Origin of the sequence: Aquisalimonas sp. APHAB1-3, from assembly GCF_048323695.1 — a bacterium.
Classification (GTDB): Bacteria; Pseudomonadota; Gammaproteobacteria; order Nitrococcales; family Aquisalimonadaceae; genus Aquisalimonas.
On the sequence record NZ_JBLWFT010000013.1, the window covers coordinates 1 to 57,490 of the forward strand.

Sequence of the window (57,490 nt, forward strand, 5' to 3'; positions counted from 1 at the left end):
CATCAAAAACCAGCGCCCTTACGACCCCGCGTTGGCCTGACGGCCAACCGGCATGGGGGGCCCGGGATGGCGGACCTGAAGGTCCGCCCTACGGGGTCTACCGCTTGACCCGCAAGACGGTATCTACACCTGCATTAGACTCCGTCACCGAAGCCACCGTAGGGTGGACCTTCAGGTCCACCAGTGAACTACGCTTTCAAGAGGTCAGAAGGAGGAGCGAGCCATGAAACGCAGTGCGAACGCGGAATGGAAAGGTGACCTGAAACAGGGCAAGGGTGTTGTCTCCACCGAGAGCGGTGCGCTGGCCGATGTGGCCTACGGCTTCGGCACCCGCTTCGAGGATGAGAAGGGCAGCAACCCGGAGGAGCTGATCGGTGCGGCCCATGCGGGTTGTTTCTCCATGGCCCTGTCCGGACAGCTGGGGGAATCCGGCCTCACGCCCGACAGCATCCGCACCACGGCAGACGTCTCGCTTGAGAAGGTGGACGGCGGCTTCGCCGTGACCAAGGTGCATCTGACGGTGAAAGCCAAGGTGCCGGGCGCGGACCAGGCGGCGTTCGACACCGCCGCGAACAACGCCAAGGCGGGGTGCCCGATCTCCAAGCTTTTGAATGCGGAGATCACCATGGACGCGACTCTGGAGGGGTGATCGCGCCAGAGCCGTCGCCGTAGGGTGGACCTTCAGGTCCACCATCGTGGCTATATCGGTGGACCTGAAGGTCCACCCTACCTCATAGGGCCCAGAGGTCCATGAACACGTTGACCGGGAGTTCTTCCAGGCGTCGCTGGTCGGCGCAGGCGTGGCGGATGCGCTCGGCCTGGCGCGGTGCGAAGCGGGTGGCGAGGGCGGCCTCGAACTTCTCCACCAGCACCGGGATGCCTTCGTCGCGGCGGCGGCGGTGGCCGATGGGGTACTCCACGGCCACGCGCTCGGTGCTGGAGCCGTCCTTGAAGAACACCTGCACGGCGTTGCCGATGGAGCGCTTGTCCGGGTCCAGGTAGTCCTTCGAGAACTGCGGGTTCTCCGTGACTTCCATCTTGTCGCGCAGGGCGTCGATGCGCGGGTCGGCGGCCACATGGTCCTCGTAGTCATCCGCCGTGAGGCGGCCGAAGATCAGCGGCACGGCGGTCATGTACTGGATGCAGTGGTCGCGGTCGGCCGGGTTGTCCAGCGGGCCGGTCTTGTCGATGATGCGCACGCCCGCTTCCTGGGTCTCGATCACCACCCTGTCGATCTCGTCGATGCGGTCGGCCACCTCCGGGTGCAGGGTCATGGCCGCCTCGGCGGCGGTCTGGGCGTGGAACTCCGCCGGGAAGGAGATCTTGAACAGGATGTTCTCCATGACGTAGCTGCCATAGCCCTGGCTGAACTTCAGAGGGTTGCCTTTGAACAGCACGTCGTTGAAGCCCCAGCCCTTGGCCGACAGCGCCGAGGGGTAGCCCATCTCGCCGGTGCGGCTGATCAGCGCCAGGCGCACGCCGCGGGCGGAGGCATCCCCCGCTGCCCAGCTCTTGCGCGAGCCGGTGTTGGGGGCGTGGCGGTAGGTGCGCAGGCTGGAGCCGTCGATCCAGGCGTGGGACAGGGCGGTGACGACGTCCTCCTTGTCACCGCCCAGCAGTTTCGTGGCCACAGCGGCAGTGGCGATGCGGCAGAGCATGACGTGGTCCAGGCCGACGCGGTTGAAGCTGTTCTCCAGCGCGATCACGCCCTGGATCTCGTGGCACTTGATGGCGGCGGTGAGCACGTCGCGCATGGTGAGCGGCTCGCGGCCGTTGGCGATATTGCGGCGGCTGATGTAGTCCGCCACGGCGAGCACGCCGCCCAGGTTGTCCGAGGGGTGGCCCCACTCAGCCGCCAGCCAGGTGTCGTTGAAGTCCAGCCAACGGATCATGGCGCCGATGTTGAACGCGCCCTGCACCGGGTCGAGCTGGTAGGCGGTACCCGGCACCTTGACGCCGTTGGCCATCTGCGCCTCGGGCACCACCGGCCCCAGCAGCTTGGTGCAGGCCGGGTACTGCAGGGCCAGCATGGCGCAGGCCAGGCTGTCCATGAGCATGTGGCGGGCAGTGTCGTAGGCCTCGTCGCTGTCGATACTGGCGTTGGCCACGTACTCGGCCATGGCCACCAGTTCGGGGTCCGGGTCGGGCCGCTTGGCGGACTTGATACCGTCGGCTGCGCTCATGGGTCGGCCTCCTCCTCGTGCGGGTGGATAGTCCGACTATAGTCCACTGACGGCGTGGCCGTCAGTGGCGTTGACCGCTATGGCGCGAGCACGTCCCCGGGGATGCGCACATGGCCCTCCATGAGCACGCGCGCACTGCGGCTCATGCTGACCTTGGCCACGGTCCATTCGCCGCTCTCCTGCACCGCCTTCGCGCCCACGCGCAGGGTGCCGGAGGGGTGGCCGAAGTGAACGCTGTCCCGGTCGCCGCCACCGGCGGCCCGGTTCACGAGGGTGCCGGGAATGGCGGCGGCGGTGCCGATGGCCACGGCCGCCGTGCCCATCATGGCGTGGTGGAGCTTGCCCATGGACAGCGCCCGCACCAGCAGGTCGATGTCACCGGCGCGCACGCTCTTGCCGCTGGACGCCTGGTAGTCCTTCGGCGGGGCGACGAAGGCGACCTTGGGGGTGTGCTGGCGGTTGGCGGCTCCGTCCACGTGGTCGATGAGCCCCATGCGCACGGCGCCATGGGCCCGGATGGTCTCGAACATGGCGAGCTGTTCCGGGTCGCCGTTGATGGCCTCCTGCAGCTCGGTGCCGGTGTACCCGATGGCGTCGGCGTTGACGAACACGGTGGGGATGCCGGCGTTGATCAGCGTGGCCTGCAGGGTGCCCATGCCGGGGACGTCCAGTTCGTCCACCAGATTGCCGGTGGGGAACAGCGCGCCCTCGCCGTCGGCGGGGTTCATGAACTCCACCGGCACCTCGGCAGCGGGGAAGGTCACCCCGTCCAGCTCGAAATCGCCGGTCTCCTGCACCTCGCCATTGACCATGGGCACGCGACCGATGATGGTCTTCTGGATGTTGGCCTGCCAGATGCGCACCTCGGCGACGCCGTTGTCCGGAATGCGGGCCGGGTCCACCAGGCCGTTGGCGATGGCGAACGGCCCCACGGCGGCGGAGAGGTTGCCGCAGTTGCCGCTCCAGTCCACGAACGGCTTGTCGATGGAGACCTGGCCGAACAGGTAGTCCACGTCGTGGTCCGGGCTGTCGCTGGCGGCGAGGATGACCGTCTTGCTGGTGCTCGACGTGGCGCCGCCCATGCCATCGGTGTGCTTGCCGTAGGGGTCGGGGCTGCCGATCACCCGCAGCAGCAGGTTGTCCCGGGCGGCGCCGGGCACCTGCGCGGCCTCCGGCAGGTCCTGCAGGCGGAAGAACACGCCCTTGCTGGTGCCGCCGCGCATGTAGGTGGCGGGGATGCGGATCTGGGGTTGATGGGCCATGACTCGGGTTCCGTCGTAGTGAGGCCCGCGCCGCTGCGGGAGCGACGCGGGTGGTTCAGGGTCGGAGGCTCGCGCTCACTGCTCCAGAGCAGTGGCGTCCGGGTCCGCCTCCAGGAAGTCCTTGGCGAAGCGCTGCAGGATGCCGCCGGCCTCGTAGATGGAGACCTCCTCGGCGGTATCCAGCCGGCAGGTTACCGGCACGTCCATGCGCTCGCCGTTGGCGCGGGTCACCACCAGAGTCAGCGTCTCGCCCGGGGCCAGTTCGCCTTCCACGTCATAGACCTCGGTGCCGTCCAGGCCCAGGGTCTTGCGGGTGGTGCCCTCCTGGAACTGCAGCGGCATCACGCCCATGCCCACCAGGTTGGTGCGGTGGATGCGCTCGAAGCCCTCGGCGGCGATGGCCTCCACGCCGGCCAGCCGCACGCCCTTTGCGGCCCAGTCCCGGGACGAGCCCTGGCCGTAATCGGCGCCGGCGATGATGATCAGCGGCTGTTTGCGCTCCATGTAGGTCTCGATGGCGTCCCACATGCGCATGACTTTGCCGTCCGGCTCCAGCCGGGTGAGCGAGCCCTGCTTTACCTCGCCGTTGGCGTCCACCGCCATCTCGTTGATCAGCTTGGGGTTGGCCAGCGTCGCGCGCTGGGCGGTGAGGTGATCGCCCCTGTGAGTGGCGTAGGAGTTGAAGTCCTCCTCCGGCAGGCCCATTTTCGCCAGGTACTCGCCGGCGGCGCTGTCGGCCATGATGGCGTTGGAGGGCGAGAGGTGGTCGGTGGTGATGTTGTCGCCGAGCACGGCCAGCGGCCGCATGCCCTGGAGGGTCGGCTTGTGCGCCAGTGCCCCTTCCCAGTACGGCGGGCGGCGGATATAGGTGCTCTGCGGCCGCCACTCGTACAGCGGGCTCACCTGCACTTTCGCGTCCGTGGACTTTTTGAACATGGGGAAGTAGACGTTGCGGAAGTGCTCCGGTTTCACGGAGTCACGCACCATGGCGTCGATCTCGTCCTCGCTGGGCCACAGGTCCTTGAGGGTGACCGGGTTGCCGTCGGCATCATGGCCGAGCACGTCCTTCTCGATGTCGAAGCGCACAGTGCCGGCGATGGCGTAGGCCACCACCATGGGCGGCGAGGCCAGGAAGGCCTGCTTGGCGTGCGGGTGGATGCGGCCGTCGAAGTTGCGGTTGCCGGAGAGCACCGCCACGGAGTAGAGGTCGCGGTCGATGATCTCCTGCTGGATCTTCGGGTCCAGGGCGCCGCTCATGCCGTTGCAGGTGGTGCAGGCGAAGGCGACGATGCCGAAGCCCAGATCTTCCAGATGCGACAGCAGGTTGGCCTCTTCCAGGTAGAGCTGCACCGCCTTGGAGCCGGGCGCCAACGAGGTCTTCACCCAGGGCTTGCGCTGCAGGCCGAGCTCGTTGGCCTTCTTCGCCAGCAGCCCGGCAGCGATGACGTTGCGCGGGTTGCTGGTGTTGGTGCAGCTGGTGATCGCGGCGATGATCACTGCACCGTCGGGCATCAGGCCGTCATCGCGCTCTTCCACCTCGCCGGCGATGCCCGCCTTGGCGAGATCCGTGGTGGACACGCGCTTGTGCGGGTTGGAGGGTCCGGCGACGTTGCGCACCACCGAGGAGAGGTCGAAGCGCAGCACGCGCTCGTACTCGGCGGTCTCGAGATCGTCCGCCCACAGACCCACGGTCTTGGCGTAGTTCTCCACCAGCTTCACCTGCTCCGGCTCGCGGCCGGTGAGGGTGAGGTAGTCCAGGGTCTGCTGGTCGATGTAGAACATGGCCGCGGTGGCGCCGAACTCCGGAGTCATGTTGGAGATGGTGGCCCGGTCGCCCACGGTCAGCGCCTTGGCGCCCTCACCATAGAATTCCAGGTACGACGACACCACCCGCTCCTTGCGCAGGAACTCGGTGATCGCCAGCACGATGTCGGTGGCGGTGACACCCGGCTGTGGCTTGCCGGTGAGCTCCACGCCGACGATGTCCGGCAGGCGCATGTAGGAGGCGCGGCCGAGCATGACGTTCTCCGCCTCCAGGCCGCCGACGCCGATGGCGATGACGCCCAGGGCGTCCACATGCGGGGTGTGGCTGTCCGTGCCCACGCAGGTATCGGGGTAGGCCACGCCGTCGCCCGCCTGGATCACCGGAGAGATCTTCTCCAGGTTGATCTGGTGCATGATGCCGTTGCCCGGCGGGATCACGTCGACGTTGTCGAAGGCCTTCTTGGTCCAGTCGATGAAGTGGAAGCGGTCCTCATTGCGCCGCTCTTCGATGGCGCGGTTCTTCTCGAAGGCGTCCTTCTCGAAGCCGGCGTGCTCCACGGCCAGGGAGTGGTCGACAATCAACTGTGTCGGCACCACCGGGTTGACTTTGGCTGGGTCGCCGCCCTTCTCGGCGATGGCGTCGCGCAGGCCGGCCAGGTCCACCAGCGCCGTCTGGCCGAGAATGTCGTGACACACCACCCGTGCCGGGTACCAGGGGAAGTCCAGGTCACGCCGGCGCTCGATGAGCTGCTTGAGACTGTCCGTGAGTCTGGATGGGTCACAGCGCCGTACCAGGTTCTCGGCGAAAACGCGGGAGGTGTAGGGCAGCCCCGCCCAGGCGCCGGGCTTGATGGCGTCCACGGCCGCGCGCGCGTCGAAGTAGTCCAGATCGGTGCCCGGCAGGGGCTTGCGGTAGTCGGTATTGGTCACGTCAGGCATGGCGGTATCCGTCTCGGATTGGCAGCGCGGCAGGGGCTCCGCCGCGACAGGATGCTGCGACAGCCCGGGCGCCCTGAGGTCGGACGCCCGGGGGGATTCACGGGCGGTCTCAGCCGCGCTGGTCGATGGGGGTGACCTCGCGCAGCTCGGGGCCCACGTAGTCGGCACTGGGCCGGATGATGCGGTTGTTCTCCCGCTGCTCCATCACGTGCGCCGCCCAGCCGGTGAGCCGCGACATCACGAAGATCGGCGTGAACAGCTTCGTGGGGATGCCCATGAAGTGGTATGCCGAGGCGTGGAAGAAGTCGGCGTTGGCGAACAGCTTCTTCTCGTCCCACATGAGCTGTTCCACCGCCTCGCTCACCGGGTAGAGGGTGGTGTCGCCCACGTCGTCGGCGAGTTTCTTCGACCAGCCCTTGATCACCGCGTTGCGCGGGTCGGACTCGCGGTAGATGGCATGGCCGAAGCCCATGACCTTATCCTTGCGGTCCAGCATGGCCTTGAGCTCGCGCTTGGCCTCCTCTGGCGAGGACCACTGCTCGATCATGGCCATGGCCGCCTCGTTGGCGCCGCCGTGCAGCGGCCCGCGCAGGGAGCCGATGGCGCCGGTGATGCAGGAGTGCATGTCCGACAGGGTCGAGGCGCACACCCGGGCGGTGAACGTGGAGGCGTTGAACTCATGCTCGGCGTAGAGGATCAGCGAGACGTTCATCACGTCGGAGTGAAGCTTGCTCGGGGCCTTGCCGTGTAGCAGGTTCAGGAAGTGCCCGCCGATGGAATCGTCATCGGTGTTCGGGTCGATGCGCACGCCGTCGTGGGAGTAGCGATACCAGTAGTTGATGATGGACGGGAACACCGCGAGCAGGCGGTCGGCCACGTCCTGCTGTTGGGAGAAGTCGGTCTCCGTCTCCAGGTTACCCAGCATGGAGGCGCCGGTGCGCATGACGTCCATGGGATGGGCGTCCTTCGGGATGCGCTCCAGCACTTCACGCAGCGGCTGGGGCAGGTCGCGCAGGCCCTTGAGGCGCTGGATGTAGGCGTCCAGCTGGCTGCGGGTGGGCAGCTCCCCGTACAGGATCAGGTAGGCCACCTCCTCGAAGCTGGTGTTGTCCGCCAGGTCGCGCACATCGTAGCCGCGATAGGTCAGGCCCGTTCCCTTCTGGCCCACGGTGCACAGCGCCGTGGCACCTGCGGACTGGCCACGCAGGCCGGCCCCGCCAATTTTCTTCTCCGTCATGCTTTGCCTCTCTCTCGTTTGCGGTCAGTCAGGCCCCGTCAGTTGGGGATCGCCGCATTTACTGGTCTTTCTTGAATAGTGAGTCCAGCTTCTGTTCGTACTCGTGATAGCCGAGCACGTCGTAGAGCTCTGCTCGCGTCTGCATGGTGTCCACCACTTCAGCCTGGGTGCCGTTCTCACGGATGCTGGAGTAGACCTGCTCCGCCGCGCGGCTCATGGCGCGGAACGCAGACAGCGGGTACAGCACCAGCTGCGCACCGGCATCCCGCAGCTCACTGGTGGTGAACAGCGGCGTCTGGCCGAACTCGGTGATGTTGGCGAGCACCGGCACCGGTACACGGTCGGCGAAGGCCTTGAACTCTTCCAGCGTGTGCAGGGCCTCGGCGAAGATCATGTCCGCACCGGCGTCGACATAGGCGTTGGCACGGTCCAGGGCGGCCTCCATGCCCTCGGACGCGTAAGCGTCGGTGCGCGCCATGAACACGAACTGATCGTCCTGGCGCGCATCCACGCCCGCCTTCACCCGGTCGACCATTTCGTCACGGGAGACCAGTTCCTTGTTGGGCCGGTGACCGCAGCGTTTGGCCGCCACCTGATCTTCCAGGTGGATGGCGGCGACGCCCGCACGCTCCATCTCGCGCACGGTGCGGGCGATGTTGAAAGCGCTGCCCCAGCCGGTGTCCACGTCCACGAGCAGTGGCACATCGGTAATGGAGGTGATGCGGCTCGCGTCTTCCACCACGTCCGCCAGCTGGGTGATGCCCAGGTCCGGCAGACCATAGGAGGCGTTGGCCACGCCGCCGCCGGACAGGTAGATGGCCTTGAAGCCGGCGCGCTCTGCCAGCAGGGCCGAGTAGGCGTTGATGGTGCCCGCAACCTGCAGCGGGCGTTCGGCTTCCAGGGCGGCGCGGAAGCGCGCGCCGGGGGTAAGGGTCTGGCTCATGTCATTGTTCTCCGCTAAGGCGCACCAGCATGCGTCCGTGGACCTTGCGGTCCATGAGGTCGGCGCAGGCCTGGGGCACGTCGTTCAGGGTCAGTTCGCGTTGGCCGATGGCCTGGAAGTCGTCGGCCTTGAGCAGTTGGGCGGCCCGTTCCCAGATCTTCAGGCGCAGGGTCGCGGGGCAGTAGACGGAATCGATCCCGAGCAGGCTCGCGCCCCGCAGGATGAACGGCATGACCGTGGTGTTGAGCTCAATGCCCTGGGCCAGACCGATTGCCGCAATGTTGCCAAAGGGCTTCACCGTGCGGGTGAGCCAGGTGAGCGTCTCGCCGCCCAGTGCGTCCACGGCGCCGGCCCATTCCGCCTTTTCCAGGGGGCGTTTGCCGTAGTCGACCTGTGTCGGGTCAAGAATGGCCGTGGCGCCGAGGCTGCGCAGGTAGTCGGCGGCCTCGGGCTTGCCGGTCATGGCCGTGACGTCGTAGCCGGCGCGGCTGAACAGGCGCGTCGCAAAGCTGCCAACGCCGCCGCTGGCGCCGGTGATGACCACCGGCCCCTGCTCCGGGCGCTGGCCGTTCTGTTCCATGCGCACCAGCGCCATGGCTGCCGTGAAGCCGGCGGTGCCGATCACCATGGCCTGGCGCAGGTCCAACTCGTCGGGGAGCGGGACGACCCAGTCGCCCCGGACCCGGGCGCGCTCGGCGTAGCCACCGTCGTGGGTCTCGCCCATGCCCCAGCCGGTGACCAGCACCTTCTGGCCGGGTTTGAAGCGCGGGTCTTCGGACGCCTCGACCGTGCCGGAGAGGTCGATTCCGGCGACCAGGGGGAACTTCCGGGCGATCTTGCCCTTGCCGGTAACGGCCAGGGCGTCCTTGAAGTTGATACCGGACCAGGCGTTGCGGATCTCCACCGCACCTTCGGCAAGGTCATCGAGCGTGATGTCCTCGACGCGGGAATCAACGCCCTTGTCTGCTTCGTGAATGCGCAAAGCCTTGAAGGAACTCATGATAACCCCCTGATCCGATGCGGAGGCCTAGTCTAACTCAGCGAAAGAGCGGTTCCCAAAACGCTTTCAATTCATAATGTTAGTACACAAAAACGCAGAAAAGGTGCGTTTTCAATCAGGGACAGGCCGTGGAGCCGGCCCATATACCCTTTTTTATTTCAATACTGGCCCGCTTGTTGGATTGGAACTGCCCGGCGCCCGCTGGGAGGGGCGCCGGGCCCGCCCCGTCAGTTGGCCTTGTGAATGGCCCGCTTGGACACCGACAGCGCTGCCTCATGCACCGCCTCGGACAGAGTCGGGTGCGCGTGGATGGTGCGCGCAAGATCTTCCGAGCTGGCGTGGAACTCCATGGCCACAACCGCCTCGGCGATGAGTTCCGAGGCCTGCGGGCCGACGATGTGCACGCCGAGCACGCGGTCGGTCTCCGCATGGGCAATGATCTTGACCATGCCGGCCGTCTCTTCCATGGCGCGGGCACGGCCGGTGGCGCCGAAGTTGAACGTGCCGCTCTTGAACGGGATGCCGGCCGACTTCAGCGACTGCTCCGTGCGACCCACCCAGGCGATCTCGGGGTGCGTGTAGATGACCCAGGGGATGGTGTCGTAGTTCACATGGCCGTTGCCGCCGGCAATGAGCTCCGCGACCATCACGCCCTCTTCCGAGCCCTTGTGCGCCAGCATCGGGCCGCGCACCACGTCGCCGATGGCATAGACGCCCGGCAGGTTGGTCTCGCACTGCTCGTTGACGTTGACGAAGCCGCGCTCGTCCAGTAGCAGATTGGCGTCCTCGGAGAAGAGGTCGCCGGTATTGGGGCGCCGGCCGACGCAGACGATGAGCTTATCGACTTGGAGGCTCTGCTTGCCGTCCTTGTCCTCGTAGTGAACCGTGACGTTCTTCGCCGTCTTGGCGTTGGTCACGCGCGCGCCGAAGCGGATGTCCAGGCCCTGCTTCTTGAACTCGGCCTGGGCGCTCTTGGCCACGCGCTGGTCCACCGTGGGCAGGAACTGGTCCTGCGCTTCCAGCAGCACCACCTTGGACCCCAGGCGGCTCCAGACGCTGCCCATTTCGAGACCGATGACGCCGGCCCCGATGATGCCCAGCCGCTTCGGCACATCGTCGAAGTCCAGGGCGCCGTCGGAGTTGACGATCCGGTCGCCGTCCAGCGGTGCCGCCTCGATGTCGATGGGGCGGGAGCCCGGCGCCAGGATGACGTTGTCCGCCTGGTAGGTCTCCTGCTCGCCCTTGTGGCCGGTGACCTGGACCTGCTTGTTGTCCAGCAGCTTACCGTTTCCCTTGAGCCAGTCGATCTTGTTGGCCTTGAACAGCTGCGCAATGCCGCCGGTGAGGTCCTTCACCACCTTGTCCTTGCGCTTGATCATCTCCTTGACGTCCAGCTCCACGTCCTTGGCCTTGATGCCGTGGGCGGACAGGGTGTGCGTGACCTTGTGGTACTGCTCGGAGGAATCCAGCAGTGCCTTGGAGGGGATGCAGCCCACGTTCAGGCAGGTGCCGCCGAGGGAGGGCTCACCATCCTTGTAGATGAAGTTGTCCACGACGGCCGTGTTGAGGCCGAGCTGCGCGGCGCGTATGGCGCCTACGTAGCCGGCGGGGCCGCCGCCGATGACGATGACATCGTAATGCTTGGACATGGATGACTCCTGATAATGACTGGGAGCCCGGGCCCCGAGGCCCGGGCGACCGGACGGCTCAGACCTCCAGCAGGAGGCGGGCCGGGTCCTCGATGATTTCCTTGAGTGCCACCAGGAAGCTCACCGCCTCCTTGCCATCGATGATGCGGTGATCGTACGACAGCGCCAGGTACATCATCGGCCGGATGACGATCTCGCCGTTCTCCACGACCGGTCGCTCCTGGGTCTTGTGCATGCCCAGGATGCCGCTCTGTGGCGGGTTCAGGATCGGCGTCGACAACAGCGATCCGAAGATGCCGCCGTTGGTGATGGAGAAGGTGCCACCGGTGAGCTCGTCCATGGACAGCTTGCCGTCGCGGGCGCGCTTGCCGAAGTCGATGATGTTGGACTCGATCTCCGCGAAGCCCTGGTGTTCGGCGTTCCGCAGCACCGGGACGACCAGGCCGCGGTCGGTGCTCACGGCGATGCCGATGTCCTGGTAGCCATGGTAGATGATGTCGCTGCCATCGATGGAGGCATTCACCGCCGGGTAGCGTTTCAGCGCTTCACAGGCCGCCTTCACGAAGAAGCTCATGAACCCGAGCTTGATGCCGTGGGTCTTCTCGAACTGCTCCTTGTACTTGGCGCGCAGGTCCATCACGGGCTTCATGTTGACCTCGTTGAAGGTGGTCAGCATGGCGGCGGTTTGCTGGGCCTCGACCAGCCGCTCCGCGATGCGCTGGCGCAGGCGCGTCATGGGCACGCGGCGCTCGGTGCGGTCGCCCGCGGCGGGTGCACCGCTCAGGGCGGGTTCCGGCTGGGCCTCCTTGGCTTCCCGGGACCGGTCGCGCGCCGGCGGAGTCGGCGGCTGGGACGGCTCTGGCGTGGGACCGCCGTCGCCGTCGCTGCCTTCCATGTGCCTGAGCACGTCTTCCTTGGTGATTCGCCCGCCCGGGCCGGTGGCCTCAATGGCGTGGGGGTCGAGCTGGTGCTCGTCCACCAGGCGGCGAACGGCGGGGCTCAGCTCCGCGTCTTCGGCCGCCTGACTACGGCCTCCCTGTGACTTGGCGGACTCGGCTTCCGCCGGCTCTTTCTGGTCGCCACCGGTCGAGGCAGCAGGTTTGTCTTCCCCACCTGCGGCGGCCTTTTCGTCCAGCGTACCGATGACCTGATCGGCGGTGACCGTGTCACCCTCGCCCGCCTTGATCTCTCCGAGAACGCCGTCTGCGGGCGCTGGTACCTCCAGAACGACCTTGTCGGTCTCGATGTCGACGAGATTCTCGTCCCGGCCCACGGCGTCGCCCGGCTGCTTGTGCCAGGTGACGACCGTGGCCTCGGAGACGGATTCCGGTAGCGGCGGTACCTTGATTTCGATGCTCATCCAGTGCCTCGCTTGTTATTGGCTCCGGTATGGTCCGGATCGTGCGAAGCCGGGCCCGCCAACAGGCCCGGCGTTGATGTCGGATCGTGGCCCTGGCCACGAGATTAGATGGTCAGGGCATCCTCGACCAGTTTGCGCTGCTGCTCATGGTGGACCTTCGGGTAGCCCACTGCCGGCGATGCGGATGCGTCCCGGCCGGCGTAGTGAAGCTGCTGGGTCTCCTTCATGCAGCGGCGGAAATGGTGCTGACTTGAGTACCAGGCCCCCTGATTCTTCGGCTCTTCCTGGCACCAAACCACGGTCTTCGCCTTGCCGTAGCGGCGCCGCAGCAGTGCGGAGAGGTCGTTCTCCGGGAACGGGTAGAGCTGCTCGACGCGCACGATGACGGTGTCCTTTATGTCGCGGTTGCGGCGCTCGGTGAGCAGGTCGTAGTAAACCTTGCCGCTGCAGATGATCACCTTTCGCACGTCCTTGACCTTGATGTCATCGATCTCGTCGATGACGTTGTGCCAGTGCCCTTCGGTGAGGTTCTCCAGCGCGGAAGTGGAGAGCTTGTGCCGCAGCAGGCTCTTGGGGGTCATGACGATGAGCGGCTTGCGGTAGCGGCGCAGCTGCTGGCGGCGGATCATGTGGAAGAACTGCGCCGGAGTTGTCGGCACGCACACCTGGATGTTGTTGTCCGCGCACAGCTGGAGGAAGCGCTCGAGCCGGGCCGAGGAGTGCTCCGGCCCCTGACCCTCGTACCCGTGCGGCAGGTACATGGTGAGTCCGGACAGCCGGCCCCACTTGGTCTCCCCGGATGTGATGAACTGGTCGATCACCACCTGGGCGCCGTTGACGAAGTCCCCGAACTGGGCCTCCCAGATCACCATGGTGCGGGGGTCGTTGGTGGCGTAGCCGTATTCGAAGCCAAGCACCGCCTCTTCCGAGAGCAGCGAGTCGATGACCACGAAGTCCTCCGGCTCGGTGGTGACGTTCTTCAGCGGCACGTAGGTGCTGCCGTCGTTGGCGTTGTGCAGGACGGCGTGGCGGTGGGAGAAGGTGCCGCGTCCGCTGTCCTGGCCGGTCAGGCGGACCTTGTGCCCCTCGCGCAGCAGCCCGGCGTAGGCCATGGTTTCGGCGAAACCCCAGTCCATGGCCAGCGCCCCGGCGCCCATCTTGCGGCGGCTTTCCATGATGCCACTGACCCGTGGGTTCAGCTCGAAGCGATCCGGCAGCTGCTGCAGCGTCTCGTTCAGCTCCCGCAGCACCTGCGGCGACAGATTGGTGTCCACCGGGTCATCCCAGTTGCCCTGGAAGTAGGTGTCCCAGTCCACCGCGTAGTCATTGCGCACACCGGTGAGAATGTGCGGCGCGACTACTTCCTCGTTGTCCAGCGCGTCACGGTACTCGCGGGCGATGGTGTCCGCATCCTCGCCGGCGATCAGTCCCGCCTCGTGCAGCCGTTGGGCGTACAGCTTGCGCACCGGCGGGCGTTTCTTGATCTTGCCGTACATCATCGGCTGCGTGGCCGCCGGCTCGTCCGCTTCGTTGTGGCCGTGGCGGCGGTAGCAGATCACGTCGATGACCACGTCCTTCTTAAACCGCTGGCGGAAATCCAGCGCCAACTGCGTGACGAACAGCACCGCCTCCGGGTCATCGCCGTTCACATGCAGGATTGGCGCCTGCACCATCTTGGCGACCTCAGTGCAGTACAGTGTGGAGCGCGAGTCCAGCGGGTTGGAGGTGGTGAAGCCGATCTGGTTGTTGACGATGACGTGCACCGTGCCTCCGGTGTAGAAGCCGCGGGCCTGGGAGAGCTGAAAGGTCTCCATCACCACGCCCTGGCCGGCGAAGGCGGCGTCGCCGTGGATGAGCACCGGCAGCACTTCCTCGCCCCAGCGGTCGTGCCGGCGCTGCATGCGCGCGCGCGCGGAGCCCACCACCACCGGATCGACGATCTCCAGGTGCGAGGGGTTGAAGGCCATGGCCAGGTGCAGGGCGCCGCCCGGGGTCTGGATGTCGGAGGAGTAGCCCAGGTGGTACTTCACGTCCCCGGAACCGGCGTTCTCCAGGTTGAAGTTGCCTTCGAACTCCTGGAACAGGTCCGCCGGTGATTTGCCGAGGATATTGATGAGCACGTTCAGGCGACCGCGGTGGGCCATGCCCATGACCATCTCTTTCACGCCCTGGGCGCCACTGCGCTGGATCAGCTCGTCCAGCAGCGGGATGAGCGCCTCGCTGCCTTCCAGCGAGAAGCGCTTCTGCCCCACGTACTTGGAGTGCAGATACTTCTCGATGCCCTCGGCCGCCGACAGGCGCTCCAGCGTGGTGCGGCGCTGGTCGCCGTCGAGTTCCGGGCGTCCCTGGACACGCTCGATGCGCTCCTGGATCCAGCGCTTCTCGCGGGTGTCCGTGATGTGCATGAACTCGGAGCCAACGGTCTGGCCATACGTGTTCTTGAGGAACGCGATGATGTCGCGAAGCTTCATGCGGTCGGCCGTGAACAGGGAGCCCGTGTTGAACTCGGCGTCCATGTCCGTTTCCGTCAGATTGTGGAAAGCGGGATCGAGGTCCGGAATGGGCGAGGCGTCGCGCAGGTCCAGCGGGTCCAGATTGGCCGCCTGGTGGCCGCGCACGCGCCATGCGTTGATCAGACGAAGCACGGCCGCCTGTTTTTCCGCGGCGTCCGGCGACATGGCCGGGCCGCCGCTGCCGGCTGTCGCACCGCCGTTACGCCGGGCGCGGCGGACGAACTCCTCGCGCACCTGGCTGTGGGGGACCTCGCGGGCCTGCCGGGGTTCGGCGTCTTCGAGACCCTTGAAGTAGGTCCGCCACTCCTGGGGTACCAGCGAGGCATCACGAAGATATTGCTCGTAGAGGTCTTCGATGAACGAGGCGTTGCCGCCGGCAAGATACGAACTGCGCTGCAACTGCTGAAAGGAGCCTGACATGTCATACCACCTTCGTCGTCATGACGCTTGGGTGAACCGGATGATCGGGGTTGAATCGGGAGGGGCTGAGACCGGGAAGCGGGCGGTTGCCGTGGGCGGCATCCACTGACTGTTGCGGGCGACCGGGGGATGCCGGAAAAGAGGGGGACGCCCTGCGCCAGGGCGCCGAACCGTCGCGTAGCATCCACATTGATGGGGTGTTCCCCATGATAACCAGCCACCTCCCGAGAGGGTGTTCACATGGCGGAGCAGCGAAGCCCGCGCTCCAGTTCCTCCGGAATCGGAAAACTTACTACTTAGTAAATTTTCCCGATTACGGCGAATCCGTTGGCATAAAATAACGCGCGGACTGACACCGAGGCAACCGCTCGGGAGCGTTTTTTGCGGGTAATGGCACAAAACCGGCCGAGAATATCATCAGAAAGCACGGGTACTCGGGATGACCGCATTGCGCGTCAGTCCTGCGGCTCGGTATCGTCAGCCTCATTCTCGCCGCTGGTCCCATACCAGCGGGACAGCCACAGCCCCAGCTCGAACAGCAGCCATACCGGGATGGCCAGCATCACCTGGGAGATGATGTCCGGCGGAGTCAGCAGCATGCCGCAAGCGAACGCCGCCACGATCACGTAGGGGCGCTTCGCCGCCAGGTTTGCGCGCGTGGTGGCGCCGGTGCGGATCATCAGCAGCGTCGCGATGGGGACCTCGAAGGCGAGGCCGAACACCACCAGCATGGTGAGTACGAAACTGAGGTATTCGCTGATGTCCGGCTGGTAGCTGACGCCCAGTGGCGCGACGCCGGCGAAGAAGGGGAACACCAGCGGCAGCACCACAAAATACGCGAACAAGGCCCCGAGGTAGAACAGCAGCGTGCTGGAGATCAGCAGCGGCCAGACCAGGGTCTTCTCGTGCTTGTAGAGCCCCGGAGCGATGAAGGCCCACAGCTGGTAGAGCAGATACGGGATGGTGACGAACAGCGCCGCCACCAGCGACAGCTTCATCGGGATCAGAAAAGGCGAGGCGACCTGAATGGCCAGCAGCTCGCCGTCCGGCAGTACACGCCGCAGGGGCGAGGCCACGAACGTGAACAGATGATCATAGAACGGGTAGATGGCGAGAAACGCCACCAGCGTTGCCCCGAGCGCGCGCATCAGGCGCGAGCGCAGCTCGAGCAGGTGGCTCAGAAACGGCCGATCCTCGTCGAACTCAGGTATTGCCATCGCTGTCTCGTTCGCCCTTCGCCGTTTCGCCGTGAGTCACCCGGTCGTCGCCACCGGCTTCGCCGTCGCCGGCCGGTGCGTCAACATCGGCGATGGAGGGGCGCCCCTTGCCACTGCCGGATGCGCCCTTGCCCGTCTTCTTCTTGGATGCACCGATGGGGGCGCTGGTCCGTTCGCCCTTGGTGACATCCTCGTCGAGCCCCAGGTCCAGGTCCTTGCGGAAATCCCGTTCGGCCTTGCGCAGTTCGTCCAGCCGCGCCTCCCGCTCCACGTCGCGTTTGACGGAGTTGAAGACCGAGCGCGCCCGCCCGACCCACAAGCCCATGGTGCGCGCGACGCGCGGCAGCCGTTCCGGGCCGATCACCACCAGGGCGACCACCAGGATCAACAGCATTTCCGGGAAGCTGATATCAAACATGATGGCAGGCTGGCGGCATCGGGTCAGCGTTCATGGAGTGCGTCAAGACCGGAACCTGCCGTCTGCCGCCGGTACGTGCCGGCGGCGACCAGCGACGGCGTGGTCCGCTCCGCTCAGGAGGACTGTTCCCTGGAGCGCTTCTGCTCCTCGCTGCTGCCTTTGACGGCGGCATCGTCCTCCGCCTGGCTCAGCTGTGCGGGCTCTTCGTCTTCGGTCTTCTTGTCATCACTCGCTTCCGCACCGGCCTGCTCGCCTTCCTTCATGGCGGAGCGGAAGCCCTTGATGGCGCCGCCCAGGTCCGTACCGACGTTGCGCAGTTTCTTGGTGCCGAACAGAAGCAGAACAATTACAAGGATGACGAGCAGAGAGCCGACACTGATTCCACCGATACCCATTGAAGCATTACTCCTGCACGGATCACCCGTGCGCTGTTCAGGATGAGCGGGACGCTTTCTCGTCCAGCCCGGAGAGGCCGAAGCGGCGCTCAAGCTCCGCCAGCACGTCCGCCGGGCCGAGATCCAGAGCCGCCAGCATTACAAGTGTATGGAACCACAGATCCGCGGTTTCATAAACAACCTGGTCGCGCTCGCCTCCCTTGGCGGCAATCACCGTCTCCGTGGCCTCTTCCCCGACCTTCTTCAGAATCGTGTCCAGCCCCTTGTCGTAGAGCCCGGCCACGTAAGAACTGGACGCTTCGGCGCCCTTGCGCGCCTGCAGAACCTGGTGCACGGCATGGAGCACCGCGTCGCGATCGTGATCAGTCACGGTAGATCTCCCGGGGATCGCGCACGACCGCGTCCACCGTCTCCCAGTGGCCGTCGCGCAGGCGGCGGTAGAAACAGCTGCGGCGCCCGGTGTGGCAGGCGATGCCGCCGTGCTGTTCGACCCTGAGCAGGATGACGTCGGCATCGCAGTCGATGCGGATCTCCCGCACGGTCTGCGTGTGACCGGACTCTTCGCCCTTGTGCCAGAACCGGCCGCGGGATCGCGACCAGTAGACGGCCTCGCCGCGCTCTGCGGTGGCCGCGAGTGCGTCGCGGTTCATCCAGGCCACCATGAGCGCCTCGCCGGTCTCCGCGTCCTGGGCGATGGCCGGGAGCAGGCCGGTCTCACCCCACTGCAGTTCATCAAGCCATCCGGTCCCGCTCATGTCTCCTCCTGGCGGCGTACCGCCACGCCCTGACCCGCCATGAACGCCTTGGCCTCGGCCACCGTGTACTCGCCGAAATGAAAGATGCTGGCTGCAAGCACTGCATCGGCGCCTCCCTCAACTACGCCATCCACGAGGTGCTGCAGGCCCCCCACGCCCCCGGAGGCGATCACCGGAATGGTGACGGCGTCACTGACGGCGCGGGTCAGGGCCAGATCGAACCCCTCGCGGGTGCCGTCGCGATCCATGCTGGTAAGCAGAATCTCGCCGGCGCCGAGATCGGCCATGCGCCGCGCCCACTCGACGGCGTCGATCCCGGTCTGCCGGCGACCACCGTGGGTGAACACCTCCCAGCGCGGGGGTTCGTCGTCACCATTGACGCGCTTGGCGTCAATGGCCACGACGATGCACTGGGAGCCGAACCGCTCGGCGGCCTCGCGCACGAACTCCGGGTTGTGGATGGCCGCAGTGTTGATGCCGACCTTGTCGGCGCCGGCGTTGAGCATGCGGCGTATGTCCGCAGGGGTGCGGATGCCGCCGCCGACGGTCAGCGGCATGAAGACCTCGGCGGCCACGGCCTCCACCACCTGGACCAGCGTCTCGCGCTCGTCGGAGCTTGCGGTGATGTCCAGGAAGGTGATCTCGTCCGCGCCGGCCTGGTCGTAGCGCCGTGCGATTTCCACAGGGTCGCCGGCATCGCGGATGTCCAGGAACTTCACGCCCTTGACGACACGCCCCTCGTCCACATCGAGACAGGGAATGATGCGCTTGGCCAGTGTCATGAAACGCCCCTGGATGCCCCCTGGCCGTTGACCACCGATTGCGCTTCGCGCAGGTTCAGCTTGCCCTCGTACAGGGCTCGGCCGATGATGGCGCCGGAGACGCCGTCCTGCTCAGCGTCGCAGAGGTCGCGGACGTCATCGAGGCTGGTGACGCCTCCGGAGGCGATCACGGGAATCTCGACGCTGCGCGCCAGCTCGCGTGTGGCGCCCGTGTTTACGCCCCGCATCATGCCGTCGCGGCCGATGTCGGTGAATACCAGCGCCTCGACACCGGCTTGCTCGAAGCGCTGCGCCATCCCGATGGCGTCGTGCCCCGAATCCTTGGCCCAGCCCTCCACGGCCACCTTGCCGTCGCGGGCGTCCAGACCGACGATGATGTGGCCGGGGAATTCCATGCACGCATCATCCACGAAGTGCGGGGTGCGCACCGCCTGGGTGCCGATGATCACGAAGTCCACGCCCACGTCCAGATAGGTCTGGATGGTGTTGAAGTCACGGATGCCGCCGCCCACCTGGATCTCGATGTCGGGGTAGGTCTCGGCGATGCGGCCGATGATGTCCGCGTTCACGGGAAACCCCTGAACGGCGCCGTTGAGGTCGACGATGTGGATGCGCGTGGTGCCTGCGTCGATCCACCGCTCCGCCATGGCGAGGGGGTCGTCGGAGAAAATGGTCTCGTCATCCATGTTGCCCTGGCGCAGGCGGACACATTTTCCGTCTTTCAGGTCAATGGCGGGTATGAGCAGCATAATCTCCAGCCTATACGGTCCCGTTCCAGCGGGTGAAGTTTGCAAGCAGTTCCAGCCCGGCGCCCTGGCTTTTCTCCGGGTGAAACTGCGTGGCGAATATATTCTCGCGCGCGACGACGGCGGTAAAGTCCAGACCGTAGTGGGTGACACCGGCCGTGAGCCCGTCATCGAGCAGCGGTACGAAGTAGCTGTGCACGAAATAGAACCAGCTGTGGTCGGCGATACCCTGCCATAGCGGGTGCTGCCTCGCCTGACGGACCTGGTTCCAGCCCATGTGGGGAACTTTTCCGGGGGGCGCAATGCCGACATCGGCAAACCCCGACGCGAAGTGCCGCACCTGTCCGGGGAGCACGCCGAGCGCGTCCATGCCGCCGTTCTCTTCGCTAGCGGTGAGCAGCGCCTGCATGCCCAGGCAGACACCCAGGAAGGGCTTGTTGCGAGCGACCTCGTGGATCACCGCGTCCAGCTCCAGCCGCCGCAGCTCCGCCATGCATTCGCGGATGGCGCCGACGCCGGGCAGCACCACGCGGTCCGCCCGCCGGATTTCGGCCGGATCATGCGTGACCACGATGCGTGAGCGGTTATCCACGTGCTCCAGGGCCTTGGCCACGGAGCGCAGATTTCCCATGCCGTAATCGATAACCGCGATGGTTGCCATCGCCGAGAATCCCCTGGTCTGCCGGATCAGAGCGCGCCTTTGGTCGACGGTGTGGCGTCGCCCAGTCGCGGGTCCTGTTCCACTGCGGCCCGCAGGGCGCGCCCCGCGGCCTTGAAGACCGTCTCTACCACGTGGTGCGTGTTGGTGCCACGCAGATTGTCCACATGCACGGTGATGAAGGCGTGGTTGACGAACCCCTGAAAGAACTCCTGAACCAGCTCCACGTCGAAGCCGCCCACGGAGTCGCGCGGGTAGTCCACGTTGAACTCCAGACCCGGTCGCCCCGAAAGGTCCACCACCACGCGGGTTAGCGCTTCGTCCAGGGGGCAGTAGGCGTGACCGAATCGGCGAATGCCCTTCTTGTCACCACACGCTTTGCGTAGAGCCTGGCCGAGCGCGATGCCCACGTCCTCGACCGTGTGGTGGTCGTCGATGTGGGTGTCGCCGCTGGCACGCACGGTGAGATCCAGCAATCCGTGCCGTGCGATCTGGTCCAGCATGTGTTCGAAGAACGGCACCCCGGTGTCGAGATCGGACTGGCCCTCACCGTCGAGGTTGAGGCTCAGCCGGACCTGCGTCTCCAGGGTGTTGCGTTCGACGGTGGCCTTGCGGTCAGCCATGGATCGATGCGCCTGTTCGCCGTCTGCCCAAATGGGCTCGGCATCATAGCACACGCCGGCCTCAGCGCGAGGGTGGGACCTCCAGCCAGAACGTGACCGGACCATCGTTGGTGAGCTGTACCTGCATGTCGGCGCCGAAGCGCCCGCAGGCCACCGGGGCGTAGAGGGTGCGCGCCCGCTCCGCAAGGCTCTCGAACCAGTGCTGGCCGGCCTCCGGCGCCGCCGCGGGGCCGAAGCTCGGGCGGTTGCCCTTGCGGGTGTCGGCGGCCAGGGTGAACTGGGGCACGAGCAGCAGGCCACCGCCGGTGTCCTGCAGGGACAGGTTCATGCGGCCGGCGTCGTCGGGGAAGACGCGGTAGGCCAGCAGCCGCTCCAGCAGCCGGTCCCGCTCCCGGGCCCCATCGCCCTGTTGCACGCCCACGAGGACCGCGAGGCCGGTGCCAATGGCGCCCACCGTCTCGCCGTCCACGGTGACCGATGCGTTTGTTACCCGTTGCAGCAAACCGATCAAGTCCGACCTCCCTGATTCCCGCTATGTGGCAGCGTCACGCCCCGGAGGTGGGGCCTGGGTCCCGGACACGCTGTGAACCCATCCATGGGCGCTTGACTGCGGCCGTCCTGGCCGCAGACAGTCCGGGACCCAGGCCCCCAGCTCCGGGGCTCGGCCGTTCCGCTCGTATTACCCGCTAAATCAGGACCATGCGTCCCAGTATTCTTGTAAGAATTTTCCTACATAAGCTGTCGATCATTACCGACTTCTGGACCGAATGAGCTGTGGCAACCTACACACGTCACCTGAACGGCAGGATGCACAGAGTGGCCAGGGACGGTGAGGACATAAGAAAACAATAGGGATTGCGCCTACTGCGGTCACGGATGAACACAGGGTTGATGGATTAACCCGCGCAGAGCACCTTCAGCTAAGAGAACCTGCCAACCGGCACATGGAATGTGCCGGTTTTCTTTTGTTCAGTGCTTCCTCAAGGGCGCGAATTTCCGGTTATTGCCCGCCCTTGCCCTTGCCTTTCCCTTTGCCGGTTCCGCCCTTGGCGCCTGACTGCGTAGCCCGGGACCATTCCAACATGGTGTCCTGAGCCCGCTGTGTGGCCTGCTGCCAGGCTTCCAGAACCTGTTTGCTCTCCTTCTCCCACTGGGTCGACATGGCGCTGGGATCCATGTCCCGCATGCTGCTCAGCCAGGCGTCCCACAGCTTCTGCTGGGACTCCGTCCAGCCCTTCATCATCTCCTGCATCTCGCGCGCCCAGCGCTCCATGCTTTCCGGCGACTGGCCGGCGACGTGTTCGTTGGACAACTGTTTTGCCCACTGTGCCTGGGTCTCCAGTGCCTGACGCACGGACTGTTCCCATGCCTCGAGATTCGCCTTGTAATCGGCGCCGGGCGCCGCCGTGCCCTCGGGCAGGTTGTCGCTGAACTGCTTGACGGTCTCAAGCCAGTTGTCCCAGGTGCGGCGCTGTGTTTCGGTCCAGGCATTGACCAGTTCTTCCATCTGCTTGTTCCAGTCCATCGTCTCTCCCCCCTCTGGGTCGGTTGACTGTGACACCGCGAGCGGTCACCCGCACGGGCAAAACCGATATACTCGCCACTCTCAATAGTAGCAGGGCAACATGACGCGCAACGACGAGGCGATAAGCCGGGGAGGCCCGTGCAACGGATTCATCTGATACGCGCGCTGCTGCGCGCCACCAGCCTGCTGCCACTGCCCGTGGCACATGGGCTCGGGGTAGTGGCAGGCAGCGTGCTGGCCGCCATACCTGGGAAGCACAGGGCGATCACCGACGTGAACCTGCGCCTGTGCTTCCCGGAGTACACCGACGCACAACGGCGGCGGCTGCGCCGCGCCAGTTTTCGCGAGCTGGGCAAGCAGCTCATGGAGACGGGGATCATCTGGTATGCCGACGAGCGCCGGCTGCAGCGGCTCGTGGTCAACCCGGACGCCCTGGACACCATGGCGGCCCACTGGCCCGAGGGCTCCGGCCTCCTCCTGGCGGGCCCGCATCTGGGCAACTGGGAACTGGTCAGCCTGTACGTGAACAAGCGCTTCCGGGTGAACAACCTCTACCGGCCGCCCCGCTCGGAGGATCTGGAGCCGTTGATGGTGGAGGCCCGGGAGCGGACCGGCGCGCGTTCCCTGCCGGCCACCGGTGCGGGCATCCGGCAGCTCTACAAGGCGCTGCGGCAGGGGGAACTGGTGGGCATTCTGCCGGACCAGACGCCCCGGGACAGCGGCGAGTTCGCGCCCTTCTTCGGCGTGCCGGCGCGCACCATGGGGCTGCTCGCGCAGATGGCCCGCAAGACGGGGGCGCCGGTGCTGTTCACCTTCATGGAGCGGTTGCCCTGGGGGCGCGGGTTCCGGTTACACGTGATTCCGGCCCCGGATGGGGTGCACGATCCCGACCCCGTGGCCGCGGCCGCTGCGGTGAACGCCGGTGTGGAGGCGTGCGTGCGTATCGCGCCCGCCCAGTACCAGTGGACCTATCGCCGGTTTCGCCCGGCACCGCCGGGGCAGCCGAACCCGTACCGGTGACGCGGCAACCGGGCAGCTGACACTAGCCGGGAGATTGTTTGTCCAGGCGCTTGCGGAAGACCTCCATCTCCTTGGCCGCCTGCAGATCGCCCTTGTCCCGCGCAATGCGGATGCCGTCGTCGTAGACCGCCCGGGCGCCATCCGGGTCGCCGGCGGCGGCAAGCGCCTGCCCCAGCGCCTTCCAGGCCGCCGAGTAGTCCTGCTGCAGCTTCAGGGCCTGGCGCAGGTGGTCGACCGCTTCTTCGTGGCGCCCTTCCTTGAGATAGCCCTGTCCAAGAGACAGTCGCAGCATGGGTGAGTCCTGCCCGGACTCCAGCAGTTTCTCCAGTCGGTCAAGCATGGGATATCCCTGCCCTGCGTCGCTGATGAGGTGAGTCAGGGATGCGGCCATGCGGAGAGGATTTCAAGATGGGCGGGCAATTGATCAGCGACGCCAGAACGCCGGTGTGAACAGCACCAGCAGGGTGAAGACCTCGAGCCGCCCCAGCAGCATGGCGAACATGAGCACCCACTTCGCCACCGCGTTGATCTCCCCGAAGTGATCGGACACCTGGCCGAGCCCCGGGCCCAGGTTGGTCATGGTGGCCGCGACGGCGGAAAAGGCGGTCACCTGATCCAGACCGGTGCCCATGAGCGCCAGCATCATCAGGGCGAACAGGGCGATGTACGCGGCGAAGAACCCCCAGACCGCGTTGATCACCCGCTCGTCCACGGCGCGGCGCCCCATCTTGACCAGCACCTGCGCCTGCGGGTGGATCAGTCGGATGATCTCGCGGTGGCCCTGCTTGAGCAGAAGGACGAACCGCACCACCTTGATTCCGCCCCCCGTGGACATGGCGCAACCGCCAACGAACGCAGCCATCAGCAGCATGACCGGCAGGAACACAGGCCAGGTCGAGAACTCGGTGGTCGTGAACCCGGCCGTGCTGGCGATGGATACCGCCTGGAAGATGGCGTGATGCCACGTGTCGCCCCAGCCGCCCAGGTAGCTGGTGGCCGTGAGCGTGACCAGCGTGACCGTGCTCAGGGTGGCGAGAATCCCCAGGAACCAGCACGTCTCCGTGTCCTGCAGATAGTGGCGCAGCGTGCGCCCGCGCCAGGCGGCGAAGTGCATGGCGAAATTGATGCCGGCGATCAGCATGAACACCACGCAGATCATCGAGATCAACGGGCTGTCGAAATGGCCGATGCTGGCGTCGTACGTGGAGTACCCGCCAATGGCAACGGTGGAGAAGGCGTGTCCGATGGCGTCGAACGGCGTCATGCCCGCCAGCCAGTATGCCGTGGCGCAGGCGATGGTGAGGCCCAGGTAGATGTACCACAGCGCCTTGGCGGTGCCCGCGATGCGCGGGGTGAGTTTGGCGTCCTTCACCGGCCCCGGCGTCTCCGCACGGTAGAGCTGCATGCCGCCGACGCCGAGCATCGGCAGAATGGCAACCGCCAGCACGATGATGCCCATGCCGCCGAGCCACTGCAGCTGCTGGCGGTAGAAGCGGATCGAGTGCGGTAGGTCGTCGATGCCGGTGAGCACCGTCGAGCCCGTGGTGGTGAGCCCGGAGAGGCTCTCGAACACGGCGTCGGTCCAGGGAATGTCCGGGTTCTGCGAGAGAAACAGCGGCAGCCCGCCGGTGACGCCCAGAACCGTCCAGAACAGCACCACGATCAGAAAGCCGTCCCGGGTGCGGAGGTCATGCCGCGCGTTGCGCACCGGCAGCCAGGCCAGCGCACCCACGAGCAGGATCACCAGGCTGGAGACCAGGAACGGCACCAGCCCCGGGTCGCCGTAGATCAGCGCGACCACGGCGGGCGGCAGCATGGTAAGGCTGAAGAGCATCAGCAACAGCCCGAGAATCCGCTCAACCGCCGACCAATGCATCGTGCCGCCCTAGATGAATGTCACGCCGACCTGGAACAGGCGCTCGACCTCGGTGATGCGGCGCTTGTCCACCAGGAACAGAATGACGTGGTCTTCGGGTTCGATGACGGTGTCATGGTGGCCCATGATCACCTCGTCGCCACGCACCAGACAGCCGATGGTGGTGCCGGCGGGCAGCGGGATGTTCTCTATGCGACGCCCGACCACCTTGGAAGATTTGGAATCGCCGTGCGCCACGGCCTCGATCGCTTCGGCGGCGCCGCGCCGCAGGCTGTGCACCATGACCACGTCGCCGCGGCGCACGTGGGCCAGCAGCGTGCCGATGGTCGCCTGTTGCGGTGAGATGGCGATGTCGATGTCCTCGCTGCCCTGCACCAGATCCACATAGGCGGGCCGGTTGATCAGCGACATCACCATACGCGCGCCGCGCCGCTTCGCCAGCATGCCGGAAAGGATGTTGGCCTCGTCATCGTTGGTCAGTGCGCAGAAGACATCGGTATTCTCGATGTTCTCCTCCAGCAGCAGCTCCTCGTCGGCGGCGTCGCCCATGAGCACGATGGTGCGGTTGAGCTCCTCGGAAATCGCCCGCGCGCGCTCGCCGCCGCGCTCGATAATCTTGACCTGGTAGCGGGATTCCAGTGCCTGGGCGAGGCGTTTGCCGATGTTGCCGCCGCCGGCCAGCATGATGCGCTTGACCGGCTTGTCGAGCTTGCGCAGTTCGCTCATGACGGCGCGAATGTTCTTGCGTGCGGCGACGAAGAACACCTCGTCGCCGGCCTCGATCACCGTATCCCCCTCGGGGATGATCGCCTGACCGCGCCGGAACAGCGCCGCCACCCGGGTCTGCACGTTGGGCATGTGCTCGCGCAGCGTGCGCAGGGCCTGACCCACCAGTGGCCCGCCGTAGTAGGCCCGGACACCGACCATGCGCACCTTGCCGCCGGCGAAATCCAGCACCTGCAGGGCGCCCGGGTGTTCAATGAGCCGTTTCACGTACTGGGTGACCAGCTGCTCCGGGCTGATGAGTACGTCCACCGGCAGGGCATCCGGGGAGAACAATTGAGGATAGGCCAGGTACTCCGGGGCGCGCACGCGGGCAATGCGGGTGGGCGTATGGAACAGCGTGTAGCCCACCTGGCAAACGATCATGTTCGCCTCGTCGCTGTTGGTGACCGCAATCATCAGGTCGGCGTCGTCGGCGCCTGCGCGCATGAGGACCGGCGGGTGGGTGGCATTGCCCACGACCGTGCGCAGGTCGAGCCGGTCCTGCAGGTCCTGCAGACGTTGTCCGTCGGTGTCCACCAGCGTGACGTCGTTCGCCTCGCTGGCAAGGTTCTGTGCCAGAGAGCTTCCCACCTGGCCGGCACCGAGAATGATGATTTTCATGAATGCGGTCTGCCCGGAACAACGGTTGCGACACGGTAAGCCACCGTGCCGCAAATTTGAACCGTTACGCGCGCGGAATACCGCACCGGCTCAGAAATCGTGGGGGTCGATACCCAGCGCTTTCAGCTTGCGGTAGAGGTGTGTGCGTTCCATGCCGGCCAGCTTGGCGAGCTCACCGACACTGCCTCCGGCCTCGCGTAGTTGGTGCCGCAGGTACATACGCTCGAAGTCCTCGCGCGCCTCACGCAGCGGCTGGTCGAACGGCATGGCACGGGCCTCGACCGGCGAGCCCGCGCCGCTGCCCATGGCGCCATCCACTTCGTCCACGCCGATCTCCTCGCCCTCGCCGAGGATGAGCAGGCGCTGCACCAGGTTCTTCAGCTCTCGCACGTTGCCGGGCCACGGGTGCCCGCGCAACCGGCTGAGTGCGGCATCGGAGAAGCGCCGGCGCGGCAGTTTCTCGCGGGTGACGAAGCGCTCCAGGTAGAAATCGAGCAGCTCCGGGATATCCTCGGGGTGTTCGCGCAGGGCGGGGATGCGCAGGGGCACGACGTTGAGGTGGTAGTAGAGGTCTTCGCGGAAGTTGCCCGCGCGCACTTCGGCTTCCAGGTCCGTCCGCGTTGCCGCCAGCACGCGGACGTCCACTGCCACCGGGTCCGCGCCGCCCACGCGGTGGAACTTCTGGCCGGTCAGGGCGCTCAGCAGCCGCACCTGAGCACCCATGTCCAGGTCCGCCACCTCGTCGATGAACAGGGTGCCGTGGTTGGCCTGCTCCAGCCGTCCGTAACTGACGCGCCCGTCCTGCTCACTGCCGAACAGTTCCGCTGCGGCGCTGCCGCCGGTGAGGGAGCCGGCGGCCACTTCCACGAACGGGCGCATACTGCGCGGGCTGTTCTGGTGCAGGTAACGGGCGAAGTTGCGTTTGCCGCTGCCCGCCTCGCCCGTGATCAACACCCAGGTGTTGTGTCCGGCGATGCGGCGGGCCTGGGCGCGCAGATCCTGCATCAGGCCGCTCTGGCCCACCGGCTCGTCGACACCCTCGCTGTTGGCGCGTAATCCGCGGTTCTCGCGCTCCAGGCGGTCCGCCTCGAGGGCGCGTTCGACCACCAGCAGCAGCTTGGCCAGCGACAGGGGCTTCTCCACGAAGTCGTACGCCCCGAGCCGCGTGGCCTCCACCGCCGATTCCACGCTGCCGTGGCCAGACATCATTACCACCGGACAGGGCAGGCCCCCGCTCTCGGCCCACTCCTTGAGCAGGCTGATGCCATCCGTGTCGGGCATCCAGATGTCCAGCAGGACCAGGTCCGGCCGGCGGTTGCGCAGCGCCTGGCGCGCTTCCGCGGCATCGGCTGCGGCCTGCACGTCGTAGTCCTCGTCCTCGAGGATTTCCTGGACCAGGCTCCGGATATCGGGCTCGTCGTCGACGACCAGTATGCTTGATGCGTTCATTCGTTCCCCCTGGCGGACTGTGCCACCGGAATCAGTTCCGGCATGGGCAGGCGCACGGTGACGCAGGCGCCGTCCGCGACGTTCTCTGCCGTAATACTGCCGTTATGCTCCTCTACGATCTTCTTGACAATGGGCATGCCGAGCCCGGTGCCCTTGGCCTTGGTGGTGACATACGGCTCGAACAGATGTTCCATGATCTCGTCGCTGAAGCCGGGCCCGTGGTCCCGGACCTGCAGTTCGATGCCGGTGAAACCGGGCTCGCCCCGGTGCCGGGTGGCCAGTTTGAGGTGGCACCGCTCCCCGGCGGGGGTGGCCTCGGTGGCGTTCTTGATGAGGTTGTGCAGGAGCTGACGGATGCGCCCGGCATCCACGAGAATGCCGGGCAGACTGGCGTCCAGGTCCAGCTCGAGGTGGGGTCCGTCAGGGCCCGTGCGGTAAAGCTCGGCTACTTCCCGCACGATCCGGTTGATGTCCGACAGGGTCAGCTCCAGCCGCGGTGGGCGCGCGTATTCGTTGAATGCGTTGACCATGGATTTCATGGCGTCCACCTGCTGGATGATGGTGCCCGTGGAGCGTTCGAGCACCTCGGCATCACGACCTTCCAGCTTCGACTCCAGCTTGTGCCGCAACCGCTCGGCGGCGAGCTGGATGGGGGTGAGCGGGTTCTTGATCTCGTGGGCCAGGCGCCGGGCCACTTCGCCCCAGGCGGCATCCCGCTGGGCTTGAATCAGGGCGGTGACATCGTCGAACACGATCACGTGGCCGCCGCTGCCCTGGCCGCCCCCCGGCAGCGTTGCGCCGCTGCAGGTGAGGATTTGCCGGCCCTGCGGGCCGAACAGGTTGAGCTCTTCGCGCCATTCCGCCTCCTGTCCCTGCATACGCCGGGCGACGAGGGCTGCGAACGCCTCCAGGTGCGGCGCCTGCTCCGTGATCATCACCAGTGGCTTGCCGCTGTACGACCGCAGGGACAGACCGAAGATCTGGTCTGCGGCGCGGTTCCAGGTGCGGATGTTGCCGGCCCCGTCCAGGGCCAGTACACCGGAGGAAAGGCGTGCGAGGACGGTTTCCAGGTAAGCGCGCTGGTTCTCCACCTGGGCCTGACTGCCCTTGGCATCTTCCCGCGCCTGGGCGACCCGCCGGCTCATGTCGTTGAATGAGCGCACCAGAAAGCCGAGCTCGTCATTGCCGGTGGGCGGCAGCTGCCGCCCGTAGTCGCCGGCGGCCATCGCCGCGGTGCCTTCGGCCAGTGACCGCACCGGCTCCACCAGGCGGCGTGCAGCGTAGAATGCCGACCACACGGCGAACAGGAGGCTCAGCAGCAGCACCAGCGAGAGCGTGATGGTGAAGGTCTCCTTGAGAGGCCGGCTCAGGTAGCTGACCTCCTGGTAGCGGGAGTAGGCGGCTTCCACGCGGTCCGCCAGGTCGCTCACCCGCGGCGAGACCGGGTAGAGCATCTGCAGGATGCGCTGGTTCGGCGCGCCCTGCGCACCCGGGGCGGACACCAGTACGCGGATGTGCAGACCGTCGTCGCCGATGGGGTCCAGCCCCACGTAGGGGCGGCCGATGCGCACCTGGAGCAGGACGTCGTCCTCGGGCAGGTGCGGAAGAATCGCGGAATCGGGGGCGCGTGAACTGGTGGCGATGACCCTGCCGCTGGAGCGCATCACCGTGACCTCCTCCGCGCCCACCTGCCCGCGCATCCGCTCCAGGACCAGCGGCACCAGCCCGTCCGGGACGTCGGCCAGCTCTCGGGCCGAGCGCTCCGTGCGCTGCAGGAGCTCACGCTTGCGCATGTCGAAGGAGGCCTGTGACAGCCGCAGCGCCTCTTCCAGCGCCTGCTGTTCCGTGCGTTCATCGAACCAGGAGTCGATACCCCGGTCGAGAAACTGAATGGAGAAGTAGTACACCACCGAGACGGGGACCACCGCGAGGATCACGAACATGGTCACGAGACGGACGGTCAGCCGGCTGCCGGCCTGACCGCTGCGCCGCTGAACCACCAACCGCCAGAGGTTGTAGGCGATCAGTACCACCAGCGCCGCGAGCGAGATGCTGTTGATCAGCAGCAGCCAGGGGTGCAGCCGCCCGAACAGCTCGGAGTGCTGGGTGGCCATGCTGAGCAGGTACAGCGAGCCCAGCAGCAGCAGGCAAAGCACGATGCGCAGCAGTGTGTCCGCCCGTGGGCGCTTCATCCAGGCAGAGGCCATGTGTACCACTCGCTGACCAGACGCCACTCGGGGGAGACCAGTGCCACCGTACGCAGGGGATGGGGCAGGCGGTCAGTGTCCAGGCGGGCGCGCAGATGGAGTACGTAACGCTCGCCGCTGTCCAGTTGTTCGTGGGCGATGACTTTGCGGCTGGCAACACTGGCCCAGGCGTTGAGCGCGGCATCGCGGCGGAAGAACGTGCGGCGCTCCCCGGTTTCGTGATTCAGGACCACGTAGCGGCGGCTCAGGGCGTGATAGAGCAGCTCCGTGCGCACGCTGAACTCCGCAAGCTCAGCGTCCCACCACCAGCGACGCGGTTGCGTCACCCGGATCTGGAGCTCGAGCTGCAGGGGAACTCCACTCTGCAGAGCCTCTTCCGCTTCGCGGCTGAGCGCGACGTCGAAACGTGCATTGAGGTAGGTATGGGTATCGTCGTTGCGCAGATCCGAGCCGGCAAGCGAGAACCCCGCCGAGTGTGCCGCCGCCGGCAGCCACATGAGCATCGCCATCAGCAGCGCCGCGGACAGGCGGTTGGCGTAGCTTCTGGCGTGGGGCGGCGGTCTGTTCATTGCTTCACGAGGCACGCGTAATAGAAGCCATCCATCCCGGATTCGCCACTGAGTATCTGTCGGCCGTGCTCCGTCGCCCGTCCCCAGGAAGCATTGATGGGCCTCGCCACCGCGTCGCCGCGAGATGCGACGAAAGGCTGCACGACCGCTTCGTTTTCCGTCGGCAAGACAGAGCAGGTGGCATACACCAGCATACCTCCCGGTGCAAGCAGGGGCCAGGCCGCGGCCAGGAGCCGGCGCTGCAGCGCCTGCAGACGGGGCAGGTCACCGGACTGGCGCAGCAGCTTGATGTCGGGGTGGCGCCGTACGACGCCGCTGGCGGAGCAGGGCGCATCCAGGAGAATGCGCTGGAACGGCGTTCCGTCCCACCAGGCGTTCGGGGTCGTGCCGTCGCCCTCCAGTACCGTGGCGGCGTGCCCCAGGCGCTCCAGGTTCTCCCGAATGCGGGTCAGCCGCGCGGCCTCCAGCTCCACGGCGACCAGCTCCGCCACGTCCGGCTGGCGCTCGAGCAGATGGCAGGTCTTGCCGCCCGGGGCGGCACACAGGTCGAGGACGCGGTCGCCCGGCTGCGGGTCAAGGAGAGCCGCAGCCTGCTGGCCGGCGGCGTCCTGCACGGCAACGTGGCCGCGGTCGAACGCCGGGAGTCGCTCCACGGCCACGGGCTCGTCGAGCACCAGGGCGTCGTCGGCCAGGGGGTGTGGCTCGGCGGCGAGGCCGCTGTCCCGGAGCGCCTGGTGATATGCAGCCCGGGTCGTGTGCCGGCGGTTGACCCGGAGCGTCATGGGCGGGCGCTGGTTGTTGGCGTCGGCCAGTGCCTGCCAGTCGTGCGGCCAGGCGTCGCGATAGGCGTCGAGCAGCCAGCGGGGATGTGCGTAACGGGCCGTGTCCTCGCTCTGCCAGCCGGCCTTCAGCGCCTCCCGTTCACGCAGGCAGCGGCGCAGCACCGCGTTGACGAGCCCGCCCGCCCAGCGCCGCCCCAGGGTGCGCGCGGCTGCCACGGTCTCCGACACGGCGGCGTGCTCCGGGATGCGGGTATCCAGGCACTGGTAGACGCCTACCACGAGCAGGGCGTGCACGTCCCGGTCACGCCGACGCAGGGGCCGCTCCAGCAACTGCTCCAGTACCCATTGCAATCGCGGGTACCAGCGCAGCGAGCCGTAGGCCAGCTCCTGGGCGAGCCCCCGCTCCCCGGCGGCGACACGGGCCAGCACCGGTGTCAGGGCGTCGCCGAGGGAGCGGCCCTCGGTGACCTGCTGCACCGCTCGGGCGGCAGCCAGGCGTGCGCCAATGGGCCGGTTCCTGGCTTGTTGCCCCGCCATCAGTGGAACCGCGCCCCGGCCGCGACGTCGCGGCCGTTCATGAAACTGGCAACGGGCATGGGGCGTGCGCCCGGCGCCTGCAGTTCCAGCAGACGCAGACAGCCCTCACCGCAGGCGACGTCGATGCCCTCGCGACCGGCCGCGACGACGGTGCCCGGTGGCGCGTCGCTTGCCGAGGGCTGCGCGACCGCACGCCAGATTCGGAGCCGCTCTCCACCCCAGTCGGTCTCGGCCACCGGCCAGGGGTTGAACGCAGCAACCTGCCGCGCCACGGCGCTTGCGGACAACTGCCAGTCAATGCGCGCCTCCGCCTTCTCCAGCTTGCGGGCGTAGGTGACGCCTTCGTCGGGCTGGGATGCTGGGGTCAGCCTGCCGTCGAGCAGAGGGTCGAGGGTGTCCCTGAGCAGGCCTGCACCGAGCTCCGCCAGCCTGTCGTGGAGGGACCCACCGGTGTCGTTCGCGGTGATCGCGGTTCGTACGCAATCGTAGACCGGGCCGGTGTCCAGGCCCGCCTCCATCCGCATCAGGCAGACCCCGGTTTCGTCGTCGCCGGCGAGCAGCGCACGCTGGATCGGCGCCGCCCCCCGCCAGCGCGGCAGGAGCGATGCGTGCAGGTTGACGCAGCCCGCGCGCGGCAGGTCGAGCACCGGGTGCGGCAGCAGCAGGCCGTAGGCCACGACGACCAGGAGATCCGGCCGTGCGGCGGCGAGTTCCGCACGATCCGCTTCGCCGCGTAGGGACTGAGGCTGATGGACCGGCACACCGTGCTCCAGCGCAACGGCCTTGACCGGCGAGGGGCGCGGTTTACGGCCGCGGCCCGCCGGGCGGTCGGGCTGCGTCCACACCCCGACCACGTCGTGCCCGGATGCCAGGAGCACCCGCAGCGGCGGTACGGCGAAGTCCGGGGTTCCGGCAAACGCGATTCGGGCCTTGTCACTCATGGAGCGGGCTCACGGTCAGCTGTACACCGGCTGTCGACGGTGAATCAGGTGGTCGTTGAAATGAGGCGCGGTGGCGCAGGCTCGCGCCCCGCCGGTTGATCACGCCGACATCCGTGCCTGCTTGGTCAGCTTCCGGTGCGCGCGCTTGCGCTTGAGTTCGGAGAGGTGGTCCAGGAACAGTTTGCCGTTGAGGTGATCGACCTCGTGCTGGATGCACACGGCGAGCAGGCCGTCCGCCTCGAACTCCTGCGTATCGCCGTTGCCGTCCAGGGCGCGGACGCGGACCCACTCGGCGCGCTCCACCATGTCCTGGTAGCCGGGGATGGATAGGCAGCCTTCCTGGCCCCGCTCCGCCCCCCGCGTCTCGAGGATCTCGGGGTTGACCAGCACCAGCGGCTCGTCGCGTTCGTCGGAGACGTCAATGACCACCACGCGCTCGTGCACGTCCACCTGCGTCGCCGCCAGACCGATGCCGGGGGCGTCGTACATGGTTTCGAGCATGTCGTCGGCGAGCCGACGGATGCGGTCGTCCACGGCATCGACGGGCTCGGCGACGGTCCGCAGCCGCGGGTCGGGATACTGAAGGATATCGAGTTTGGGCATGGTTTCGTTGCGCAGCGCACACGTTCAGGTTAGCGTAAAGTCTAGAATCATAAGGGAACCGCAGGCAATCCGAAATAACCGCATGTCGTGGGCCTGTCGCCGCCCGTCAGCAATCGTACAAGGAATTCTTCAATGCGCATCAGGATGCTCATCGCTGTGATATGCGGGCTGTGGCTTGCCGCCGCGCCACCGGTGGTTGCCGACGACACCTTCCGGGACGATCACCCCGAGCGCTACACGGTGCAGAGCGGCGATACCCTCTGGGACATTTCCGAGCGCTTCCTGGAGGATGCCTGGCTCTGGCCGGAGATCTGGCACGTCAACCCGGAGATCGACAACCCCCACCTGATCTTTCCGGGAGATGTGATCGTGCTGGTCTACATCGACGGTGAGCCGCGCCTGACGGTGGAGCGCGGTGAGCGCACGGTGCGCCTCTCCCCGGAGACGCGCGAGGAGCAGCTCGAGCCGGCGATCAGCACCATCCCCATGGAAGCCATCCGGCCTTTCCTGAACCGCAGCCGTGTGCTGGATGAGGACGTGCTCGATTCGGCCGCCTACATCATTGCGGGTGAAGACGAACGCGTCATGGCTTCCCGTGGCGATTCCATCTACGTGCGCCGCCTGCCCGACGACCGGCAGGAGGCCTTTACCATCGTTCGTAAGGGCGAACCGTACGTGGACCCGGAGACGGACGACGTGCTCGGCTTCGAGGCCACCTACGTGGGCGACGCCCGCGTTGTCAGTCACGGCGATCCGGGCACAGCGCGGGTGGCGTCGAGCAATCGCGAGATTCTGCCCGGTGACCGTCTGGTGGAGACGCCGGCGGACCCCATCCGTACCGAGTTCCAGCCCCGCGCACCGGAGAGCGATGTGGCGGGCTACATCATTGATGTCATGGATGGCGTGACCCAGATCGGCCAGTTCGACGTGGTGGTGCTCAATCGCGGGGAGGAGCACGGGCTGGAAGAGGGGCACGTGCTGGGCGTGTTCCAAGCCGGGCGCGAGATCCGGGACGATATTGCCGGCGAGACCGTGACCCTGCCGGAGGAGCGGGCCGGTGAACTGATCGTGTTCCGGGTGTTCGACGGGCTGAGCTTCGGCCTGGTCATGCGCGCCGAGCGCGCCATGAACACCATGGATATCGTGCGCAAGCCCTGACCACCATGACCGAGACAGAGGCCTGGCTCGCCCTGGCCCGGGCCCCCGCGATGGGGGCCGGCGTGGCCGAATCGCTGCTTGCTCGCTACGGGAGCCCCCGCGCCGTGGTCGACGCCGGCGCCGAGGCGCTGCGTGCGGCCGGCGCCACGCGGGCCGTGGCCCGGGATGTCGCCGCACCCGACGAGGCCGGGATCGCCAGGGATCTGGCCTGGCTCGAGTCCGACCCGGGCCACCACCTGATTCCCCTGCTGGATCCGCGCTACCCGCCGCTGCTGCGTGAAATCCCCGATCCGCCGGTGTGCCTGTTCGTCACCGGCGATCCGGATGTGCTCTGCGTGCCGCAGCTTGCGGTGGTGGGCAGCCGGAACGCCACCCCGGGCGGGCTGGACACGGCCTCCGCCTTCAGTGCCCACCTGGCCGGACGCGGACTGACCATCACCAGCGGCCTCGCACTCGGGGTCGACGCCGCGGCGCACCAGGGCGCACTGGATGGTGGCGGCTTCACCGTGGCCGTCGTGGCCACCGGCCCGGACCGCGTGTACCCGTCGCGCCACCGGAAACTTGCCCATGCGGTGGCCGCCGGTGGCGCCCTGGTCAGTGAGTTTCCCTGTGGCACACCGGCGCGGGCCGGCCATTTCCCGCGCCGCAACCGCATCATCAGTGGGCTATCGGTGGGCACGCTCGTGGTGGAGGCCAGTCCGCGCTCCGGCTCGTTGATCACCGCCCGCTACGCTCTGGAGCAGGGGCGGGAGGTATTTGCCATACCGGGGTCTATTCATAACCCTCTGGCCCGGGGATGCCATCGGCTGATTCGTGACGGTGCGGCAAAATTGATCGAGCAGGCGGACGAAATCCTCGAGGAACTGCCGGCTCTGCTCCGTCCGCCGGAGCCCGTCGACACCGGCGCTGCGGACGCTGACGAAACGGGGGCTGCAGCCCTTGATCCCGAGCACGAAAAGGTGCTCGAGGCGGTGGGTTACGACCCGGTTCCCCTGGACACCGTGTTGCAACGCACCGGATTGACGCCCGATGTGGTTTCCTCCATTCTTCTGATACTGGAATTGTCCGGTCGTGTAACGGCAATGCCCGGCGGTCGCTATGTCCGGGCGGGAAGAGATTGATGAAGGAAAACGTGTTCGACGTCTTGATGTATCTGTTCGAGAACTACTTCTACGACGACGAACCGCAACCAGATCGGGACTCCCTCGAAGGTGAGCTGTTCGAGGCCGGGTTTCACCCCGGCGAGGTGCGTCGCGCGTTCGCCTGGCTCGAGGATCTCGCGGACTCGCGTGATCTCGTCGGCGCAACGGCCCTCAGTGGAAGCCGCTCGATCCGGCTTTTCACGGATCGCGAAAGCGCCAAGCTGGATCAGGAATGCCGCGGATTCATCCTCTTCCTCGAGCAGATTGGCGTGCTGACGCCGGTGAGTCGTGAAGTCATCATTGACCGGGCCATGGCGCTGGATGACGAGGACGTCGATCTGGACCAGGTCAAATGGGTGACGCTGATGGTGCTGTTCAACCAGCCGGGCCAGGAAGAGGCCTACGCGTGGATGGAGAACTATCTGTTTGACAACCCCATGCACCTGATCCACTAGGCCGGGGGATTTGCGCCGCGGCCGGTGCATGGCACCGGCCGGTCCGGCTGGCAATCGCCCACAACCCACTCCGGAACGAGTGCCCTGCCCTGCGGGGTTTTATTTTGCCATGAGCAAGCATCTGGTCATCGTCGAATCGCCGGCGAAAGCGAAAACCATCGAGAAGTATCTCGGCAAGGAGTACCAGGTCATGGCCTCCTACGGCCATGTGCGGGACCTCGTGCCCAAGGAAGGGGCCGTGGATCCGGCCAATGACTTTGCCATGCGTTACGCGGTCATCGACCGTAACAAGAAGCATGTGGATGCCATTGCCAAGGGGCTGAAGAACGCCGACTCCCTGTTTCTGGCCACTGACCCGGACCGCGAGGGCGAGGCCATCTCCTGGCATCTCTATGAACTCCTGCGTGAGAAGGGGTTGCTCAAGGACAAGACCGTGCGCCGGGTGGTGTTCCACGAGATCACCAAGCGGGCGATCCAGGACGCCATCGAACACTCCCGCGACCTGTCCATGGATCTGGTCAACGCCCAGCAGGCGCGCCGTGCGCTTGATTATCTCGTGGGGTTCAACCTTTCGCCGCTGCTGTGGCGCAAGATTCACCGCGGTTTGTCGGCCGGGCGCGTGCAGTCGCCGGCGTTGCGGATGATCTGCGAGCGCGAGGAAGAGATCGAGGCGTTCGAGCCCCAGGAGTACTGGACCGTCGAGTCCGACCTGAAGAAGGAAGAGCAGCCGTTTCAGGCGCGCCTGACCCACTTCGAGGGCGAGAAGCTTGAGCAGTTCACGATCAACAACGAAACCCGCGCCACCGAGGTGGAAAAGGCACTGAATGCCGCCGGGCAGGACGGTCTGCCGGTCAGAAAGATTGATCGCAAACAGCGCCGGCGGAATCCGGCGGCGCCCTTCACCACCTCGACCCTGCAGCAGGAGGCGTCACGCAAGCTCGGTTTTGGCGCGCAGCGCACCATGCGTGTGGCGCAGCAGCTCTATGAGGGGATCGACACCGGCGGTGGCGCCGTGGGCCTGATCACCTATATGCGTACCGACTCCGTCGCGCTGGCCCAGGAAGCGGTGCAGGAGATGCGGAGCGTGATCCAGGAGCGTTTCGGCGCCGACAAGGTGCCGGACAGCCCGCAGGTCTACAAGACCAAGGCCAAGAACGCGCAGGAGGCCCATGAGGCCGTACGTCCCACTTCCGCGGCGCGGCACCCGGACGATCTCAAGGGGCAGCTCAGCGACGACCAGAGGCGGCTCTATGAGCTGATCTGGAAACGGGCCATGGCGTCGCAGATGAAGCACGCCACAATCAATACCGTGGCGATCGATCTGGAGTGTGGCGAAGGCAACATGTTCCGCGCCAACGGCTCCACCGTGGCCGATCCCGGCTTCATGGCCGTGTATCAGGAAGGAACGGATGATGCCAAGGGGCCCGGTGACAGCAAGGACCGCATCCTGCCCGATATGAAAGAGGGTGACGTGGTCGATCTGGTCGCGATCCGCCCGGAGCAGCACTTCACCGAGCCACCGCCGCGCTACAGCGAAGCCAGCCTGGTGCGTACGCTGGAGGAGTACGGCATCGGCCGTCCTTCCACGTACGCCAACATCATCTCCACGCTGGTGAGCCGCGAGTATGTGGAGCTGGACAACAAGCGCTTCCACCCCACGGCCATCGGCCGCGTGGTGAACAAGTTCCTGACGGATCATTTTACCCAGTACGTGGACTACGACTTCACGGCGCGGCTGGAGGACGAGCTCGACGAGATATCCCTCGGCCAGAAGGACTGGGTGCCGCTGCTGCGGGACTTCTGGGAGCCCTTCAAGGCCCGCGTCGAGGAAAAGAAGGACATCTCCAGAGAGGAGGTGGTGCAGGCGCGGGAGCTCGGCACCGACCCCAAGACGGGCAAGCCGGTGCAGGTCCGTGTCGGCCGCTTCGGTCCGTTCGTGCAGCTCGGTACCAAGGACGACGACGAGAAGCCCCGCTTTGCCGGGCTGCGTCCGGGGCAGCGTATGGACGACATCACCCTGGATGAGGCCCTGACGCTGTTCCAGTTGCCGCGGGACCTCGGCGAGACCGACGAGGGTGAGCCGCTGCAGGCCAGCATCGGCCGCTTCGGGCCGTACGTGAAGTACGGCAGCAAGTTCGTCTCGCTGAAAGAAGACGATCCCTACACCATCACCCCGGAGCGGGCGAAGGAAGTGGTCGCCGAGAAGAAAAAGGAAGACGCCAACCGCATCATCAACGAGTTCGAGGGTGGTATCCGCGTGCTCAAGGGGCGGTACGGGCCGTACGTCACCGATGGCAAGAAGAACGCCAAGATCCCCAAGGACGTGGAGCCCGAGAGCCTCGATCTGGCGGCCTGTCAGGAGTTGATCGCCAAGGCGCCGGAACGCAAGGGGCGCCGTAAGGGCGGCACCACCAGCAAGAGTGCCAACGCCAAGGGCACGACCAGGAAACGCACCTCGAAGAGCAGCTGACATGGACCTCACCCTGTTGCCCGCCATGCGCGTGTTGAACGGGGGTGGGCTGATCGCCTATCCCACCGAGGCCGTCTTCGGCCTGGGGTGCGACCCGCTGAATCGCGGGGCCGTCGAGCGCCTTCGTCGCCTGAAAGGCCGGCCGCGCGGCAAGGGGCTGATTCTCATCGCCAACCGGATCGACGCCGTAATGCCGTACCTGGCGGCAACGCCGGCGCAGCTTGACCAGGCCATGGCCACATGGCCCGGTCCGGTGACCTGGGTTCTGCCGTGTCGCTCCGATGTGCCCGTGTGGCTCACCGGCGGCCGGCGTACGGTGGCGGTGCGTGTGACGGATCATGCCCTGGCGGCACGCCTCAGCGACTGTTTCGGTGACGCGCTGGTGTCCACCAGCGCCAATCGCCGTGGCGCGCAGCCGGCGCGCACCGCCACCGAAGCGCGGTGGCGGCTGGGCCGCCACGTGGATCATGTGGTCCACGGCGCCACGGGAGGGCGGGCACGCCCCTCCGAGATCCGGGACGGCACCACCGGCGCCACGCTGCGACGCTGATGGTTCGCAGTGAGCGGCAAGAACGAATCGGAGCATCGTAATGAGTGATCCCGCACCGGATGCCGTCAAGGCCTACCTGCTGGGCCTGCAGGATGCGCTGTGTGAGGCGCTTGAGAGCGAGGACGGCCGTGGCCGTTTCCAGCAGGATGCCTGGGTGCGCGAGGAAGGCGGCGGCGGCCGGTCCCGGGTGATGTACCAGGGCGACGTCTTCGAGCAGGCGGGCATCAATTTCTCCCATGTCCACGGGGCGAGCCTGCCGGCGGCGGCCACGGAGCGCCGGCCCGCCCTCAGCGGCCGCAGCTTTCAGGCCATGGGCGTGTCGCTGGTCATCCATCCCCGCAACCCCTACGTGCCCACGGCGCACGCCAATGTCCGTTTCTTCATCGCGGAACGGGACAACGCGAAGCCCGTGTGGTGGTTCGGCGGCGGATTCGACCTGACGCCCTACTACGGCTTCGACGAGGACTGCCGGCACTGGCACCAGGTGGCCTGCGACGCGTGTGCGCCGTTTGGCGAAGATGTCTATCGCCGCTACAAGCAGTGGTGCGACGAGTACTTCCACCTGCCCCACCGGAATGAGCAGCGTGGTGTCGGCGGTCTGTTCTTCGACGACCTCGACGAGTGGGGCTTCGAACAGTGCTTTGCCTTCATGCGCTCCGTGGGCGATCACTTCGAGCCTGCCTACCTGCCCATTGTCCGGCGCCGCCAAGCGACGCCCTACGGGGATCGTGAAAGGCAGTTTCAGCTCTACCGGCGCGGGCGCTACGTGGAGTTCAACCTGCTTTTCGATCGCGGCACCAAGTTCGGCATCCAGTCCGGTGGCCGGACCGAATCCATTCTCATGTCGCTGCCGCCGCTCGCGCGCTGGGAGTACGGGCATACGCCTGAGCCGGGCTCGCCCGAGGCGGAGCTGTCCAGCCGGTACCTGACGCCACGAGAGTGGGTGGACGACGCATAGAGACAAGCTGGGACTGCAGGGCCAAAGCACACTGACCTCCGAGCTGAAAGCGCGGAGGTGTGCCATGGCCCGAGCTGCCCCTGTTGCGACCCTGCACCGGGTCGATCTTGCCCTGGTGATCCGGCATCTCACCGGGTGCCCGGAGTCGGCCCGTGATTGCATCGGGGCCCGCCACCGCCGGATTTTGCAGGTGTATTGCGCGGGCTGGTGTGAGGACGGCCCGTTTGCCTGCCTGATCCGGGAACCGGACGGGGGCGCGGCGACCACCTGGTTCGGCGCAGGGGAACAGCCGTTCTCCCCGGAGCTGCTGCGTATCATCCGCCTCAAGGCCCTGCGTCGGCCACCCGATGCCGTCTGGCACCATCCCTACCCTCTGGAGAGTGCATCCGATTACCAGGCCCAGGACGCGGTGCTGAAGCGCCACCTTGCCGAGCATGCGTGCCAAGCGGGCTGGGCCGGATTCGGCGCGGATGCGCCAGTGGAGGTGGATGTGAAAGGCGCCACGGCCGTGCCCTCCCAGTCCCCCGCCCGCCCCTCCTGCCCACAGCCACCGCTACTGCAGGAGGCGCCCGCACAGCGACTCTGGGCGCCGGACCCGGATGCGCCGCCGGCGCGCATCCGGGTATTCCCCGGATTCGTGGATTACCGGGGCCGCCGGTTTCGGGTCACCGGGCGTGACCAGCCTGACCCGCGTGACGAGGGGCTCACCATGGAGTATCGGGCCGATGACGCCGCCTCGCCCGCTCTGCTGTGGTTGCGCGAGGGCGGCCGCGTGGCTCGCGAGTGTGACCGGTGAGCCGCTGAACCCCGGTGCGTGCGTCTCTGTGCTGGCCCCGACCGGGTGGTTGATGGCATCCTTTATCACTGGTATCAGGGCCGGAACTCCCCTGTGCGGGGATGGTCGGACGTTTAAGGCGCTCGTGGATCCTGCGCGGGGCGGCCTTAAGGTCCGGGCACGGATGTCTGCGGCGCGCGCCGGCCTCACTCGTCCTCCGCCGCGCTGGCGCGGTGGTTCGGGTAGCACCAGATTTACCAAATCCAATAAGCAACCCACGAGGATTCATCATGACGCAACCAACTGATACGAGTCGTCGCAAGTTCCTGAAAACCGGCGCGATGGCGGTGGCCGCGCTGCCTCTGAGCACGTTGATCCACCAGCGGGACGTGCGTGCCATGGCCAAAGCTGAGGATGGCCACGCCCACCACTACGTCAACGATGCCGCGGACGCGGATCACGAGAGTTACGAGGACGGTCAGCGTTGTGACAACTGCGCCTTCTGGGCGGGTGAGAGTGACAACGGCTGGGGTGAGTGCCATCACCCGGACTTCGCCGACGTGCTTGTTAAAGACAAGGGCTGGTGCAGCGTCTGGGCTGGTTGAACGGTCGCTGAACCGGATGTGCTGAAGCCCTCCTCATGGAGGGCTTTTTCGTTGGCGCCGGCGGTGTCTGGACCGTGCCATACTGCTGGACTGCGATAGCAGGGGGGCTCATGCCGTATCGACTGTTGGCGGTTGCATTGGCCGCCATTCTTGCCGCCGGATGTGAGGCAATCGACCTGTCGATGCCTCCGTTCGACCGGGATGACCCGGCGGAGGATGAGGGTGATGACCGCGTTGCCGCCGCCCTTCGCGACGCCCTGCGCGTGGGAACGGAGCGAACCGTGGATCGCACGGCCCGTGAGGATGGCTACCTGGGCAACGCGGACATCCGCATCCCGCTCCCGGAGCAGTTCGACTCCGCGGCCTCGCAGCTGCAGCGCGTTGGCCTGGGCGGTCAGGTGGATACGCTGGAGCGCACCATGAACCGGGCGGCCGAGCAGGCGGCCAGCGAGGCCGCTTCCGTCTTTGCAGGGGCGATCCGCGATATGCGCCCGGCCGATGTCCACGCCGTGCTGAACGGCGGTTCCGACGCGGCCACCCGGTACCTGCGGGATCAGTCGGAGTCCGAGCTCCGGGAACGGTACCGGCCGATCGTGCGTGAGCAGATGGATGCCGCGGGCGTCTATCGGGTCTATCAGCCGCTGCGTGACGGGTACAACCAGCTGCCATTGCTCCCCAGCCTGGAGCTGGATCTGGATCGCTACGTGACCGACCAGGCCCTGGACGGCCTGTTCACGGTGCTGGCGGAAGAGGAGGCACGGATCCGGGCGGACCCCGCAGCCCGCACCACGGCGCTGCTGCGTGACGTGTTTGGCCGCTGAGGAGTCAGGTATGCGCCGGATGAGCAAAGTCTTTCTCAAGGGGCTGGCTGCTGTATTGCCAGTCTTCGTCACGGTGTACCTGGTTGTGTGGCTTGCCCGCACCGCTGAGGACGTGCTGGGCGGCATTCTCACCGTGCTTCTTCCGGAAAGCTGGTACGTCCCTGGGCTGGGCCTGATGCTGGGTGTGGCGCTGGTTTTCGTGGTCGGAGTGTTGTTGCAGGCCTATCTGATCCGGCGCCTGTTCGGGCTGGGGGAGGGCCTGCTGCAACGGGTTCCTCTGGTGAAGACGGTCTACTCGGCCGTACAGGACGTCATGGCGTTTGTTTCCCGTGACGGTGGCAGCCAGGAATCGCAGGTCGTGCTGGTTCGGTTGCCGCTGGGCGAGACGGAGGCGAAACTGCTCGGGTTCGTCACCCGGGAGGCCTGGGAGGGTCTGCCGGAGAACATGGGCGATCGGGAAACGGTTGCCGTGTACCTTCCCATGAGCTACCAGATCGGTGGTTACACATTGATTCTGCCGAGAAAACACCTTGAGCCGGTGGACATGGGCATGGACGAGGCGATGCGGTTTGCAGTGACCGCAGGCATGTCGACCCAAGGGGGCGGTGGCGCATCGCAACATAAACAGGCGGAATAAACGCTTGTCCTGAAAGGGTAAAATACCGTGTAGTCAGCCAGAGGCGCTGCTTCTATGATGGGACTGTCGAGGAGACGCAAACAGAAAAGTCACGCCCATGCGCCCACGGCGTCATCGCTCACAAGGCGATGATCGGTAGCCGCCCCGAAGCGGGGTGACGGCTCGGCCCGGGTGCGGGGCAAAACAATGAGGCAGGTCCATGGCTGAGAAACCGGACGATATCGACCCCCAGGAGACGCGTGAGTGGCTGGAAGCCCTGGAGGCGGTTATCGAGATGGAGGGGCCGGACCGGGCCCACTTCCTTCTGGAAACCCTGGTTGACAAGGCACGCCGGCGCGGCGGCCATATCCCCTTCAAGGCCACCACGGCCTACCTGAACACCATCCCCCCGCACCTGGAAACGCGCTCTCCCGGGGACCACCATCTCGAATGGCGCCTGCGCTCCATCATTCGCTGGAACGCCATGGCCATGGTGCTGCAGGGCAACGAAGCGCGCCCGGGGGTCGGTGGTCACATCGCCAGTTTCGCCTCCAGTGCCACCCTCTACGACGTGGGTTTCAACCATTTCTGGCGCGCGCCGAACGAGAATCACGGCGGCGACATGGTCTTCATCCAGGGACACTCGGCGCCGGGCATCTACGCCCGCTCCTACCTGGAAGGCCGGCTGGACGAAGAGCACCTGCGCGGCTTCCGCCAGGACGTGGGCGGCAAGGGGGTCACCAGCTATCCGCACCCGTGGCTGATGCCGGACTACTGGCAGTTCCCCACGGTGTCCATGGGCTTGGGGCCGATCATGGCCATCTACCAGGCGCGCTTCCTCAAGTATCTGCACGACCGCGGCATCGCCGACACCTCCGACCGCAAGGTCTGGGTGTTCATGGGCGACGGCGAAATGGATGAGCCGGAATCCCTTGGCGCCATCGACGTGGCTGCGCGGGAAGGCCTGGATAACCTGATTTTTGTCGTCAACTGCAACCTGCAGCGCCTGGACGGGCCGGTGCGCGGCAACGGCAAGATCATCCAGGAGCTTGAGGGCGAGTTCCGTGGCGCCGGCTGGAACGTGCTCAAGGTCATCTGGGGGTCCTACTGGGATCCGCTCATCGCCAAGGACGACAAGGGCCTGCTGCTCAAGCGCATGGAAGAGGCGGTGGACGGCGAGTATCAGAACTTCAAGGCAAAGGGCGGCGCGTATACCCGCGAGCACTTCTTCGGCAAGTACCCGGAGCTCAAGGAGATGGTCTCCAGCCTCTCCGACGAGGACATCCGCCGTCTCAACCGCGGTGGCCACGACCCCCACAAGGTTTACGCGGCCTACCACGCCGCGGTGAACCACACCGGGCAGCCATCCGTGATCCTGGCCAAGACCGTCAAGGGCTACGGCATGGGTCAGTCCGGTGAGGGTCAGAACATTGCCCACCAGCAGAAGAAGATGGGCATCGAGGCGCTGCGGCACTACCGCGATCGGTTCGAGATCCCGGTACCGGACGAGGAGCTGGAGAAGGCGCCGTTCTACAAGCCGGCGGAGGACTCGCCGGAGATGAAGTACCTCCACGAGCGGCGTCAGGCGCTGGGGGGGTATCTACCGCAGCGGCGCACCGATGCCCCGGCCCTCACGGTGCCGGAACTGTCGGCCTTCGATCTGCTGCTGAAGGAGTCCGGTGAGCGCGAGATGTCCAGCACCATGGCGTTCGTGCGCATCCTCTCCATCCTCACGCGCGACAAGAACCTGGCGAAGCACATCGTGCCCATCGTTCCCGACGAGGCGCGCACCTTCGGCATGGAGGGGCTGTTCCGGCAGATGGGCATCTACTCCTCGGTGGGCCAGCTCTACGAGCCCGAGGACTCGGATCAGCTCATGCTCTACAAGGAGAGCAAGAATGGCCAGATCCTCCAGGAAGGCATCAACGAAGCGGGTGCGTTCAGCTCCTGGATCGCCGCCGGGACCAGTTACAGTAACCACGGCATCAACATGGTGCCGTTCTACAGCTACTACTCCATGTTCGGCTTTCAGCGCGTCGGTGACCTGGCCTGGGCCGCTGGCGACATGCAGGCCAAGGGCTTTCTCATGGGGGGGACCGCCGGCCGCACCACGCTGAACGGCGAGGGCCTGCAGCACCAGGACGGCCACAGCCTGCTGCTCTCGTCCACGATACCCAACTGCATCTCGTACGACCCCACCTTCCCCTACGAGATGGCCGTGATCATCCAGGACGGCCTGCGGCGGATGTATCAGGAGGGCGAAAACGTCTTCTACTACATCACCATGATGAACGAGAACTACCCGCAGCCCGCCATGCCGAAGGGAGCCGAGGAAGGCATCCGCAAGGGCATGTACCTCTACAAGGAGGGGGGAAAGGGCAAGAACAAGGTGCAGCTCATGGGTGCGGGCACCATCTTCCGCGAGGTCATTGCCGCCGCCGACCTGCTCAAGCAGGACTGGAAGGTGGATGCCGACCTGTGGGGCTGTCCGTCGTTCAACGAGCTGAGGCGGGATGGCCTGGAGACGGAACGCTGGAATCTGCTGCACCCGGACAAGAAGCCCATGACGTGCTGGGTGGAGGACAGGATGAAGGGCCGCAAGGGCCCCGCCATCGCCGCCACCGACTATATGCAGGCCGTGCCGGATCAGATCCGCGGCTTCATGGATCGGCGCTTCTACGTGCTGGGCACGGACGGCTTCGGTCGCTCCGACACCCGCGAGCAGCTGCGCCATCACTTCGAGGTGGACCGCTACTACATCACCGTTGCCGCGCTCAAGGCCCTGGCCGATGAGGGTCAGCTGGACAGCGCCACGGTGACCAAGGCCATCAAGAAGTACGGCATCGATCCGGACAAGCCGAACCCGGCCCGGGCGTAACCGGCATTCCAGCACCCGGGGCGTGGCACCGCTCCGGGTCGAGACGTCTCGAAAAGGACCCGATCATGGCCACGAAGACGATCACGGTACCCGACATCGGCGATTTCGACGCCGTCGATGTGATTGAAGTCCTGGTCTCCGACGGTGACACCGTGGAGGCCGAGCAGTCCCTCATCACCCTAGAGTCCGACAAGGCGACCATGGAGGTGCCCGCCCCGGAGGCCGGCACCGTCAAGGGCGTGAAAATCAAGGTCGGAGACCAGGTCAAGGAAGGCGACACCATCCTGGAACTGGAGCCCGCGGAAGGAGATGGCGGCAGTGCAGGTGGTGATGCCGGGGAGGACGCCGAAAAGGAGCCCGAGCCCGAGGCGGCGAAGGCCGCGCCGGAGCCGGAGAAGCCGGCGGCCCCCGAAGAGCCTGCCGCGGCCAGTGCCCCCGCCGCCAACGGGGGGGCGGCGGAGGCATCTGCGCCGCCCCGTCATCCGGTGCATCAGGTGGAGGCCGACGCGGCGCCCATTCCGACGCAGTCCATCGACAGCGAGTCCCACAAGCGCGCACATGCGTCCCCCGCCGTGCGCCGGCTGGCGCGGGAGCTTGGGGTGGATCTCGGTCAGGTCAGTGGATCCGGCCGCAAGGGGCGCATTCTCAAGGACGACGTCCAGGCCTACGTGAAGGGCGTGGTCAAGCAGGCCCAGTCGGGCGCAGCACCGGCGGCGGGCGCCGAGGGGAGCGCGGGAATTCCGGCCATCCCGCCGGTGGACTTCAGCAAGTTCGGCGAGGTCGAGGAAGTCCCGCTGTCGCGGATCAAGAAGCTCTCCGGGCCGCACCTGCAGCGCAGCTGGCTGAACCTGCCCCACGTCACCCAGTTCGACGAGGCGGACATCACGGAGCTGGAGGCCTTCCGCAAGGCGGAGAAGGACGCCGCCGAGAAGGAAGGCGTGAAGCTCACGCCGCTGGCATTCATGGTCAAGGCGTCCGCCGGGGCGCTGGCGAAGTACCGGGACTTCAACAGTTCGCTCAAGCCCGAGGGCGACGCCATCATCGTCAAGCACTACATCAACGTGGGCGTGGCGGTGGATACGCCCCAGGGCCTGGTGGTGCCGGTGATCAGGGATGCCGACCAGAAGGGCGTCTACCAGATCGCGCGGGACCTGGGCGAACTCAGCGCCAAGGCGCGGGACGGCAAGCTCGGCCCGAAGGACATGCAGGGCGGCACGTTCAGCATCTCCAGCCTCGGCGGCATCGGCGGCACGGCGTTCACGCCCATCGTCAACGCGCCGGAGGTGGCGATCCTTGGAGTGTCGAAGTCGGAGATGAAGCCGAAGTGGAACGGCAAGGAATTCGAGCCGCGGCTGATGCTGCCGTTGTCGCTGTCCTACGATCACCGGGTGATCGATGGCGCCGCGGCGGCGCGGTTCACTGCCTACCTCGCCGGACTGCTGGCCGATCTGCGCAAGCTGCTGCTGTAACCGAAAAGGATCCGACCCATGGCGACAACAACGATCACGGTTCCCGACATCGGCGATTTCGACGCCGTCGATGTCATTGAAGTCCTGGTGAACGACGGCGACACGGTGGAGCCGGAGCAATCCCTGATCACCCTGGAGTCCGACAAGGCGACCATGGAAGTGCCTGCCATCACCGGCGGCAAGGTGACGTCGGTGAAGATCAAGGTAGGCGATCAGGTCAAGGAGGGTGATGTCATCCTGGAGCTGGAGGCCGCCGAAAGCGGCGCGGCCGCGGAGCCCCCGGAGGAGGATGCGCAGCCCGCGGAGCCGGAGCCTGCCCCTTCTGCCGACAAGGCCGAGAGCAAGCCGGCACCGCAACCCGCCGCCGCGGCCTCGGAGGCTCCGTCCGATGCCGACTGCGACGTGGTGGTCATCGGCGCCGGGCCGGGTGGCTACACGGCGGCTTTCCGTGCCGCCGATCTGGGGCTCAAGGTCATCCTGGTGGAGCGCTACGATACCCTGGGCGGCGTGTGTCTGAATGTGGGCTGCATCCCGTCCAAGGCGCTGCTGCACGTCGGCCACATTCTCGACACCGCCGAGCAGTTCAAGGATCACGGCGTGGTCTTCGGCAAACCGAAGATCGAGTTGGACAAGCTGCGGGACTGGAAGTCCAGTGTTGTCGGCAAGCTCACCGGCGGGCTCGCCAGCATGGCCAAGCAGCGCAAGGTTGAGACGGTCATCGGCAAGGCCGAGTTCGCCGGACCCCATGAGTTGAAAGTTGAAGGCAAGGATGGCGGGCGGACGATCAAGTTCAAGCACGCCATCATCGCCGCCGGCTCCCGGCCTGTGGCGCCGCCGGGCATGGATCTGGACGACCCGCGGGTGATGGATTCCACCGGCGCCCTGGAGCTCGACGAGATTCCCAAGCGTCTGCTGGTGGTGGGCGGCGGTATCATCGGCTTGGAGATGGCCACCGTCTACGAGGCGCTGGGGGCCAAGGTGACGGTGGTGGAGCTTATGGACCGCCTCATGGCCGGCGCCGACAAGGACATCCTGCGGCCCTTCGAGAAGCGCGTCCGCGCGCGCTACGAGAACATCTACACCGGCACCAAGGTCGCCGGCATGGAGGCGCTGAAGAAGGGCATCAAGGTCACCTTCGAAGGCAAGGACGCGCCGGAGACCGATACCTTCGACCGCGTTCTGGTGGCCGTGGGCCGGCGGCCCAACGGTGATCTGGTCAACGCCGAGGCGGCGGGCCTGGATGTGGATCGCGGTTTCATCAAGGCTGATGAGCAGATGCGCACCAGCGTGCCGCACATCTTCGCCATCGGTGACGTGATCGGCCAGCCCATGCTCGCCCACAAGGCCACCCACGAAGGTAAGGTGGCCGCGGAGGTGATCGCCGGTCACAAGAGCGCGTTCGACGCGCGGGTGATTCCGTCGGTGGCCTACACCGACCCGGAGGTCGCCTGGGTGGGGCTCACCGAGGAGCAGGCGAAGGAACAGGGCATCAAGGTCGAGAAAGGCGCCTTCCCCTGGGCGGCCAGCGGCCGCGCCCTCGCCATGGGGCGCGAAGAGGGCATGACCAAGCTGCTCTTTGATGAAGAGACCGGTCGCGTTGTGGGCGGTGCCATTGTCGGCGTCAGTGCGGGCGACCTGATCGGCGAGGTCGCCCTGGCCATCGAGATGGGCAGCGACGCCACGGACATCGGCCTCACCGTGCACCCGCACCCGACTCTCAGCGAAACGGTCTGCTTCGCGGCGGAGATGGCGGAAGGGACCATCACGGACCTGTACGTGCCGAAGAAGAAGAAATAATCGGCCAAAGGTTCGGCCGGTCGGTGGGGCGTGTGAGACCGCCAGGGTTCCGCACTCCGCCCAACTGTCCTTCTTGCAGAAGGACAGTTTCCGCCCCTCCGGCCTGGTCGATTTACAGCACATCCCTGTGCTGTAAATCGATGGCGGCGTCCCTGCCGCCACCCTTCGGGCCGGACGGCCTGCGGGTCGGAGCGTCGCGAGTCACCCTGGCGGTCTCACACGCCCCACCGACCGGCCGAACCGGCGTAGGGTGGATCTTCAGATCCACCACGGTTGGACGCCCCGGTTACCGCTCCTGCCGCCCGTCTACTGGTCCGTCAGCAGGTGCCGGCAGAACTCCGGCACCGCCAGCGCACCACGGTGGATGGCGGCGTTGTAGTACTGCGTCTTGAACGGCTTGCTGGCTGCGTCGGTCTCGCGGAACTGCGTGAGATCGGCGCCCTTGCTCGCCATGGTGGCGGACCACCAGCCCGAGGGGTAACTGCACACCGGATACTGCAATGTGGCCACCCGGCTGAAACCGGCGCCGCGCATGGCCGCGTGCAGGTCCTTCAGGATGGTGTCCACGTGCAGGATCGGTGATTCGCTCTGCTGCACGATCAGCCCGTCGTCCGCCACGGCCCGGTGGACATCCCGGAAGAACGCCTCGCCGAACAGCCCCTCTGCGGGTCCCACCGGGTCGGTGCTGTCGACGATGACCACGTCCACACTGCCGGCGGGCAGGTCCCGGATGTACTGCACGCCGTCCTGGAACAGCAGCTCCGCGCGCGTGTCGTTGTTGGCACCGCACAGTTCCGGGAAGAACCGCTCGCTCGCCCGCGTCACCCCCTCGTCGATATCCACCTGCACGCAGCGCTCGACGCCGGGGTGGCGCAGCACCTCCTGGAGCATGCCGCAGTCGCCGCCGCCGATGATCAGCACATTGCGCGGGTCCGGGTGGGTAAACAGCACCGGGTGCGCCATCATTTCGTGGTAGGTGAAATTGTCGCGGCTTGTGAGCATCACGCAGCCGTCGATCACAAGCAGCCGGCCCCACCGCGTTGTGTCGTACACCTCAATGGACTGATAGGGCGTTTGCTCCGCGTGGAGCTTCTCCGTGATCTCCAGTGAGAACGCGATGCCCTCCTCGCCGAAGGGCTCGCTGAACCAGCGCTCGCTGTCCAGTCCCATGGTTGCTCTCCCGAGGCCCGCAGGCCGTTTCCGCGTGTGATGAGGTGCGCGGCGATTATGCGCAATGGTGCTTGCCGTGACCAGTCTGTGAACCATGGCGCGGTTCCCTGAGCCACGGATGGGCAGACTCGAGATGGGTCGGTTCGTGGGTGCACCCTGTCAGGAATGACAGGGTGTCGCTCATGTCCAGCCCATCACTGCCGATACCGACAAAACAAAGGCAGATCAAAACGCAAGTAGGGGGGGAGCTCAACATGATTCGCGGATTGCAAGGCGGACGCTGGTTCGCGCTGCTGCTGCTCGTGCCTGCACTGGCACAGGCGGAGCTTCGCTTCGGCATGGTTGCACCATTTTCCGGCGGTGCCGCCGGCCTGGGTGAAGGGATGCGCGCGGGCATCGAGGCGCATTTCCGGGAGGTCAACGAGGCCGGCGGCGTCAACGGACGATCGCTGGAGCTGATCAGCCGCGACGACGGCTATGAGCCGTCCCGTTCCGCGCCGCTGACCCGGGAGATCATCGACGAGGATGAGGTGCTCGCGTCAATCGGCAATGTCGGCACGCCCACGGCCATCGTCACCATTCCCATTCACAACCGCAGCGAGACCCTGCTGTTTGGTGCCTTCACCGGTGCGGGCGTGTTGCGACAGGATCCGCCCGACCGTCACGTGATCAATTTCCGTGCCTCGTACCATCAGGAGACCGCGGCGATGATCGACGGGCTTCTGGAGGCGGGTTTGGAGCCGGAGGAGATCGCCTTCTTCACGCAGAACGACGGCTTCGGTGACGCCGGCCACAGCGGTGCCATGGCGGCGCTCGAGGCGCACGACGTGTACCGCCCGGAGGCGCTCGCCCACGGGCGCTACACCCGCGGCACCACGAATATCCATAACGGCCTTGCGACCATCCTGGAGGCGGAGACCGAGCCCCGGGCGATCATCATGGTCGGTGTCCACGGCCCCATCGCCGAGTTCATCCAGGAAGCCTACTGGGACCTCCCAGACACTGTCTTCCTGGCCGTCTCCTTCGTGGGCAGCCACGCCCTGCGCGACGCGCTTGATCCGGAAATGGCGGAGAGCGTGGTGGTCACCCAGGTGGTGCCCCCTTACGACGCCGACCTGCCCGCGGTTTCGGATTACCGGGATGCCCTGGCGGCCCACGCTCCCGATACCGAGCCCAACTTCATTTCGCTGGAAGGCTACCTGGCTGCCCGCACGTTCGTCGCGGGCCTCGAGCAGGCCGGCGCCGATCCCGGACGGGAGGATGTTGTCGACGGACTGCTCTCCCTGGGTGAGTTCGACATCGGCCTCGGCGAGACCCTGACGCTGGGGCCGGACGACCATCAGGCCAGCGACTCGGTATGGCCCACCCGCATCCGGGATGGCGAGTTCGAGCCGCTGGACTGGTCCCGTCTGTTCGACTAGGCCCTGGAAGGAGAATCTGACATGCGCCTGCAATTGAGTATTCGCGCCATGCTGTTGGGCCTGTTCGGGACCGCCATCGTCGCCGCACTGTTGCTGGCTGCGGTGGCGCTGGTCTCCAACGCCCGACTGGTAAACACCCAGGACTACATTCTCGGCGAAGTGCTGCCGAACCAGATCGCCCGCACGGACATCGGCAACATCATGGCGGGGTTCGGTGAGCGCCATGCCGAGCTGATCGGCGCAGAGCGCGTCCAGGGGCTCGACGACGCCATCCAGCTCGCCGAGCTGGAGCGCGACTACCAGGCCGCCAGTACGAATCTGGAGCAACTTGCGGCAGAGGACGAGCGCGCCGCGGAGCTGGCCGCGTCCCTCGATACCGGCTATGGCACGCTGGTGGAGGCCGACCGGGCGTTGGAGGAGACCCGGCGGCACTACCTGCACTTGCTGGAGGAGATCGAGGCCCAGGTCGCCACCATGGATGAGCACATCGGTACGGTACTGGTTCAGGCGGAGCGCATGGCGGGTCAGGCCACACTGCGTCGCGTCCGTCAGGAGCGAGAGCTGCGCGGCGAACTGGAGCGGGTCGGTGGTGATGTTCGTGCGCTGCCTCCCATGCTCGTGGAAGGGCTGATCGAGCGCCGACTGGATATTGTCCGGCTCAGCGGCGACATTCAGGTCGCTGTGGCCAACCTGGCCGGGCTCGGCCGCAACCTGCGACTGATCAACGACCCATTCATGCTTACCAGCACGCGCCAAAACGAGGTCAATCAGCAGTTGAATCTGGCCCTGCAGTCGGCGGCGCAGATCCGGGACTCGGAGTGGAGTGACCGCCAGCAACGCGAGATGGCCGGGGAGCTGCACGACATCATCGCCGCCATGGGTGCGTTGATGGTGGACGGCGACGATTCCGTATATGCGTTGCGCCAGCAGCAGCTCGAACTGGAACAGCGCCAGAGCGAGGCGTTGAGCGATGTCCGCGCCGCCACCGCCGACATGCGGGCCAGCATGGGGGACCTGGAGGCGTACGTCATGGCGGAGGCCGACAGCGCCGTGGACACGGCCCAGACCCTGGCAACCGCCGGGCGCAACGCCATCCTCGTGGTCACCCTCGGCGTCATCGCCCTGCTGGTGGTGTTCGGCCTGCGCACGGTCCAGCGGGTGCTCCAGCCCATCGGCCAGATGCGTCGACAGATGGAGACCATGGGCGGGGAAGCCAGCCAGACCGGCGACCTCAGCATGCGGATCCATACCGGCCGGGATGATGAACTGGGGCAGACCGCCAACGCCTTCAACCAGATGATGGCGACGTTCCAGGACATGATCCGCAACATCGTGGAGACGGCCCACGGCGTGCAGGAGCAGTCGTCCTCGCTGGAGAAGCTGGCTGCGTCGAGCAAGGATGCCGCTGGCCGCCAGCAGAGCGAGACCGAGGAAGTGGCGGCGGCCATCAACGAAATGGCCACCACCGTCCAGGAAGTGGCGCGCAACACCCAGCATGCCGCTGAACTGGCTAACAATGGCCGTGAAGCGGCTACGCACGGCACGGCCGTGGTGGAGCAGAACGCCAGCTCCATCAGTCGCCTGTCCGATGCGGTGGAGCGCGCGGTGCGCGTGATCGGCGATCTCAAGAACCAGACGGACAACATCACCCAGGTATTGTCCGTGATCCAGGAGGTCTCGGAGCAGACCAACCTGCTGGCGCTGAATGCCGCCATCGAAGCGGCCCGCGCCGGCGACCACGGTCGCGGGTTCGCGGTGGTGGCCGACGAAGTCCGTACCCTGGCCAGCCGCACCCAGTCGTCGGCGCGCGAGATTGAGGAGATGATCGAGAAGCTCCAGGCCGGCGCCGACGAAGGTGTTGCGGTAATGCAGGAGAGCCATCAGCAGGCGGAAACCAGCGTGACCCAGGCGGGCGAAGCCGGCGCGGCGCTGGAGACGCTCAACTCCACGGTCTCGGAGATCTCGGACATGAACACCCAGATCGCCAGTGCCGCGGAGGAGCAGAGTGCCGTGGCCGACACCATCAACGAGAGCGTCAACCGGCTTAGTGACATCGCTCGGGAGGGCGCCGCTTCCAACGAACAGGTCGCCCGCGCCAACGATGAGCTGGTGCGTCTGGCCGGCGAGCTGCGCGAGCTGGCGGGGCGTTTCCGCACCTGATGGTGTTACCCTGATACGGCGCTGTCGGGCGCGATCCGGAGAGACTCCGGGTCGCGCCCGGTTGCGTCTGATCGGGGGACACCAGCGGAGACAGTCGGCATCATGGGCGAGTGGAGCATCCAGGACGCGCGCCAGCTTTACAACACCGCGCACTGGGGCGGCGGTTATTTCGACATCGGCGACCAGGGGCGGGTCGTGGTGCGGCCCTCCGGGCAGGGCGGCGGCACCGCCATCGACCTGGACGCGCTCGCGGATGCCGTCCAGGCGCGCGGGTTGTCGCTGCCCGTGCTCGTGCGGTTCGTGGATATCCTCCACCACCGCGTGGACAGCCTCTGCAACGCCTTCCAGTCTGCCATGGCGGCCCACGCTTACCAGGGCCGTTACACCGCCGTCTATCCCATCAAGGTCAACCAGCAGCGCCGTGTGGTGGAAGAGATTCTCTCCCGGGGCGAGCAGCGGGTTGGGCTCGAGGCCGGCAGCAAACCGGAACTCATGGCCGTGCTTGCACTGGCGCCGGCCGGCGGCACGGTCATCTGCAACGGCTACAAGGATCGCGAATACGTGCGCCTTGCGCTTCTGGGGCAGGAGCTGGGCATGGACGTGCGCATCGTCATGGAAAAGCGCAGCGAAGCGGATCTGGTGGTGGCGGAGGCGCAGCGCCTCGGAGTCACCCCCCGGCTCGGCATGCGGGTACGGCTGGCCTCCATCGGTGCCGGCAAGTGGCAGAACACCGGCGGCGAGAAGTCCAAGTTCGGCTTGAGCGCATCCCAGGCGTTGAGCGTGGTCGATCGGCTCCGGGCGGACGGGTTCGAGCACACCCTGGATCTGCTGCACTTCCATCTGGGCTCGCAGATTCCCAACGTCCGCGACATCCGCAGCGGCATGCGTGAAGCGGCCCGCTACTACGCGGAGCTGCGCGCCCTTGGCGTGCCCGTGACCACCGTGGACGTGGGCGGTGGCCTCGGGGTCGACTACGAGGGCACCCGCTCCCGCAATTACTGTTCCATGAACTACTCGGTGGACGAGTACGCCAGCAACGTGGTGCACGCGCTCTGGGAAATCTGCAGCGAGCGCGACCTGCCCCACCCGGACATCATCTCCGAGTCCGGCCGGGCGCTCACCGCCCATCACGCGGTGCTGCTGACCAACGTCATCGACCACGACAGCCCCGGCGAAGAGCGTGCCGAAGCCCCCGGCGACGGTGGGCCGCAGGTGCTCGCCGACCTCTGGCAGACCCTGACGGAAGCCGCCGGGCGTTCCCCGATCGAGCGCTATCACGATGCTGTCCACGGCCTGCAGGAGGCGCAGGCCATGTACACCCACGGCGTGCTCGGCCTGCAGCAGCGTGCCCATGCGGAGCAGTTGTACACGGCCATCTGCCGCCAGGTCCGGGGGCAGCTCAGCCCCACCGCCCGCAATCACCGGGAAGTGCTGGACGAACTCAACGAGAAGCTGGCGCAGAAGCTCTTCTGCAATCTGTCGATCTTCCAGTCCATGCCCGACGTCTGGGCCATCGACCAGGTCTTCCCGATCCTGCCTCTGGCGGGGCTGGACGAGCGGCCCACGGCGCGCGCCGTGCTGCAGGACCTCACCTGCGACTCGGATGGCAGCGTCCAGTACTACGTGGATGGCGAGGGCGTGGAGAGCACCCTGCCCCTGCCGCCGTTCAGGCCGGGCACACCCTACCGGCTCGGGATCTTCATGGTCGGCGCCTACCAGGAGATCCTCGGTGACATGCACAACCTGTTCGGCGACACCGCGGCCATCAACGTGCACCTGGACGGTGACGGCTACCGGCTCAGCGAGCCCGTGGCCGGGGATACGGTCGAGCAGGTGCTGCACTATGTCCATTTCCGGCGAGACGACCTGCTGCAGGCCTATGAGCAGAAAGTGAGGGCGGCGTCGCTGGATGCGTCCCGGCAGCGCGAGTGTCTGGAGGCGCTGGAGACGGGCCTGCGGGGCTATACCTACCTGGAAGACTGAGACCGGAGATAACGGAGGTGACGAACATGAAAGTCGGCGTGATCGGCATGGGTGCCATGGGCACCGGAATGGCGCGCAATCTGCACAAGGCGGGGCTGCTCGAGGCGGTGTGGAACCGCTCCGCGGACAAGGCGGACGCGATTGCGGCCGAGCTGGGCGTCGCGGCCGCGGCCGACCCGGCGACCCTGGCCGGCCAGTGCGACGTCATCGTCACCTGCGTCTCCAGGGACGAGGACGTGCTGGCCGTCATGGACGCCATGGCACCGGGGCTGTCCGCCGGCAAGACGGTGGTGGACACCTCCACCATTGCCGTGGATACCGCCAAGCAGGCTGCTGCCAGACTCGCCACGGCCGGCGTCGAGTTCCTGGATGCTCCCGTGTCGGGCGGCAAGGAAGGCGCACAGACCGGGCAGCTGGTGTTCATGATCGGCGGTGACCCGACCGTGGTGGAGCGGCTGCGTCCGGCGTTCGACGCCATGGGCAAGAGCGCCACGCACATGGGCGACGTGGGTTCCGGTCAGGCGACCAAGGCCGTGAACCAGATCATGTGTGCCGGCATCAACCAGGCCGTGACCGAGGCGCTGGCCTTCGGCCAGGCGTCGGGGCTGGACATGGACAAGGTCATCGACGTGGTCAGCGGTGGCGCCGCCGGCAACTGGTTCCTGCAGATGCGCGGCCCGACCATGGTCAAGGGCACCTTCGAGCCTGGCTTCAAGCTGGCCCTGCACCACAAGGACCTCACCATCTGTCGCCAGATGCTGGACAACATGAACGTCGCGCTGCCGACGGTGGAGATGACGCTCAAGCACTACGACCGCCTGCTCGCTGCGGGTTATGGCGACGAGGACATCTCCGCGCTCTACCGCGACAAGCGCGAGCTGTTCAACGGCGGCAACAAGAAATCCCTGTAGTCCCGGAGGTGAGATGAGTACCGACACGCGCTTCGCCGAGTTCGAGCCGCTCAACGATCTGGAGCAGGATCTGCTGGCGGCTCACACCGGCGAGATGGAAACCGTGGAGTTCATGCAGCGCATGGCCGAAAGCCAGGTGGCGCTGCTGGTGGACCAGGAGTTCGCCGAGTCGGAGCACCCCGAAGGGGTGCAGCCCCTGGTGCTCCAGGGGGACGATGGCGAAGGGTTGCTGGCCGTGTTCACCGCCCCGGCCCGTGGCTACCCGGTGACCGAGGAGCACCCGGAGTTCGCCTTCTCCGTGGAGGTCTCGTTTGCCTGGGCGGTGCACAGCACCTGGGATGGCATGGGCGTGGTGGTCAATCCGGGCTGGGCGGTGGGGTTCACCATACCGC

General features: G+C 66.4%; 50 protein-coding genes (1 of these 50 cut by a window edge). 20 read left to right on the forward strand and 30 right to left on the reverse strand.

Annotated features, from left to right (window positions below):
- The first annotated feature begins 223 nt into the window (after positions 1–223).
- Complete coding sequence (locus tag ACNSTU_RS15005) at positions 224–649, forward strand: OsmC family protein (RefSeq protein WP_418212562.1); 426 nt, start codon at positions 224–226, stop codon at positions 647–649.
- Positions 650–731: 82 nt separating this feature from the next.
- Here ACNSTU_RS15005 and ACNSTU_RS15010 read toward each other — a convergent pair whose 3' ends face one another.
- The 20 genes from ACNSTU_RS15010 to ACNSTU_RS15105 all read right to left on the reverse strand — a co-directional run bounded on the left by ACNSTU_RS15010 (position 732) and on the right by ACNSTU_RS15105 (position 22,389).
- Complete coding sequence (locus tag ACNSTU_RS15010) at positions 732–2,183, reverse strand: bifunctional 2-methylcitrate dehydratase/aconitate hydratase (RefSeq protein WP_290634158.1); 1,452 nt, start codon at positions 2,181–2,183, stop codon at positions 732–734.
- Positions 2,184–2,260: 77 nt separating this feature from the next.
- Positions 2,261–3,445: a 2-methylaconitate cis-trans isomerase PrpF gene (gene prpF / locus ACNSTU_RS15015; protein ID WP_418212563.1), complete on the reverse strand. Its 1,185-nt coding sequence runs from the start codon at positions 3,443–3,445 to the stop codon at positions 2,261–2,263.
- 75 nt (positions 3,446–3,520) lie between these two features.
- Positions 3,521–6,148 (reverse strand): Fe/S-dependent 2-methylisocitrate dehydratase AcnD, encoded by a 2,628-nt coding sequence (gene acnD, locus ACNSTU_RS15020; RefSeq protein ID WP_290637302.1) that lies wholly within the window; start codon positions 6,146–6,148, stop codon positions 3,521–3,523.
- A 109-nt stretch (positions 6,149–6,257) separates the two neighbouring features.
- A complete protein-coding gene (gene prpC / locus ACNSTU_RS15025) occupies positions 6,258–7,385 on the reverse strand; it encodes a bifunctional 2-methylcitrate synthase/citrate synthase (protein ID WP_290637304.1) in 1,128 nt (375 codons plus the stop codon).
- A gap of 58 nt (positions 7,386–7,443) precedes the next feature.
- A complete protein-coding gene (prpB, locus tag ACNSTU_RS15030; protein ID WP_290631274.1) occupies positions 7,444–8,328 on the reverse strand; it encodes a methylisocitrate lyase in 885 nt (294 codons plus the stop codon).
- A gap of 1 nt (position 8,329) precedes the next feature.
- Positions 8,330–9,328 carry an oxidoreductase gene (locus ACNSTU_RS15035; protein ID WP_290631276.1) on the reverse strand — a complete coding sequence of 333 codons (999 nt, stop codon included), beginning with the start codon at positions 9,326–9,328 and terminating at the stop codon, positions 8,330–8,332.
- Between the two features lie 227 nt (positions 9,329–9,555).
- Positions 9,556–10,977 carry a dihydrolipoyl dehydrogenase gene (lpdA, locus tag ACNSTU_RS15040; RefSeq protein WP_290631278.1) on the reverse strand — a complete coding sequence of 474 codons (1,422 nt, stop codon included), beginning with the start codon at positions 10,975–10,977 and terminating at the stop codon, positions 9,556–9,558.
- A gap of 58 nt (positions 10,978–11,035) precedes the next feature.
- Positions 11,036–12,337 (reverse strand): 2-oxoglutarate dehydrogenase complex dihydrolipoyllysine-residue succinyltransferase, encoded by a 1,302-nt coding sequence (gene odhB / locus ACNSTU_RS15045; RefSeq protein ID WP_290631280.1) that lies wholly within the window; start codon positions 12,335–12,337, stop codon positions 11,036–11,038.
- 104 nt (positions 12,338–12,441) lie between these two features.
- Entirely contained in the window at positions 12,442–15,270 is a 2,829-nt protein-coding gene (locus ACNSTU_RS15050) for a 2-oxoglutarate dehydrogenase E1 component (protein WP_290637306.1), read from the reverse strand.
- A 455-nt stretch (positions 15,271–15,725) separates the two neighbouring features.
- A complete protein-coding gene (gene tatC / locus ACNSTU_RS15055) occupies positions 15,726–16,487 on the reverse strand; it encodes a twin-arginine translocase subunit TatC (RefSeq protein ID WP_290631284.1) in 762 nt (253 codons plus the stop codon).
- Positions 16,474–16,905 (reverse strand): Sec-independent protein translocase protein TatB, encoded by a 432-nt coding sequence (gene tatB / locus ACNSTU_RS15060; RefSeq protein WP_290631286.1) that lies wholly within the window; start codon positions 16,903–16,905, stop codon positions 16,474–16,476. The genes tatC and tatB overlap by 14 nt, the downstream gene beginning before the upstream one ends.
- 113 nt (positions 16,906–17,018) lie before the next feature.
- Positions 17,019–17,300 carry a twin-arginine translocase TatA/TatE family subunit gene (gene tatA, locus ACNSTU_RS15065; protein ID WP_290631288.1) on the reverse strand — a complete coding sequence of 94 codons (282 nt, stop codon included), beginning with the start codon at positions 17,298–17,300 and terminating at the stop codon, positions 17,019–17,021.
- Between the two features lie 37 nt (positions 17,301–17,337).
- Positions 17,338–17,670: a phosphoribosyl-ATP diphosphatase gene (locus ACNSTU_RS15070; protein ID WP_290631290.1), complete on the reverse strand. Its 333-nt coding sequence runs from the start codon at positions 17,668–17,670 to the stop codon at positions 17,338–17,340.
- Positions 17,663–18,055, reverse strand: coding sequence for a phosphoribosyl-AMP cyclohydrolase (gene hisI, locus ACNSTU_RS15075; RefSeq protein ID WP_290631292.1), 393 nt, complete (start codon positions 18,053–18,055; stop codon positions 17,663–17,665). The genes ACNSTU_RS15070 and hisI overlap by 8 nt, the downstream gene beginning before the upstream one ends.
- On the reverse strand, positions 18,052–18,837 hold the full coding sequence (gene hisF / locus ACNSTU_RS15080) for an imidazole glycerol phosphate synthase subunit HisF (RefSeq protein ID WP_290631294.1): 786 nt from the start codon (positions 18,835–18,837) through the stop codon (positions 18,052–18,054). The genes hisI and hisF overlap by 4 nt, the downstream gene beginning before the upstream one ends.
- On the reverse strand, positions 18,834–19,586 hold the full coding sequence (gene hisA, locus ACNSTU_RS15085; RefSeq protein WP_290631296.1) for a 1-(5-phosphoribosyl)-5-[(5-phosphoribosylamino)methylideneamino]imidazole-4-carboxamide isomerase: 753 nt from the start codon (positions 19,584–19,586) through the stop codon (positions 18,834–18,836). Before hisA ends, hisF begins: the two co-directional genes overlap by 4 nt.
- Positions 19,587–19,596: 10 nt before the next feature.
- Positions 19,597–20,244, reverse strand: a complete 648-nt coding sequence (hisH, locus tag ACNSTU_RS15090) for an imidazole glycerol phosphate synthase subunit HisH (RefSeq protein WP_418212564.1) — start codon at positions 20,242–20,244, stop codon at positions 19,597–19,599.
- Positions 20,245–20,270: 26 nt separating this feature from the next.
- Positions 20,271–20,864, reverse strand: a complete 594-nt coding sequence (gene hisB, locus ACNSTU_RS15095) for an imidazoleglycerol-phosphate dehydratase HisB (protein ID WP_290631300.1) — start codon at positions 20,862–20,864, stop codon at positions 20,271–20,273.
- 61 nt (positions 20,865–20,925) lie between these two features.
- Positions 20,926–21,375 (reverse strand): D-aminoacyl-tRNA deacylase, encoded by a 450-nt coding sequence (gene dtd, locus ACNSTU_RS15100; protein WP_290631302.1) that lies wholly within the window; start codon positions 21,373–21,375, stop codon positions 20,926–20,928.
- A 489-nt stretch (positions 21,376–21,864) separates the two neighbouring features.
- Positions 21,865–22,389, reverse strand: coding sequence for a hypothetical protein (locus tag ACNSTU_RS15105; RefSeq protein ID WP_290636852.1), 525 nt, complete (start codon positions 22,387–22,389; stop codon positions 21,865–21,867).
- A 138-nt stretch (positions 22,390–22,527) separates the two neighbouring features.
- On the opposite strand from ACNSTU_RS15105, the gene ACNSTU_RS15110 reads away from it, so the two are divergent.
- Positions 22,528–23,409, forward strand: coding sequence for a lysophospholipid acyltransferase family protein (locus ACNSTU_RS15110; protein WP_290636853.1), 882 nt, complete (start codon positions 22,528–22,530; stop codon positions 23,407–23,409).
- A gap of 22 nt (positions 23,410–23,431) precedes the next feature.
- On the opposite strand, the gene ACNSTU_RS15115 is transcribed toward ACNSTU_RS15110, so the two are convergent.
- The 9 genes from ACNSTU_RS15115 to def form a co-directional block, all read right to left on the reverse strand.
- On the reverse strand, positions 23,432–23,749 hold the full coding sequence (locus ACNSTU_RS15115) for a tetratricopeptide repeat protein (RefSeq protein ID WP_290636854.1): 318 nt from the start codon (positions 23,747–23,749) through the stop codon (positions 23,432–23,434).
- 84 nt (positions 23,750–23,833) lie between these two features.
- Positions 23,834–25,285 carry a TrkH family potassium uptake protein gene (locus ACNSTU_RS15120; protein WP_418212565.1) on the reverse strand — a complete coding sequence of 484 codons (1,452 nt, stop codon included), beginning with the start codon at positions 25,283–25,285 and terminating at the stop codon, positions 23,834–23,836.
- A gap of 9 nt (positions 25,286–25,294) precedes the next feature.
- The gene (trkA, locus tag ACNSTU_RS15125; RefSeq protein WP_418212566.1) at positions 25,295–26,671 is read right to left on the reverse strand and encodes a Trk system potassium transporter TrkA; all 1,377 of its coding nucleotides are present in this window, start codon (positions 26,669–26,671) and stop codon (positions 25,295–25,297) included.
- Between the two features lie 90 nt (positions 26,672–26,761).
- The gene (locus tag ACNSTU_RS15130) at positions 26,762–28,120 is read right to left on the reverse strand and encodes a sigma-54-dependent transcriptional regulator (protein WP_418212567.1); all 1,359 of its coding nucleotides are present in this window, start codon (positions 28,118–28,120) and stop codon (positions 26,762–26,764) included.
- Positions 28,117–30,327 carry a sensor histidine kinase gene (locus ACNSTU_RS15135; protein WP_290634290.1) on the reverse strand — a complete coding sequence of 737 codons (2,211 nt, stop codon included), beginning with the start codon at positions 30,325–30,327 and terminating at the stop codon, positions 28,117–28,119. Before ACNSTU_RS15135 ends, ACNSTU_RS15130 begins: the two co-directional genes overlap by 4 nt.
- Positions 30,309–30,896 carry a DUF4390 domain-containing protein gene (locus ACNSTU_RS15140; RefSeq protein ID WP_290636856.1) on the reverse strand — a complete coding sequence of 196 codons (588 nt, stop codon included), beginning with the start codon at positions 30,894–30,896 and terminating at the stop codon, positions 30,309–30,311. The genes ACNSTU_RS15135 and ACNSTU_RS15140 overlap by 19 nt, the downstream gene beginning before the upstream one ends.
- Positions 30,893–32,215 (reverse strand): 16S rRNA (cytosine(967)-C(5))-methyltransferase RsmB, encoded by a 1,323-nt coding sequence (gene rsmB, locus ACNSTU_RS15145; protein WP_290636857.1) that lies wholly within the window; start codon positions 32,213–32,215, stop codon positions 30,893–30,895. The genes ACNSTU_RS15140 and rsmB overlap by 4 nt, the downstream gene beginning before the upstream one ends.
- The gene (gene fmt, locus ACNSTU_RS15150) at positions 32,215–33,156 is read right to left on the reverse strand and encodes a methionyl-tRNA formyltransferase (RefSeq protein ID WP_290634297.1); all 942 of its coding nucleotides are present in this window, start codon (positions 33,154–33,156) and stop codon (positions 32,215–32,217) included. Before fmt ends, rsmB begins: the two co-directional genes overlap by 1 nt.
- Before the next feature lie 99 nt (positions 33,157–33,255).
- Positions 33,256–33,759 (reverse strand): peptide deformylase, encoded by a 504-nt coding sequence (def, locus tag ACNSTU_RS15155; RefSeq protein ID WP_290634299.1) that lies wholly within the window; start codon positions 33,757–33,759, stop codon positions 33,256–33,258.
- A 132-nt stretch (positions 33,760–33,891) separates the two neighbouring features.
- Here def and ACNSTU_RS15160 point away from each other — a divergent pair, with 132 nt between their 5' ends.
- The 13 genes from ACNSTU_RS15160 (at position 33,892) to lpdA (ACNSTU_RS15220) (ending at position 49,453) form a co-directional block, all read left to right on the forward strand.
- Positions 33,892–34,917: a LysM peptidoglycan-binding domain-containing protein gene (locus ACNSTU_RS15160; protein ID WP_290634301.1), complete on the forward strand. Its 1,026-nt coding sequence runs from the start codon at positions 33,892–33,894 to the stop codon at positions 34,915–34,917.
- A 5-nt stretch (positions 34,918–34,922) separates the two neighbouring features.
- Complete coding sequence (gene dprA, locus ACNSTU_RS15165; protein ID WP_290636859.1) at positions 34,923–36,038, forward strand: DNA-processing protein DprA; 1,116 nt, start codon at positions 34,923–34,925, stop codon at positions 36,036–36,038.
- A complete protein-coding gene (locus tag ACNSTU_RS15170) occupies positions 36,038–36,514 on the forward strand; it encodes a DUF494 family protein (protein ID WP_290634305.1) in 477 nt (158 codons plus the stop codon). The genes dprA and ACNSTU_RS15170 overlap by 1 nt, the downstream gene beginning before the upstream one ends.
- Before the next feature lie 109 nt (positions 36,515–36,623).
- Positions 36,624–38,984: a DNA topoisomerase I gene (locus tag ACNSTU_RS15175; RefSeq protein WP_290634307.1), complete on the forward strand. Its 2,361-nt coding sequence runs from the start codon at positions 36,624–36,626 to the stop codon at positions 38,982–38,984.
- 1 nt (position 38,985) lies between these two features.
- A complete protein-coding gene (locus tag ACNSTU_RS15180) occupies positions 38,986–39,534 on the forward strand; it encodes a Sua5/YciO/YrdC/YwlC family protein (RefSeq protein WP_290634309.1) in 549 nt (182 codons plus the stop codon).
- Positions 39,535–39,574: 40 nt separating this feature from the next.
- The gene (gene hemF / locus ACNSTU_RS15185; protein ID WP_290634311.1) at positions 39,575–40,492 is read left to right on the forward strand and encodes an oxygen-dependent coproporphyrinogen oxidase; all 918 of its coding nucleotides are present in this window, start codon (positions 39,575–39,577) and stop codon (positions 40,490–40,492) included.
- A gap of 64 nt (positions 40,493–40,556) precedes the next feature.
- Positions 40,557–41,288: a hypothetical protein gene (locus ACNSTU_RS15190; RefSeq protein ID WP_290634313.1), complete on the forward strand. Its 732-nt coding sequence runs from the start codon at positions 40,557–40,559 to the stop codon at positions 41,286–41,288.
- Between the two features lie 269 nt (positions 41,289–41,557).
- The gene (locus tag ACNSTU_RS15195; protein ID WP_290634315.1) at positions 41,558–41,872 is read left to right on the forward strand and encodes a high-potential iron-sulfur protein; all 315 of its coding nucleotides are present in this window, start codon (positions 41,558–41,560) and stop codon (positions 41,870–41,872) included.
- 182 nt (positions 41,873–42,054) lie between these two features.
- Positions 42,055–42,693, forward strand: coding sequence for a DUF4197 domain-containing protein (locus ACNSTU_RS15200; protein WP_290634328.1), 639 nt, complete (start codon positions 42,055–42,057; stop codon positions 42,691–42,693).
- A gap of 10 nt (positions 42,694–42,703) precedes the next feature.
- Positions 42,704–43,330, forward strand: coding sequence for a DUF502 domain-containing protein (locus tag ACNSTU_RS15205; RefSeq protein ID WP_290634317.1), 627 nt, complete (start codon positions 42,704–42,706; stop codon positions 43,328–43,330).
- A gap of 199 nt (positions 43,331–43,529) precedes the next feature.
- Positions 43,530–46,187, forward strand: a complete 2,658-nt coding sequence (gene aceE, locus ACNSTU_RS15210) for a pyruvate dehydrogenase (acetyl-transferring), homodimeric type (protein ID WP_290636861.1) — start codon at positions 43,530–43,532, stop codon at positions 46,185–46,187.
- 62 nt (positions 46,188–46,249) lie between these two features.
- Positions 46,250–47,656 (forward strand): dihydrolipoyllysine-residue acetyltransferase, encoded by a 1,407-nt coding sequence (locus tag ACNSTU_RS15215; RefSeq protein ID WP_290636862.1) that lies wholly within the window; start codon positions 46,250–46,252, stop codon positions 47,654–47,656.
- Positions 47,657–47,674: 18 nt separating this feature from the next.
- The gene (gene lpdA / locus ACNSTU_RS15220) at positions 47,675–49,453 is read left to right on the forward strand and encodes a dihydrolipoyl dehydrogenase (RefSeq protein WP_418212568.1); all 1,779 of its coding nucleotides are present in this window, start codon (positions 47,675–47,677) and stop codon (positions 49,451–49,453) included.
- Between the two features lie 306 nt (positions 49,454–49,759).
- Here lpdA (ACNSTU_RS15220) and speE read toward each other — a convergent pair whose 3' ends face one another.
- Positions 49,760–50,623: a polyamine aminopropyltransferase gene (speE, locus tag ACNSTU_RS15225; RefSeq protein ID WP_290634323.1), complete on the reverse strand. Its 864-nt coding sequence runs from the start codon at positions 50,621–50,623 to the stop codon at positions 49,760–49,762.
- Positions 50,624–50,877: 254 nt separating this feature from the next.
- On the opposite strand from speE, the gene ACNSTU_RS15230 reads away from it, so the two are divergent.
- The 5 genes from ACNSTU_RS15230 to ACNSTU_RS15250 all read left to right on the forward strand — a co-directional run.
- A complete protein-coding gene (locus ACNSTU_RS15230; protein ID WP_418212569.1) occupies positions 50,878–52,044 on the forward strand; it encodes an ABC transporter substrate-binding protein in 1,167 nt (388 codons plus the stop codon).
- Positions 52,045–52,065: 21 nt separating this feature from the next.
- Entirely contained in the window at positions 52,066–54,204 is a 2,139-nt protein-coding gene (locus ACNSTU_RS15235) for a methyl-accepting chemotaxis protein (RefSeq protein ID WP_418212570.1), read from the forward strand.
- Positions 54,205–54,306: 102 nt separating this feature from the next.
- Positions 54,307–56,187: a biosynthetic arginine decarboxylase gene (gene speA, locus ACNSTU_RS15240; RefSeq protein ID WP_290632681.1), complete on the forward strand. Its 1,881-nt coding sequence runs from the start codon at positions 54,307–54,309 to the stop codon at positions 56,185–56,187.
- An 8-nt stretch (positions 56,188–56,195) separates the two neighbouring features.
- Positions 56,196–57,098 (forward strand): NAD(P)-dependent oxidoreductase, encoded by a 903-nt coding sequence (locus ACNSTU_RS15245; protein ID WP_366213608.1) that lies wholly within the window; start codon positions 56,196–56,198, stop codon positions 57,096–57,098.
- 13 nt (positions 57,099–57,111) lie between these two features.
- Positions 57,112–57,490, forward strand: partial view of an SseB family protein gene (locus ACNSTU_RS15250; RefSeq protein ID WP_290632685.1) — the 5' portion only. The gene runs 47 nt beyond the window's last position; the window shows 379 of its 426 coding nt (coding positions 1–379); it begins with the start codon at positions 57,112–57,114; its stop codon lies beyond the right edge, outside the window.

Bases quoted from the DNA above. Each gene is read 5' to 3' on its own strand.
- ACNSTU_RS15115 (WP_290636854.1), bottom strand. From the start codon at position 23,749: ATGCTTGACCGACTGGAGAAACTGCTGGAGTCCGGGCAGGACTCACCC.
- ACNSTU_RS15135 (WP_290634290.1), bottom strand. From the start codon at position 30,327: ATGGCCTCTGCCTGGATGAAGCGCCCACGGGCGGACACACTGCTGCGC.
- ACNSTU_RS15235 (WP_418212570.1), top strand. From the start codon at position 52,066: ATGCGCCTGCAATTGAGTATTCGCGCCATGCTGTTGGGCCTGTTCGGG.
- hisI (WP_290631292.1), bottom strand. From the start codon at position 18,055: ATGAGCGGGACCGGATGGCTTGATGAACTGCAGTGGGGTGAGACCGGC.
- rsmB (WP_290636857.1), bottom strand. From the start codon at position 32,215: ATGGCGGGGCAACAAGCCAGGAACCGGCCCATTGGCGCACGCCTGGCT.
- fmt (WP_290634297.1), bottom strand. From the start codon at position 33,156: ATGAGTGACAAGGCCCGAATCGCGTTTGCCGGAACCCCGGACTTCGCC.
- ACNSTU_RS15195 (WP_290634315.1), top strand. From the start codon at position 41,558: ATGACGCAACCAACTGATACGAGTCGTCGCAAGTTCCTGAAAACCGGC.
- aceE (WP_290636861.1), top strand. From the start codon at position 43,530: ATGGCTGAGAAACCGGACGATATCGACCCCCAGGAGACGCGTGAGTGG.
- hisA (WP_290631296.1), bottom strand. From the start codon at position 19,586: ATGCTGCTCATACCCGCCATTGACCTGAAAGACGGAAAATGTGTCCGC.
- speA (WP_290632681.1), top strand. From the start codon at position 54,307: ATGGGCGAGTGGAGCATCCAGGACGCGCGCCAGCTTTACAACACCGCG.
- hisF (WP_290631294.1), bottom strand. From the start codon at position 18,837: ATGACACTGGCCAAGCGCATCATTCCCTGTCTCGATGTGGACGAGGGG.
- ACNSTU_RS15190 (WP_290634313.1), top strand. From the start codon at position 40,557: ATGGCCCGAGCTGCCCCTGTTGCGACCCTGCACCGGGTCGATCTTGCC.
- prpC (WP_290637304.1), bottom strand. From the start codon at position 7,385: ATGACGGAGAAGAAAATTGGCGGGGCCGGCCTGCGTGGCCAGTCCGCA.
- def (WP_290634299.1), bottom strand. From the start codon at position 33,759: ATGCCCAAACTCGATATCCTTCAGTATCCCGACCCGCGGCTGCGGACC.
- ACNSTU_RS15105 (WP_290636852.1), bottom strand. From the start codon at position 22,389: ATGGACTGGAACAAGCAGATGGAAGAACTGGTCAATGCCTGGACCGAA.
- hisB (WP_290631300.1), bottom strand. From the start codon at position 20,864: ATGGCTGACCGCAAGGCCACCGTCGAACGCAACACCCTGGAGACGCAG.
- ACNSTU_RS15160 (WP_290634301.1), top strand. From the start codon at position 33,892: ATGCGCATCAGGATGCTCATCGCTGTGATATGCGGGCTGTGGCTTGCC.
- speE (WP_290634323.1), bottom strand. From the start codon at position 50,623: ATGGGACTGGACAGCGAGCGCTGGTTCAGCGAGCCCTTCGGCGAGGAG.
- dprA (WP_290636859.1), top strand. From the start codon at position 34,923: ATGACCGAGACAGAGGCCTGGCTCGCCCTGGCCCGGGCCCCCGCGATG.
- lpdA (WP_290631278.1), bottom strand. From the start codon at position 10,977: ATGTCCAAGCATTACGATGTCATCGTCATCGGCGGCGGCCCCGCCGGC.
- acnD (WP_290637302.1), bottom strand. From the start codon at position 6,148: ATGCCTGACGTGACCAATACCGACTACCGCAAGCCCCTGCCGGGCACC.
- tatC (WP_290631284.1), bottom strand. From the start codon at position 16,487: ATGGCAATACCTGAGTTCGACGAGGATCGGCCGTTTCTGAGCCACCTG.
- ACNSTU_RS15130 (WP_418212567.1), bottom strand. From the start codon at position 28,120: ATGAACGCATCAAGCATACTGGTCGTCGACGACGAGCCCGATATCCGG.
- prpF (WP_418212563.1), bottom strand. From the start codon at position 3,445: ATGGCCCATCAACCCCAGATCCGCATCCCCGCCACCTACATGCGCGGC.
- hisH (WP_418212564.1), bottom strand. From the start codon at position 20,244: ATGGCAACCATCGCGGTTATCGATTACGGCATGGGAAATCTGCGCTCC.
- ACNSTU_RS15140 (WP_290636856.1), bottom strand. From the start codon at position 30,896: ATGAACAGACCGCCGCCCCACGCCAGAAGCTACGCCAACCGCCTGTCC.
- trkA (WP_418212566.1), bottom strand. From the start codon at position 26,671: ATGAAAATCATCATTCTCGGTGCCGGCCAGGTGGGAAGCTCTCTGGCA.
- prpB (WP_290631274.1), bottom strand. From the start codon at position 8,328: ATGAGCCAGACCCTTACCCCCGGCGCGCGCTTCCGCGCCGCCCTGGAA.
- tatB (WP_290631286.1), bottom strand. From the start codon at position 16,905: ATGTTTGATATCAGCTTCCCGGAAATGCTGTTGATCCTGGTGGTCGCC.
- ACNSTU_RS15175 (WP_290634307.1), top strand. From the start codon at position 36,624: ATGAGCAAGCATCTGGTCATCGTCGAATCGCCGGCGAAAGCGAAAACC.
- lpdA (WP_418212568.1), top strand. From the start codon at position 47,675: ATGGCGACAACAACGATCACGGTTCCCGACATCGGCGATTTCGACGCC.
- ACNSTU_RS15170 (WP_290634305.1), top strand. From the start codon at position 36,038: ATGAAGGAAAACGTGTTCGACGTCTTGATGTATCTGTTCGAGAACTAC.
- hemF (WP_290634311.1), top strand. From the start codon at position 39,575: ATGAGTGATCCCGCACCGGATGCCGTCAAGGCCTACCTGCTGGGCCTG.
- ACNSTU_RS15035 (WP_290631276.1), bottom strand. From the start codon at position 9,328: ATGAGTTCCTTCAAGGCTTTGCGCATTCACGAAGCAGACAAGGGCGTT.
- ACNSTU_RS15050 (WP_290637306.1), bottom strand. From the start codon at position 15,270: ATGTCAGGCTCCTTTCAGCAGTTGCAGCGCAGTTCGTATCTTGCCGGC.
- ACNSTU_RS15230 (WP_418212569.1), top strand. From the start codon at position 50,878: ATGATTCGCGGATTGCAAGGCGGACGCTGGTTCGCGCTGCTGCTGCTC.
- ACNSTU_RS15010 (WP_290634158.1), bottom strand. From the start codon at position 2,183: ATGAGCGCAGCCGACGGTATCAAGTCCGCCAAGCGGCCCGACCCGGAC.
- ACNSTU_RS15120 (WP_418212565.1), bottom strand. From the start codon at position 25,285: ATGCATTGGTCGGCGGTTGAGCGGATTCTCGGGCTGTTGCTGATGCTC.
- ACNSTU_RS15005 (WP_418212562.1), top strand. From the start codon at position 224: ATGAAACGCAGTGCGAACGCGGAATGGAAAGGTGACCTGAAACAGGGC.
- ACNSTU_RS15200 (WP_290634328.1), top strand. From the start codon at position 42,055: ATGCCTCCGTTCGACCGGGATGACCCGGCGGAGGATGAGGGTGATGAC.
- ACNSTU_RS15180 (WP_290634309.1), top strand. From the start codon at position 38,986: ATGGACCTCACCCTGTTGCCCGCCATGCGCGTGTTGAACGGGGGTGGG.
- tatA (WP_290631288.1), bottom strand. From the start codon at position 17,300: ATGGGTATCGGTGGAATCAGTGTCGGCTCTCTGCTCGTCATCCTTGTA.
- ACNSTU_RS15205 (WP_290634317.1), top strand. From the start codon at position 42,704: ATGCGCCGGATGAGCAAAGTCTTTCTCAAGGGGCTGGCTGCTGTATTG.
- odhB (WP_290631280.1), bottom strand. From the start codon at position 12,337: ATGAGCATCGAAATCAAGGTACCGCCGCTACCGGAATCCGTCTCCGAG.